Origin of the sequence: Amycolatopsis anabasis, from assembly GCF_009765355.1 — a bacterium.
Lineage (GTDB): Bacteria > Actinomycetota > Actinomycetes > Mycobacteriales > Pseudonocardiaceae > Amycolatopsis > Amycolatopsis anabasis.
Genome location: NZ_VTHK01000026.1, coordinates 1 through 56,243 on the forward strand (window position 1 = coordinate 1; position 56,243 = coordinate 56,243).

The following is a 56,243-nucleotide window of genomic DNA, read 5'->3' on the forward strand; positions in this document are numbered from 1 at the left end:
GCTACCACCAAACCCAGCACCCACCTGAACAGTTACCCGGCCGGAACACTCACGACCCCACCCCGATCGGCGGCGCCTGCCGATCCCCGTCTGGCCTGCGCGCGGGCGGCGCTCCGGTGGCAAAGCCCCGCTGGGAACCTGAAAGCGCGCGCTTTCGGCCGCCGGTGCGGCGCCGCGGACCGAGTGGGGTCGTCGCAGGTGCGGGGAGGGCGATTCGCGCCGAGTCACGCGGTACGAACATGTCCGCCCCATTGAGGTTTTCTCGGTAGGACTTCTCGGGTGGTGCTCGCCTCCTCCCGGAACGGGGAACTCGCGGCAGCGGACCCTTCCCGCCTGCCGCGAGTCCCCCGTTTCGGACGTGCGAGTCCCCCGTTTCGGCACACCGAGTTCCCCATCTCGGTAGGCGAGCCCCGGCATCCGGTTATCGGGGTCGTGAGTGGTCAGGCCGGTTATAATAGAACCGGTCCGAACGCTCACGACCCCCGGCGATAGGCGGGCGTTATGGCGCGGTCACCTACTTTGCTTTGACGCGCCCGGTTTCGGGGCGGGAGAGTTTTCGCATCGGCCGAGAAATCCCTTCCGCACCCGAAATCGTGGAGTTTCCCATGGCGAAGATTGTCTGCGTGCTTTACGACGACCCGGTGGACGGCCGGCCGAAGACCTACGCCCGGGACGGGCTGCCCGTGCTCGAGCGTTATCCCGACGGCCAGACCATGCCGAGCCCGCAAGGGATCGACTTCACCCCCGGTGAACTGCTCGGCAGCGTGTCCGGCGCCCTCGGCCTGCGCCATTACCTCGAGGACCAGGGCCACACGCTGGTCGTCACCTCGGACAAGGAGGGCCCGGACTCGGTTCTCGACCAGGAACTCGCCGACGCGGAAATCGTGATCTCCCAGCCGTTCTGGCCCGCCTACCTGACCGCGGAACGCATCGCGAAAGCGCCGAACCTGAAACTGGCGATCACCGCCGGAATCGGTTCCGATCACGTCGATCTCCAGGCCGCGATCGAACACGGCATCACGGTCGCCGAGGTGACCTACTGCAACAGCATCAGCGTTGCCGAACACGTCGTGATGATGATTCTTTCCCTGGTCCGCAACTACCTCCCGGCGCACCAGTGGGTGCTCGACAACGGCTGGAACATCGCCGACTGCGTGTCGCGGGCCTACGACCTGGAGGGCATGCACGTCGGCACGGTCGCCGCCGGGCGGATCGGCCTCGCCGTGCTGCGCCGCCTCAAGCCGTTCGACGTGCACCTGCACTACACCGACAAGCAACGGCTGCCCGCGGAGGTGGAAAGCGAACTGGGCCTGACCTTCCACCCGAGCGCGCGGGACATGGTTCCGCGGTGCGACGTGGTGACCATCAACGCGCCGCTGCACCCGGAGACCGAGAACCTGTTCGACGACGACCTGCTGGCCACCATGAAACGCGGCGCCTACCTGGTCAACACCGCGCGCGGGAAGATCGCCGACCGGGACGCCGTGGTCCGGGCGTTGCGCAGCGGGCAGCTCGCCGGGTATGCCGGGGACGTCTGGTTCCCGCAGCCCGCGCCGCCGAGCCACCCGTGGCGGACCATGCCCCACCACGGGATGACCCCGCACGTCTCCGGTTCCACCCTCTCCGCGCAGGCGCGGTACGCGGCCGGGACCCGGGAGATCCTGGAGTGCTGGTTCGACGGCCGCCCGATCCGCGACGAGTACCTGATCGTGCAGGGCGGCCAGCTCGCGGGCGCCGGTGCGCACTCCTACACCGCCGGGCGCTGATCCCCGGGAGGAACGCCACCCTCGCCGAGGATCTCGCGGAGGGTGGCGTCCAGGGCCCGGGTCATGTTCACCCGGTGCACGACCTTGATCAACGCGCGGGCCAGCAGGGAATCCGGTTCGTGCCGCGGCAGCAGGAGCCCGACGCCGTGCGTGACCACCGGTTCCACCAGCGGGACCACCCGCATGTCCGGCGGCACCGCGAAGGTCTGCAACCAGGTGTGCGGCATGACCGTCGCCGTCGAACCGTCCCGCACGTGCGCGAACAACGCGGAGATCGAGTTCGTCTCCAGCACCACCCGCGGCACGCATCCCGCCGCCGCGAACACCTGGTCGAGGAACTTCCGATTGCGCATGTCCGTGGTCAGCAGGCACAGCCGCATCGCCGCGGCCGCCGACCACGGCACCGACCGCTGCGCGTCCGGTATCCGGCCCGCCGACACGAGCAGGACGTACCGCTCCCGGTACAGCGGCATGGTGCGGATCCCCGCCGGATATGCGCCGTCCACATAGGACACCGCGGCCGCGATCCCGAAATCGAGCAGGCAGCGGTGGATGTCGGCCGACGACAGGGACAGCACCGAGAGCCGCACCAGCGGGTGGGCGCGGCGGAACGGACCGGTCAGCAGGGACAGCGCGGGCAGCGCGGTCGGGATGGAGCCCAGCCCGAGCGTGCCGCGCAGCCCGGACCGCATGCTCTGGATCTCCTCGGTGAGCGCCTGGCGGTCGGCCAGGATCTTGCGCGCCCACACCAGCAGCCGCTCCCCCTCGGCGGTCAGCCCCTCGAACCGGTTGGCCCGCCGCACGATCTGGACGTCGAACTCGCTTTCCAGTTTGCGGATCCCGGCCGACAGCGCGGGCTGCGAGACGTGGCAGGCCGCGGCGGCCCGGCCGAAATGTCCCTCCCGGGCCAGCGCGACCAGGTATTCGAGCTGGCTGAACAGCACGGTCAGGCGCCCGCGACCTGCTCGCCGAGCAGGCCCGCGAGCGCGTTCAGCACGCGCATCGCGGGCACCTCGACCCCGGTGAGCTCGGCCAGTTCGACCACCGCGGCGAGAATCGCGCCGAGTTCGAGCGGTTTGCCCTTCTCCAGGTCCTGCAGGGTCGACGTCTTGTGCTCGCCGGTCCGTTCCGCGCCCGCGAGGCGCCGCTCGATCGAGACGTCCGGGCGCACGCCGAGCGCGGCCGCGACCCGCAGGGTCTCCTCCATCAACCGGACCACCAGCCCGCGGGTGCCGGCGTGGCGGCAGATCCCGGCCATCGTCGCCCGGGTCAGCGCGCTGATCGGGTTGAACGCGAGGTTGCCCATCAGCTTGATCCAGATGTCGCGCCGCAACTCCGGTTCGACCGGGCATTTCAGGCCGCCCGCGACCATCGCGCCGGCGAATTCGGTGCAGCGGCGGGAAATCGTGCCGTCCGGTTCGCCGATGGACAGCCGGGTGCCCTCCAGGTGCCGGATCTCGCCCGGCGCGGAGACCTCGGTCGCCGCGTAGACCACGCACCCGATGGCCCGGTCCGGCGGGAGGACCGCGCTCACCGCGCCACCGGGGTCGACGCTTTCGATCCGGCGGCCGGAGAACTCGCCGGGCACACCGTGGAAGTACCACCACGGAATGCCGTTCTGCGCGGCGACGATCGACGTCTTCTCGTGCAGCAGCGGCCGCACCAGGTTCCCCGCGGACGCGTACTGGTTCGCCTTGAGGCCCAGGAAGACGTGGTCGACCGGGCCGACCTCGCGGGGATCGCCGGTGGCGTGCGGCCACGCCGCGAAATCCCCGCGGGGACTGCGCACCCGGACGCCCGATTCGCGGATCGCCCGCAGCTGGGGTCCGCGCGCGATGAGGTGGACGTCGACTCCGGCGCGGCAGAGGCTGGCGCCGACATACGCGCCGATGGCACCGGCGCCGAGAACGGCAACTCGCACGGTGGCTCCATTCTTGCGCGGAGATTGTATGCAGTATACCGTCTTCGGCGAGTCGGTCAACGAGCCGGAGGCGCGGCCATGGACGACCTGGAAGGCTGGATCGCGGCGGTACGGGAACGCTTGGACCTCGACGGCGAACCGCCCGACCCCGCGCTGATCCTGGCCGTGGCCCGCGAGGTCCGCCGATTCGTGACCAGACCGGCCACACCGGTGACGATCTACCTGTTCGGCTTGGCCGTCGGCCACGGACTCCCGCCCGCCGAGGCCGCCGCGCGGCTCGGCTTACTCGCCCGGAACTGGCCGACGATCGACTGGCGAGACTGAAGAGACTTTCATCTCTGGACAAGCCCAGCCCTCGAGGTACACCATCTGATCAGATTCTGTATGCAGTATGCGGTAGCCACAAATAAGAGGAGACGACCAGATGGCAGGCGACGGCGAACCCGGCACGACCTCCGGCGGGCACCTGGTTGCGAAGGCGCTCAAAGCGGAGGGGGTGGAGGTGATCTTCACCCTCTGCGGGGGCCACATCATCGACATCTACGACGGCTGCGTCGACGAGGGCATCGACGTGATCGACGTCCGGCACGAGCAGGTGGCCGCGCACGCCGCCGACGGCTACGCCCGGGTCACCGGCAAACCCGGCTGCGCGGTGGTGACCGCGGGCCCGGGCACCACGGACGCGGTCACCGGGGTGGCCAACGCCCTGCGCGCGGAGAGCCCGATGCTGCTGATCGGCGGGCAGGGGGCGCTGAGCCAGCACAAGATGGGGTCCCTGCAGGACCTGCCGCACGTGGACATGATGGCGCCGATCACCAAGTTCGCCGCGACCGTGCCGCGCACCGAACGGGTCGCCGATCTGGTGTCCATGGCCTTCCGCGAGTGCTACCACGGCGCGCCCGGTCCGTCGTTCCTGGAAATCCCCCGGGACGTGCTGGACGCCAAGGTGCCCGCGGACTCCGCGCGCGTGCCGAAGGCGGGCCACTACCGCGCGTCGACCCGCTCGCCCGGGGACCCCGAGGCGATCGAGCGCCTGGCGGATCTCGTGGTGGCGGCGGAGAAGCCGTGCGTCCTGCTGGGCAGCCAGGTGTGGACCTGCCGCGCCACCGGCGCCGCGACCGAGTTCGTGCGCACGCTCAACGTGCCCGCGTACATGAACGGTTCCGGCCGCGGCACGTTGCCGCCGGGCGACCCGCACCACCTGCAGCTGTCCCGGCGCTACGCGTTCACCGAGGCCGATCTGATCATCATCGTCGGCACCCCGTTCGACTTCCGGATGGGCTACGGCAAACGGCTTTCCCCGGACGCCGCGGTCGTCCAGATCGACCTCGACTACCGGACCGTCGGCAAGAACCGGGACGTCGACCTGGGCATCGTCGGCGACGCCGGGCAGGTGCTCGCCGCGGTCACCCAGGCGGCCTCCGCCCGCGTCGACAACGGCGCGGCGGCGCGGAAACCGTGGCTGGAGGAACTGCGCGCGGTCGAGGTCGCGGCCTACCAGAAACGCCTGCCGCGCCAGCATTCCGACGCCTGCCCGATCGACCCGTACCGGCTGGTGCACGAGATCAACGAGTTCCTCACCCCGGATTCGCTCTACATCGGCGACGGCGGCGACATCGTGACGTTCTCCGGTCAGGTCGTGCAGCCGAAAGCACCCGGGAACTGGCTGGACCCCGGTCCACTCGGGACACTCGGCGTCGGCATTCCCTTCGTCCTGGCGGCGAAGTACGCGCGGCCGGAGTCCGAGGTGGTGTGCCTGTTCGGCGACGGCGCGTTCAGCCTCACCGGCTGGGACTTCGAAACCCTGGTGCGCTTCGACCTGCCGTTCGTCGGGATCGTCGGCAACAACTCGTCGATGAACCAGATCCGCTACGGCCAGATCCAGAAGTACGGCGCCGATCGCGGCCGGGTGGGCAACACGCTCGGCGACGTGCCCTACGACCAGTTCGCCCGGATGCTCGGCGGCTACGGCGAACAGGTGCGCGATCCGGCGGACATCCGGCCCGCGCTGGAACGCGCCCGCGAGTCCGGCAAGCCGTCGCTGATCAACGTCTGGGTCGATCCCGAGGTCTACGCCCCGGGAACCATGAACCAAACCATGTACAAGTGAAGGGGTGTGGCGATGGGAAAGGCACTCGAGGGCGTCCGCGTCCTGGACATGACCCACGTCCAGTCCGGCCCGTCCTGCACGCAAATCCTCGCCTGGCTGGGCGCGGACGTCGTCAAACTGGAGTCGCCCACCGGGGACATCACCCGCAGGCAGCTGCGTGATCTGCCCGATGTGGACAGTCTGTACTTCACGATGCTCAACTGCAACAAGCGGAGCATCACGCTCAACCTGAAAAGCGATGAGGGCAAGCGGATCTTCACCGAACTGCTCCCCCGCTTCGACATCCTCGCGGAGAACTTCGGGCCGGGCGCGGTCGACCGGATGGGTTTCACCTGGGACCGGCTGCGCGAACTCAATCCCCGGCTGATCTACGCCTCGATCAAGGGTTTCGGCGAGGGTCCGTACACCCATTTCAAGGCCTACGAGGTGGTCGCGCAGGCGATGGGCGGCTCGATGAGCACCACCGGTTTCGAGGACGGGCCGCCGCTGGCCACCGGCGCGCAGATCGGCGACTCGGGCACCGGAATCCACACGGTGGCCGGGATCCTCGCCGCGCTCTACCAGCGGGAGCGGACCGGCCACGGGCAGCGGGTCACGGTCGCCATGCAGCACGCCGTGCTCAACCTGTGCCGGGTCAAGCTGCGCGACCAGCAGCGCCTGGCGCACGGGCCGCTCGCCGAGTACCCGAACGACGAGTTCGGCGACGCGGTGCCCCGCTCCGGCAACGCCTCCGGCGGCGGCCAGCCGGGCTGGGCGGTCCGATGCGCGCCCGGCGGGCCGAACGACTACATCTACGTCATCGTGCAGCCGGTCGGCTGGGAGCCGATCACCCGGCTGATCGGCCGCCCGGAACTGGCGACCGATCCGGACTGGGCGACCCCCGAGGCTCGTCTGTCCAAACTGGACAAGATGTTCCAGCTCATCGAGGAGTGGAGCAGCACGCACCGCAAATGGGACGTGCTGGCCATGCTCAACGAGCACAACATCCCGTGCGGCCCGGTGCTTTCCACGAAGGAGATCATCGAGGACCCCTCGCTGGCCGACAACGGCGTGGTGGTGCGGGTGGACCATCCCGAACGCGGCGAGTTCACCACGGTCGGCTGCCCGATCAAACTGTCCGACTCGCCGGTCGACGTCGAACGCTCCCCGTTGCTGGGCGAGCACAACGCCGACGTCTACTCCCGCGAACTGGGCCTGGCCGAGGCCGAACTCGCCGACCTCAAGGCGAACGGGGTGATCTGAAGAAATGGCAACGGAAATCGACACCGCGGCCGTCCGGGAGGTCCTGGACAAGGTCCGCGCGGAAGGCCGGAACGCGCTCACCGCCCCGGAGGGCAAGCGGCTGTGCGACGCCTGCGGCATCCCGACCCCGGCCGAGGGCCTGGCCACCACCGCGGACGAGGCCGCCGAACTGGCCGCGGCGATCGGCGGCCCGGTGGTGTGCAAGATCGTCTCCCCGGACATCCTGCACAAGACCGAGGCGGGCGGGGTCGTCGTCGGCGTCGAGGGCCCCGCCGCGACCAGAGCGGCCTACGAGCGGATCCTGGCGAGCGCCAAGGCCCACGATCCGTCGGCGACCATCACCGGCGTGCAGGTGCAGCGGTTGCTCGAGGGCGGGCAGGAGGTCATCGTCGGCGCGACGACCGATCCGACCTTCGGCAAGGTGGTCGCGTTCGGGCTGGGCGGCGTGCTGGTCGAGGTGCTCAAGGACGTCACGTTCCGGCTCGCCCCGCTCGACTTCGCCGAGGCGCGGACCATGGTCGAGGACATCAAGGCCGCCGAGGTCCTGCGCGGAGCGCGCGGCGCGGAACCGGTCGACCTGGACGCGCTGGCCGACGTGCTGCGGCGGGTTTCCGCGCTGGTCACCGATTTCCCGGAGATCCGCGAGATCGACCTGAACCCGGTGTTCGCCACCGCCACCGGCGCCTGCGCGGCCGACGTCCGGGTCCTGCTGGAAACCGGGGCGAGCACCGAACCGGTCCGGCATTCGCGGGAGGAGATCCTGCGCGTGCTGGACCGGTTGATGAACCCGCGCTCGGTCGCGGTCATCGGCGCCTCGGCGGAAACCGGGAAGATCGGCAACTCGGTGCTGAAGAACCTGCTGGGCGGCGGGTTCGCCGGGGAAATCCACCCGATCAACCCGAAGGCCGACGAGATCCTCGGCCACACGGCGTACCCGTCGATCGGGGACGTGCCGGGCGAGGTCGACGTCGCGGTGTTCGCGATTCCCGCGAAGTTCGTGCCCGCGGCGCTGGCGGACTGCGGGGCCAAGGGCGTTCCGGCCGCGGTGCTGATCCCGTCCGGGTTCGCCGAAACCGGCAACGCGGAACTGCAGGACGAGGTCGTCGCGATCGCGCGGCGGCACGGGATCCGGCTGCTCGGGCCGAACATCTACGGCTACTACTACACGCCCAGCAATCTGTGCGCCACCTTCTGCACCCCGTACGACGTGCGCGGCGGCGTGGCGCTGACCTCGCAGAGCGGCGGCATCGGCATGGCCATCCTCGGCTACAGCCGGACCACGCGGATGGGCGTCTCGGCGATCGTCGGCCTGGGCAACAAGTCCGATGTGGACGAAGACGACCTGCTGACCTTCTTCGAGCAGGACGAGAACACCCAGTGCGTCGCCATGCACCTGGAGGATCTCAAGGACGGCCGGGCGTTCGTGGACGCCGCCCGCCGGATGACGAAGAAGAAGCCGGTGGTCGTGCTCAAGGCGGGCCGGACCGCGCTCGGCGCGCGGGCCGCCAGTTCGCACACCGGCGCGCTGGCCGGGGACGACAAGGTCTACGACGACATCCTGCGCCAGGCGGGCGTGGTGCGGGCGCCCGGCCTGAACGAGATGCTCGACTACGCGCGGGCGCTGCCGCTGCTGCCCGCGCCGAAGGGCGAGAACGTCGTCATCATCACCGGCGCGGGCGGCTCCGGGGTGCTGCTGTCGGACGCCTGCGTCGAGGCGGGCCTGTCGCTGATGGACATCCCACCGGATCTGGACGAGGCGTTCCGGAAGTTCATCCCGCCGTTCGGCGCGGCCGGGAACCCGATCGACATCACCGGCGGCGAACCGCCGTCGACCTACGAAGCGACCATCCGCCTGGGTCTGTCCGATCCCCGCATCCACGCGCTGATCCTCGGGTACTGGCACACGATCGTCACCCCGCCCATGGTGTTCGCGGAGCTGACCGCGCGGGTCGTCGAGGAGGCCCGGGCCAGGGGGATCGACAAACCGGTCGTCGCCTCGCTCGCGGGCGACACCGAGGTCGAGGAGGCCGCCGAATACCTCTTCGAACACCGGATCGTCGCCTATCCGTACACCACCGAACGCCCGGTCGCGGCGCTCGGGGCGAAGTTCCGCTGGGCGAGGGCGGCCGGCCTGCTCACCCCTTGATCGACACGGACACAGGTGCTCCGATCGGCCGGCACGGGCGGATCGGGTGATCGAAGCCGGGGGGCAAACGCGCACAGGCGAATCGAACACTGGAGGTCCAACGGTGGATTCTCAGAACGCCCCGGCCGCGGGTTCGCCCAGCGGCGAAGCCATCGCACCCGGCCCGGAACGGGTGTGGCGAGCCGGCCGGCTCGATCCGATGCCCATTCGCACGTTGCCCGAAGCGCCACCGTCCATCCACCTGCTGGGCCCGACCGTTTTCCTGGTGGCCCTCGGCGTCGGCATGGGCGAGTCCTACCTGTGGCCCAGGCTGGTCCTGGTGTTCGGGCCGGAGATCAGATGGCTCTTCCTGATCGGCGTCACGCTCCAGGCCGTGGTGATGCTGGAGATGGCCCGGTACGCCATGGCCACCGGGGAAAGCATCTTCACCGGCGCCGCCCGGGTGTTCAAACCGATCATGTGGTTCTTCTTCGCGGTGGCGATCCTGGTCTACATCTGGCCGGGCCACCTGTCCGCCGGTGCCGCCGCGTTCGAGGAGCTCACCGGCATCCCGTGGGTGGTGACGGCCTGCGTCGCGCTGGTCCTGGTGGGGATCCTGTTCAGCCTCGCCAGGGTCATCTACAGCCTGCTGGAGAACCTGCTGGCGATCCTGATCGGCGTCCTGGTCGTCGGCACCGCGATCGTCGCCTCGCTGGTGGGCGACTGGAGCGACCTGGCGAGCACGCTCGGCGGGTTGTTCCACTTCGGGTACTTCCCCGCCGAGGCGCTGTCCGGTTCGTGGTTCCCGATCGTGGTCGGCTCGATCGCGTTCGCGGGCCCGTCCGGTATGCAGCAGATGTGGTACACGCTGCACCTGCGGGACAGCGGCGCGGGCATGGGCGCGCACATCCCCCGGATCCGGGGGCTGCGCCACGCCGCCGAGGAGGAGGCCATGCCCGCACGCGGGTTCATGTTCGACACCGCCGATCCGGACGAGATGGCCAAGTGGCGCGGCTGGCGCCGCTGGGTGACCTTCGACGCCCTGCTGCTGTTCTGGGGCATCACCATGCTGGTGACCGTCTCGTTCACCGTGCTCGCGCAGTCGGCGGCGCGGCAGAACCCGAACGTCAAGGAACTGATCGAGTCCGGTGACCGGGACGCCGCGCTGAGCGCGATGTCGGACTCGTTCTCCGCGGTCGGTGGCCCGGTGCTGGGCGGGCTGTTCTTCGGTTTCATCGCGCTGATCGGCCTGAACGCCACGCTCGGCCTGTTCGACTCGTTCTCCCGGGGACAGGCCGATATGACCCACTTCTTCGTGCCCGGCGCCCGCCGGTTCAAGATCTCCCACCTCTACGCGGGTTTCCTGTGGGGCGTCATCGTCTTCGGCATCCTGATCCTGCTGTTCGGGCCCGCAGACGGCCCGAGCGGGGTGCTGGACATCCTCGCGTTCCTGTCCACGTTCGCCATGGGCGCCTACTGCGTGGTCCTGCTCCTGGTGAACAACCGGATCCTGCCGAAGCCGATCCGGCCCCGGTGGTGGACCAACCTGGTCATCGGGTTCGGGGCGGTGTTCTACCTGGGCATGCTGTTCTACAGCCTGTTCAGGTTCGGCGTGGTCGTGGGCTGACATGACGGCCACGCGCGTCGTTCGCGCCGCGGAGCTCGCGCTCCCCGGATTCGCGGTGGGGCTCGTCGCCGGGGTCACGGCCGGTGCGCTGGCCCTGATCGTGGGCCAGCCCGTCGCCTGGGCGGTGACCACGGCCCTGACGCTGGGCCTGCCACTCGGCCTGTTCGGCGGCGGTTACGGGCTGCTGATCGTGCACGGCCGGGTGCGGATCGGGGGGTTCGCACCGGTCGCGCTGTACTGGCTCGCCGCCTTCCCGGCGGCGCGCCTCGTCCACGAGATTCTCACTCGACTGGTGCTTACCGGACACGCCGGTTTACCGGATGATCCACTGGGGTTCGTCGCATACCAGGGGATAATCAGCGCCGGTTTCGCGATTGGCTTCCTGTGGCTGCACGAGCGGATCGCGCCGCGCTGGTGGCATCGGGTGGCGGCGCGCAATCCGCGAGCGGAACACGTGTGCGCACGGTACGCCGCGCACGCCCAGCAACTGCGAACCGCACGGAGAACTTCGGGAAGGCGTAGATGAACATTTCCGGGTGGGTGTGGCTGGCCACGATCGGTGGCCTGTGCACGATCATCTGTATCGACTTCTACCTGGTCGCCCGCAAGCCGCGTGATCCCTCGCTGCGGGAGTGCACGATCTGGGTCGTCGGTTACGTGCTCGCCGCGGTGCTGTTCGGCCTGGCCGTGGTGTGGCTCGCCGGGCCGCGGTACGGCGGGGAGTTCTTCGCGGGCTGGATCACCGAGTACTCGCTGTCCGTGGACAACCTGTTCGTCTTCGTGGTGATCATGTCGAGTTTCGCGGTGCCGAAGCAGTACCGCCAGAAGGTGCTGTCCATCGGCATCGTGCTGGCGCTGGCGATGCGCGGCCTGTTCATCGCGATCGGGGCGGAGGCGGTGCAGCGGTTCGAGTGGCTTTTCTACTTCTTCGGCGCGTTTCTGTTGTACACCGCGTGGAAACTGCTCCGGCACCAGGATTCCGAGGAGGAGGAATTCAGCGAGAACGCCGTGCTGCGGCTGGTGAAACGGGTCGTTCCGGCGACGAGTTCGTACGCCGGCGCGTCGATCCTCACCAGGGTGAACGGACGCCGCGTGGTCACCCCCATGTTGATCGTGATGGTGGCCATCGGCACCACGGATCTGCTGTTCGCGCTCGACTCGATCCCGGCGATCTTCGGGCTGACCAAGGAGCCCTTCCTGGTGTTCACCGCGAACGCCTTCGCGCTGATGGGCTTGCGCCAGCTCTTCTTCCTGATCGGCGGGCTGCTGGACCGATTGGTCTACCTCAGCATCGGCCTCGCGGTGGTACTCGGGTTCATCGGCGTGAAACTCGTGCTGGACGCGCTGCACCACGACGGGGTTTCCTGGGCGCCGCGGATCCCGATCCTCGGCTCGCTGGCGGTGATCGTCTGCACCCTGGCCGTCACCACCGTGGCCAGCCTGGTGAAGGTGCGTTCCGACCAGCGGAAGGAAGCCCGCGTGGCGGCTGTCGTACCGGAGGCCTCGGGAGACTGATCCGGGGTCGGCGGGGCTGAGCTGGCGGCCGCGGCAGCCCAGCCCTGGTTCGGTGCTCAGGACAACGTGGTCGTGCGCCGGTCGTCGGCGGCGCGGCGGCGAAGGAACGTTTCGACGTCGGCGGCCGGGTCACGCCGCTGCTTTTCGAGCGCGGCGGCCAGCCCGACGCCGAGGGCACGGCCGTCGGCGTTGAAGCCCCGCGGGACGCGGGTGAGCGGCTCCAACATCTGTTTCCAGGTACGCATTGTCATCACCTCCTTTGCGGACAACACTCGTCCCCCGGTGCCGCGATCCACGGCACCGGTGATCCGAATCGGTCGCTACCCCCGGGCCGCGGTCCGTCGCCGCCGGGTACGCACCGGCGCGGCCTGCGGTTCCTCGGTCTTGCGCTGCTCCAGGTAGGACTGGCGCGTGCGTTCGGTGTGCTCGCGCATGATCCGGGAGGCCGCCTCGGCGTCCCCCGCCTCGATGGCGTCGATCAGCTTCGCGTGCTCCTGCCAGGACTTCTTGCCGCGCTGGCGGGCGATCGGCGTGTAGTACCAGCGCACCCGGCGGTCGACCTGGCTCACGAAGTCGAGCAGCACCTGGTTGCCGGACAGTTCGGTGACCAACCGGTGCAGTTCGGCGTTCGCCGCCACCATGGCGTCCACCTCGTCCGCCGCGAGCGCGGCTTCCCCGTCCGCGCACAGCTTCCGCAGCCGCTCCACCCCCGCGGAGTCGGCGCGCTGGGCGGCGAGCCGTGCGGATTCCCCTTCCAGGACCGCGCGTACCGCCAGCAACTGGTCGACTTCGGACTCGGTCGGCGCGTGCACGAACGCGCCGTAGCCGGGGCTCAGATCGACCCAGCCCTCGGAATTCAGCAGTTGGAGCGCCTCCCGGACCGGCTGGCGCGACACCCCGAGCAGCTCCGCCAGTTCGCTCTCCACCAGGTGCTGCCCGGGCGCGAGCTGCCGGGAGATGATCAGCTCCTGGATGGCCTGGTACACGCGCTCACGCAACGGAACCGGCCGGTCGATCCGGTGCGCGCTCAAGGAGGGCTCACGTGGCGGCATGGTGTTACTCCATAATCCCGGAAACGCCCGGAGGACCGGGCGTTCGTCGACCAATTGGTCGACTGCCTACAGCATACAATGAACGAAATGTCCGCTCTGGGTGATCTTTGCCACTACTCTTCGTGACGTTACACGGCCGATTGTGGGTTTCTCCATACTGCATACAGTCTACGCTAACTGCTATGGACCTCTACGAGTATCAGGCGAGGGATCTCTTCGCCTCCCACGGAGTGCCCGAAGGCCGCGGCCGCCGCTATTGGTGGTCAGGTTGTGGTGAAGGCCCAGGTGGAGACCGGGGGCCGGGGTAAGGCCGGTGTGTGAAGCTGGCGCAGGGTCCGGAGAAGGCGCAGGCGATTCTGGGGGACGCCGAGGAACGCGCCGCCGACTACATAAGGCCAACGTCACCAAACCCGTGGTCGGCTACGTCGCCGGGTTCACCGCCCCCGAAGGCAAAACCATGGGCCACGCCGGAACCATCGTCTCCGGCTCCAGCGGCACCGCCGCCGCCAAGAAGGAAGCCCCTCCGAAACCGCCCAACTCGCCCGGAACCTGCTTACCGGGTCTTGAGTGTTCGGGGCGGTGCTAACCGCCCTGTCCACTCACGACCCCGGGGAGGGGGAGGTGCGGGCGGCCGGGTTGGCGGAGGTGGGTGACCAGGATCGCGGCGACCAGGCTGAGCGCCGCCGCGACCGCGAAGGCTGCCGACTTTCCTTGCCAGGCAACGGAAAAACCGGCCATCCCGACACCGGCGAGGCCGCCGATCGCCTTGGCCGCGTAGCAGGCGCCGAAGTTCGGCAGGCCGGGTCGGTCGCCGAAGTGTCCCTCGACGAGCCCGGGCAGCAGCGCGTAGCAGGCTCCGGCGGCCGCCCCGGCCAGGCAGGCGCCGACGAGCAGGAGACCAGGCAGCCGGTGGTCACCGGCGAACAGCAGCACCACCTGCGCCGCTCCCCCGGCTACCAGCACCCCGCGCAGCACGCGGCCGCGGCCGAGCCGGTCGGCGGCCCAGCCCGCCGCCGTCCGCGCACCACCGCTCGCCGCGGCCAGCACACCCACCGCGGCCACCGCGAACCCGCCGCTTTCCGCGGCGAACACGGCGAGATACGCGAGATCGAACAGGGCGACCGCGGCGGCCGCGGCGACGGTCGGGAACAGCAACCGGAACTCCGGGCAGCGCACCAGTTCGGCGGGCGAATAGCGGCGGATCGCCGGGCGGTTGTTGCGCAGTCCCGGGTTGACCCGCTTGTCCAGCGCCCACACGCGGGGATCCACATGGGACGGCCACCAGTCCACCGGCGGCTCGCGGAGCACCAGCGCCGCCCCGCCGACCACGGCCAGCACACCCAGCCCGGCGAACCCGAACAACGCCCCCAGCTCACCCCGCCCGCCGGACAATCCGGCCACCACGAGGAACGGCAGCACGCCGTAGCCGAACGCGCCGCTCGCGAACGCGGTCCGCCCGGACCGTTCCGGATACCACTTCGCCACCACGCTCAGCGAAGTCCCGTAGATCAGTCCGGCCCCGATGCCCCCGAGCACCGCGTGGCTCACCAGCACGACCGGGAAACTCCCGCTCCCGCCGAGCGCCACCAGCCCGCTCGCGCACAGCACCGCACCGGCCGACAACGCCGCGACCGGCCGGAGCCGCAACGTGGCCGCCGGGTACACGGTCGCGCCCTGGAACACCGTCCACACCGCGAGCACCCAGAACCCCTGCGCCGCACTCCACCCGTGGGCGTCCCGCACCACCGGCAACAGCGCGGCGTACCCGTACTGGCCGACGCTCGCGGCGAACATGGCGGCCCAGGCGGCCCACAACATCCAGCGGCGGGAGCGGCCCACCAGGTCCCGATCGCTCTCCCCCACGCGGTAACGCCTGCCGTAGAAGTCGCGCAGTTCCCTGGCCACCGGACGAAGCGCTGACCCCGCCATCGCTCCCACCACCTCATTGTGTATACAGTATCCAGAAACTCTGTATACACCCCGGGCAGCGGAATGTCGACAAGTTCCCGCCCCTCACCGGGACCTCATGACAACGGGTAACGCGAGGTCAGCTGCGGGACCAGGCGGCGCGCATCCAGTTGACGCCCAGCACGACCATGGTGATCACGGCGAGGATCATCCCGATCCCGGGCCCCTCGCCGACGGTGTTGTTCGAATGCGAGGACTGCTGCGACCAGATGGCCAGCATCCCGTCGACGAACGCGAACCAGCTGCCGACCGCGCACACCCAGGTCAGCCACCAGCGCCGGGTCGCCAGCGCGAGGACCGAAGCGAGCACGCCGAACGCCGTGGAGGTCGCCGCGAACAGCCGCGGAATCGCGCCGCCGCCCTGCCCGGCGAGCACCTGCCAGCCGACGTGGTCCCCCGCCCAGGGCAGCAGCTGGCCGACGATGAGCACGAACACCGCGCAGGCGATGACGAACCCCCGGCGCCCCAGTTCGACCGTGCGCGCGGCGCGGTTCACCACCTGGTCGACATCGGCGGCGAGTTCCTTGAACTCCGCGGAGTTGCCGTTCGGCACGTCGGTCATCACGCACACCCACCCGTCGTCGCGGGCTGGGCCGCCGGAGCACCGAACGCGGGCAGCCCCAGGCTCACCCCGTTCGTCTTCGGCCGCAGCCCGGCCTCGGCGTTGTCCCCGGCCACGGTACGACGGTGGGACAGCAGATCGCCATCGGCAACCAGGTGATGCGGCGCGCCATAGGTGACCACGGCCTCCACCACGTCGCCCGGGCGCACCGCGCGGTCGATCGCGGGCCCGGTCGGCGTGAAGTGCACCAACCGGCCGTCCCGGGCGCGCCCGCTCATCCGGCGCGTCTCGGTGTCCTTGCGCCCCTCGCCGGTGGCGACCAGCAGCTCGACCTTCCGGCCGACCAGCTTCTTGTTCTCCTGCCAGGCGATGTCGTTCTGCAACTCGATGAGCCGGTCGTAGCGCTCCTGCACGACCTGCTTCGGCAGCTGGCCGTCCATCTCGGCGGCGGGGGTGCCGGGCCGCTTCGAGTACTGGAAGGTGAACGCGCTGGAGAACCGGGCCTGCGCGACGACGTCCAGGGTCGCCTGGAAGTCCGCCTCGGTCTCCCCGGGGAAGCCGACGATGATGTCGGTGGTGATCGCCGCGTCCGGCATGGCCGCGCGCACTTTGTCCAAAATGGACAAGAAGCGGGCGGATCGGTAGGAGCGCCGCATTTCCTTGAGCACCCGGTCCGAACCGGACTGCAGCGGCATGTGCAGCGACGGGCACACGTTCGGCGTCTCGGCCATCGCGTCGATCACGTCGTCGGTGAACGCGGCCGGATGCGGCGAGGTGAAACGCACCCGCTCCAGGCCGTCGATCGAACCGCAGGCGCGCAGCAGTTTGCCGAAGGCCAGCCGGTCGCCGAACTCGACGCCGTAGGAGTTCACGTTCTGCCCGAGCAGCGTCACTTCGAGCACGCCCTCGGCGACCAGCGCCTCCACCTCGGCGAGGATCTCGCCGGGCCGCCGGTCGCGTTCCTTGCCGCGCAGCGACGGCACGATGCAGAACGTGCACGTGTTGTTGCAGCCGACCGAGATCGACACCCAGCCCGAGTAGGCGGAGTCGCGCCGGGCGGGCAGCGTCGACGGGAAGGTCTCCAGCGATTCGAGGATCTCCACCTCGGCCTCGGCGTTGTGCCGGGCCCGCTCCAGCAGCGTCGGCAACGAGCCGATGTTGTGCGTGCCGAACACCACGTCCACCCAGGGCGCGCGCCGCACGATGTCGCCGCGGTCCTTCTGCGCCAGGCAGCCGCCGACCGCGATCTGCATCCCCGGGTTGGCGGTCTTCGCCGGGCGGAGCTGCCCGAGGTTGCCGTACAGCTTGTTGTCGGCGTTCTCCCGCACCGCGCAGGTGTTGAACACGACGACGTCCGGCGCGTCGTCGGGGCCGGCGGCCACGTAGCCCGCCTCTTCCAGCTGCCCGGCGAGCCGTTCGGAGTCGTGCACGTTCATCTGGCAGCCGAACGTGCGGATCTGGTAGCTCCGGGTCACCCGTTCTCCTGGGTCGCGTAGTACGTATGCGACTCCAGGGTAAGCCCCGTCGATCACAGCCCGAGATGCAGGCGCAGGGCGTCCTCCAGCCGGGCCAGCACCGCGGCCGGGACCCGGCCCGCACGCCGCCCGATTCGCCCGACCGAGACCGAGCGGACCTGCTCGGCCTGGGCCTTCGAGTCCCGGGACAGGCCGCATTCCCCGGCGGGCAGAAGCACCTGAAAGGGGAAGATCCGGGACACGTTCGAGGTCACCGGGACCACCGTGACCACGCCGCGGCCGAGCCGGGTGGCCACCGCGTTGGCGCCGTCGTTGCTCATGATCACCGCGGGGCGGACCTTGTTCGACTCCGTCCCGCGCACCGGTTCGAAATCGACCAGGCGGATCTCACCTCGCCGCATCAGCGGGTCGCGACGCCGTCACCGACCGCCGATTCCCAGGCCCGCGCGTCCTCGTCGGCGGACCACTCCTCCCAGGCTTCGCGGTAGGCATCCTCGAGCTGGGAGGCGCGCAGCAGTTCGACCGCGCGCTGGATGACCGCCGAACGCGAGGGCACATTCGACTTCGCGGCGTAGTCGTCGATGAACGCCACGTCCTCCTCGGCCAGGCTCACGCTCAGTTTCATACCGAGAATGCTACCAGCGGTACTACCCGAGTGCCACTACGCGAAGGCCCAGGTCGACAGCCGTGCCGGAGTGACTAGAGTTACGCGCGCCGAAGTGCTCCACCGCCCGCCCGGGGACGCGGGTCGCGTGACACGTAGGTTGCGTTTTGATCCAAATAGGGGGTTCGAGGGGCGAGTTCGGTGTTAGATCCCCCGTACCGACTCCCACGACCACAGCGCCTTTGGAGGCCAGATGACCGCAGCGACGTCAGCGCCGCCGATGATCAAGGCGACCGCCGTGAACAAGTTCTTCGGCGAGCTGCACGTGCTGAAGGAGATCAACCTCGAGGTTCCGCGCGGCCAGGTGGTCGTCGTGCTCGGCCCGTCCGGGTCCGGCAAGTCCACGCTCTGCCGGGCGATCAACCGGCTCGAGCCGATCAACTCGGGCGAGATCTCGGTGGACGGCAAGCCGCTGCCCGCGGAGGGCAAGGCGCTCGCCGCGCTGCGCGCCGACGTCGGCATGGTCTTCCAGTCGTTCAACCTCTTCGCGCACAAGACCATCGTCGAGAACGTGATGCTCGCGCCGCTCAAGGTTCGCAAGATCAAGGAACCCGAGGCGCGCAAGACCGCGATGGAATTGCTCGAGCGGGTCGGCATCACGAACCAGGCGGACAAATATCCCGCGCAGCTCTCCGGCGGTCAGCAGCAGCGGGCCGCGATCGCCCGCGCGCTGGCCATGCGGCCGAAGGTGATGCTGTTCGACGAACCGACCTCCGCCCTGGACCCGGAAATGGTCCAGGAGGTGCTGGACACGATGACCGCCCTGGCGAAGGACGGCATGACGATGCTGGTCGTCACCCATGAGATGGGTTTCGCCCGCCGAGCCGCGCACCGCGTGGTGTTCATGTCCGATGGTGAGATCGTCGAGGACTCCACCCCGGATGATTTCTTCACCAAGCCGAAGTCCGAACGAGCGAAGGATTTCCTCGGCAAGATCCTGACCCACTAGCGAACCGCGCCACCCGCGCGGGCTTCGCTCGAAGAAGAAACAGGAGAGGTTCACATGAGGATCCGCACCCTTGTGGTGGGACTTGCCGTCGGCAGTCTCGCGCTGACCGCATGCGGCAAGGAAGGCGAGCCCGGGACCGGCGGCACGCAGGGCACCGGCGCCAACAACGAGGCTCAGCTGCCCACCTACCAGGTGGCTCAGAACGTCGACGTGGCCGGATCGCCGACCTTCGCGAAGGTCAAGGGGCGTGGCGGGCTCATCATCGGCGTCAAGGACGACCAGCCCGGCCTCGGCCAGAAGGACGCCACCACCGGCAAGTACTCCGGCTTCGACATCGAGATCGCCAAGCTGGTCGCGGCGAGCCTCGGCTACGACGAAAGCAAGATCACCTACAAGCCGGTCCAGTCGGCCAGCCGCGAGCAGGCGATCGCCAACGGCGACATCGACTACTACGTCGGCACCTACACCATCAGCGACAAGCGCAAGCAGCAGATCTCCTTCGCCGGACCCTACTTCGAGGCCGGTCAGGACCTGCTGGTGCGCAAGGACGACAACTCGATCACCGGCCCGGAGACGTTGAAGGGCAAGAAGGTCTGCTCGGCGATCGGTTCGACCCCGATCCAGCGGGTGCGCGAGCAGAACCTCACCGAGCCGGGCAACATCGTCGAGTTCCAGAAGTACTCCGAGTGCGTCGACAAGCTGGTCAGCAAGCAGGTCGACACGTTGACCACCGACGACGCGATCCTCAAGGGCTACGCCGCGCAGGACCCGGACCAGCTCAAGGTCGTGGGCAAGCCGTTCTCCAAGGAGCCCTACGGCATCGGCCTGAACAAGGACGACAAGGCGCTGCGGGACAAGATCAACGACACCCTGCAGAAGGCCCTGGACGACAACACGTGGCAGAAGATCTACGACGCCACGCTGGGCAAGTCCGGCGCCGCCGCCCAGAAGCCGGTCATCAACCGGTACTGACGTAACCAGGGTGACCGGCGGGCGCGCCCGCCGGTCACCCCTTTGTCCCGGATCACCAGCACCGCGGCGGGGAAGGCTCGATGGACGTCCTGCTCGATAACCTGGACCTCTTTGGTCCCTTCTTCCTGAACACGATCAAGCTCTTTCTGCTCGCCGGTGCGGCGAGCCTGATCTTCGGCACGTTCCTCGCGATGTTGCGGGTGAGCCCGGTGCCGGTGTTCCGCGCCGCCGGCGCGGTCTACGTCACCGTGGTGCGCAACACCCCGCTGACGCTGGTCTTCGTGTTCTTCGTCTTCGCCTACCCGCTGCTGGACATCATCGGCCTGTCGTATTTCGTGGCCGCGGTGGTGGCGCTGACCGTGTACACCTCGGCGTTCATCTGCGAGGTCGTGCGGTCCGGGATCAACACGGTCCCGGTCGGCCAGGCCGAGGCCGGTCGCGCGCTGGGCCTGACCTTCACCCAGATCCTCGGCCAGATCGTGCTCCCCCAGGCCATCCGCTCGGTGATGCCGCCGCTGGTGAGCATGCTGATCGCGTTGCTGAAGAACACCACGATCGCCGCCGGGTTCTCGGTGACCGAGGCGGGCGCGATCCGCCAGTACCTGTCCGAACGCGGGGAGAACCAGTTGATCGGCCTGCTGTGGGTCGCCCTCGGGTTCATCATCCTGGTGTCGGTCCTGTCCTTCGTCCAGCGAGTCTTCGAGAAGCGGTGGAGCGTGGCCCGATGAGCAGTGTTCTCTTCGATGTTCCGGGGCCGAAGGCACGCATGCGGCACCAGTTGATGGCGGTGCTCGGCATCGTCCTCCTGGTCGCGCTCATCGCGTATGTGGCATACCGCTTCTACGACAGCAACCAGTTCACCCCCAAGAAGTGGGAATGGCTGGAGTACAAGCAGGTCCAGGAAGACCTGCTCACCGCGGTCTTCGCGACGCTGAAGGCTTTCGCCCTCGGCGCGGTTCTCGCGCTCGTGTTCGGTGCGGTGTTCGCGGCGGGCCGGTTGTCCGACCACAAGTGGGTCCGCGGGATCTCGGTCGCCGTGGTCGAGTTCTTCCGCGCGATCCCGCTGCTGGTCCTGATGTTCCTGTTCTACTACGGCCTGCCGATGACCGGCCTGCAGATGACGCCGTTCCTGGCCGTGGTGCTCGGGCTGACGCTGTACAACGGTTCGGTGCTCGCCGAGGTGTTCCGCGCCGGGATCCTGGCGCTGCCGAAGGGGCAGGGTGAGGCGGCCTACGCGCTGGGCATGCGCAAGACCCAGGTGATGTTCCTGGTCCTGCTGCCGCAGGCGATCCGGGCCATGCTGCCGACCATCATCAGCCAGCTCGTCGTGCTGCTGAAGGACACCGCGCTCGGTTTCCTGATCACCTATCCCGAGCTGCTGTACTACGCGCGGTACATCGGTTCCCAGGGGCAGTTCGGCCGCCCGATCGTGCCGACCACGATCGTCGCCGGGGCCATCTACATCACGCTGTGCCTGCTGCTGACCGCGCTCGCGACGTACCTGGAGCGGCGCAACCGCCGCAGCAAGAAGCACATCGAGCTGACCGACCACAAGGCCGAAGAGATCGCGATGGGCGGGGTCGCGGGCGGGGGCGGCGGCACCGGGCTGGCCTGACTGACCTGTTTGACCTGATTGGCCGTTCGGCGGCTACCCCGGGCGGACCGCCCGGGGTAGCGTCCGGTTCATGCCGGAATCCCAGCAGTACGACGCCATCAGCGAGCTGTACGAGCGGGTCAAGCACATTCCGGTGGGGCTCGCCGAACAGGAGACGGTGTTCTCCGCGCTGCCCGGTCTGCGCGGCCGGTCCGTCCTCGACGTCGGCTGCGGCACCGGGTTCTACCCCCGGAAGTTCCGGGAAGCGGGCGCTCGGCGCGTGATCGGCGTGGACTCCTCGCGGGAGATGATCTCCCACGCGCAGGGCATCGAGGAACACGATCCGCTCGGCGTCTCGTACGAGGTGCACGATGCCGCGTCGCTCCCGAAGATCGGCGACTTCGACGTGGTGACCGCGATCTGGCTGCTCGGCTACGCGGAAGGCGAGGACGGGCTGGACCGGATGGTCACCGGGCTGGCCGCGAACCTGGCCGCCGGGGGCACCCTGGTCGCACTGGTGCCGAATCCGGACCTCGACTGGGACCACTTCGCCGCCTACCAGCCCTATGGCCTGTGGGGCACGAAAACGGTGACCTCCTCGGGGCGGCAGGGCTGCGTGGTGCACGTCGCCGGGGACCCGCCGTTCGATTTCGAGTCGTACTTCTGGCCTCCGGGCGTGATCGAAGCTTCCCTGGACCGAGCCGGATTCACCGGCGTGCGCCGCCACCCGCCGGAGGTCCCGCCGAAGGCGATGGCCGACCGCGGCGAAGCCTTCTGGGCACCACTCCTGGCCAACCCAACTTTCGCCGTGCTCACCGCCACGCGTTGACATCCTGGTGCGTCCGGGCGAGTCTGCTGCGGCACTCGGCGAGAACCGCTTCACACGCGTGGCAGACGTAGATCGCGCAGGTCTTCTTTCGCGAGCTCACCCGGTACGATCCCCCGCACAGCAGATCCACGTAGGTTCCGTCCGGGGGTTGGACTCCCCAGAACGTCCGATGCCAGACGCCGCCGATTACCGGGCGATAACCATAACCTTCAAGGGCTTTGTGCAGCCGCACCGCACTCTCCATTCCCGATGGCGAGCGCACCGCCCGCCGCTTGTGGTGTATCGAAAGATGATCGCGAATTTGGTACGGGCGAACCATTCCATTCACGCTGATGGATGGATGCGAATTTCCGGCCGCGCCGCACCGCCCGCCGTTGAGGGCCCATCGGATTGCGAACTCCGAGTGAAATTGATCTCCACGGGGTCGGTGCCTTGCGAAGCATCGCGGCGCGATGCAGTGAATGATTCCTGCTTGAGACCGATTTCCGGCGCTGATGGTCGCGCTGTGTTCCCGCCGGTACCCGATGGAGGCGTCGCACCTTCCGCGTAGTTTGATCAATCCGTGGACACGACCGGGTGACCCGTCCCGGCCCGCCTCAGGAGGTGCAGAGCCAATCCAGGACGACGGCGGCGGTCCAGCTCTGGTTGTGGCTGCCGAGGGGTTCGCCGGTGAAGGGCTGGTAGTACTCGCCGAACGAGCCGTCCTCGGTCAGCCGCAGGCCGCCCTCGCGCAGCTTGCGTGCCCGATCGAACCAGCCGCGGTATTCGAATGCCCAGCCGAACAGCCAGGCGATGACCGGCCACTGCGGGCCCCGCCAGTACTGCCGGGGATTGAACCCCGGGCGCAGCGGGGAAACCGAGGGCGGGACCGCGGCCAGCAGGTCCGGATGTCCCGCCCAGCGCGGTCCCTCCATTGTAGACAGCAGCTTTTCCCTGGAACGGACGGAGATGCCGCCGCACAGCAGCGGGGAGAATCCGGCGATGCTCTCCGTGTCCAGCCAGCGCCCGGTGCGCAGGTCGCGGTCCCGCGCCATCCCGGACACCGGGTGGCGGCTGGCCGCCACCGCCGCTCGCGCATTGGCCGCCCAGTCGTACAGCTTTCCCGCCGGCCACCCCAGTTCGTGCCCCAGCTGGGCGAGGACTTCACAGGACAGCGAGAACAACGCGGTGATGAACACGTCGCCGACGAGAAAACTCGACCGGCGCACCACCTCGGCCGAATCGTAGGCAGCGCGCCGCATCTCCTCGATCAACCAGATGTAGCGGTCGTACTCGGCGCTGGACGGGCGCTCCGCGGGATCGGACACCTGCAACAGGTCCTGGCGGACGTACGGCAGCAAACCCGCACCCGGCCGGACCCCCGAGTACGGCACGTCCCAGCGCGGCGAGTTGTCCATTCCGGACTCCCAGCCGTGCACGATGGCGATCAGGCCGCTGGTGTCCGGAATCCGGTAGTCCACCAGCCACCGGTGCCATTCGTACAGCGCGGGCCAGATCCGCCGGGCGAACCGCTCGGCCTCTTCCTGGTCGGCCCTGGTCGAGCGCCGCGCGACATCGAGCATCCTGCGGACCGCGATGGCGTGCACCGGCGGCTGGCAGATGCCCGAGGTCCGGACGTGTTCGGGGCCGTCCGCGGCGACCTCGGTCCCCCACCGGTCCGGCCCCGGGAAGTAGGCCGCGTCCTCGGTGAACACGATGTGCGGGAGCATGCCGTTGCGCCACTGCGCGCCGAAGAGCGTCTCCAGCTCCGTGATCGCCCGGCTCACGTCGACGTGCGCGAGCCCGATCGAGATGAACGCCGCGTCCCAGCTCCACATGTGCGGGTACAGCTTCGGAGCCGCGGTGATCACCGTGCCGTTGTCGTTGTCCCGCAGCACCCGCGCCGCGCGGGCGGCCAGCGACGGCGAGGAGTAGCTCGTGTCACGGGTCGCGATGTCCAAAGTCATCTCTCCTCCAGGAGCAACTGGGTTTCCGGGTCGTACCAGCGGCACTGCCCGGGCAGCGGCCGAAGCCGCAGCCGCGCGCCCGGGTCCGCGCGGAAACTCGGCGGCGCCGAAACCTTCAGCACCTGACCGCACAGTTCGGTGGTGAGCAGGGTCGACGAGCCCAGCGGCTCGAACACCCGCAGCTCGCACCGCAGGCCATCGCCGTCGCCGGATTCCACGGCGATCGCCTCCGGCCGGATCCCTAGTTTCAACGTCTTTCCGCGGTACGAGCGCAGATATCCGGGCAGCGGCAGCGACTGCCCGCCGAAGTCGATCCGCGGCTCGTCCCCGTCACCGCCGACGGTCCCGGTGAGGAAGTTCATCGGCGGGCTGCCCAGGAACCCGCCGACGAACTCGTCCGCGGGTTCGTCGTACACCGCGGTCGGCGCGCCCACTTGGGCGATCCGGCCCTCGCGCATCACCGCCACCCGATCGCCGAGCGACAGGGCCTCCACCTGGTCGTGCGTCACGTACAGCGTCGTGGTGCCCAGTTCACCGACGAGTTTCTTCAGTTCCGCCCGGAATGAAAGCCGCAGCAGGGCGTCCAGATTGGACAGTGGTTCGTCCATGAGCAGGACGTCGGCGTCCATCACGATCGCGCGCGCCACGGCGACCCGCTGGCGCTGCCCGCCGGAGAGCTTCGCCGGGTACCGGTCGAGATACGGGCGCAGTTGCAGCAGATCCGCCGCCCATTCCACCTTCCGCCGCACCTGGTCGGCGGGCACCCCGTGCACGCGCAGGCCGAACCCGATGTTGTCGGCGACGTTCTTGTTCGGGAACACCGCGTACGACTGGAACACCATGGACAGGTTGCGGCGCCGCGGTTCCAGGTAGGTGACGTCCCGGCCGCCGATCACGATCTGGCCGGAGTCCGGCAGTTCCAGCCCGGCGACCATGCGCAGCAGCGTGGTCTTGCCGCAGCCGGACGGCCCGAGCAGCACCATGAACTCACCGTCCGGCACGTGCAACGACACCGCGTCGGTCGCCCGGCTCGTCCCGCCGGGATAGGTCTTCACCAGCTCGTGCAGCACGATCTCAGCCAAGGCAGGCTCCTCGAGTTTTCATCGCAACGTCGTGCCCCACATGTTCACCAGGTATCTCCGCATCACGAGGATGAACACCAGCGCGGGCAGGATCAGCGCGAACCCGCCCGCGAACCGGTACGCCTGCGGCGCCTCCGCGAGCGCGGCGAGCACCTGCGCGGGAAGCGTGCGGTGCCCGAGGGTGATCACCGCGGCGCCGAGCACCTCGTTCCAGGACAACACGAACGTGAAGATCGACGACGCCGCCAGCCCGGGCAGCGCGAGCGGGAGCACCACCCGGCGCACCGCCTCGAACCGGCCGCAGCCGAACACCCGCGCCGCCTCCTCGACGTCGGTCGGCACCGAGACGAAGATGCTCGCGGTGATCAGGACCGTGGTCGGCAGGGCGAGCGCGGTGTGCAGCAGGGTCACCGAGAACACGGTGTCGTACACGCCGAACCGCAGGAACATGGTGGCCAGCGGTACCGACAGCACGACGATCGGCAGCGCGCGCACCAGCAGGATGAACACCTGGTAGACGTCCTTGCCACGGAACGTGTGCCGGGCCAGGGCGTATCCCGCGGGCGCGCCGACGAGCAGCGAGAACACCACGGTGTAGCTCCCGGCGAGCAGCGAGTTGCCCAGCGCCGGGATGGTGCCGGTCCCGGCGAAGAACTCGCCCAACGTGTCCAGGGTGAACTCCGCGGGCACCAGGGGTTTCGGGAACACCGTCAGCGCGGGCGCCGACGAGAACGCGGCGAGCGCGATGAGTACCATCGGCACGGCCATGAACAGGGTCACCGCGACACAGGCGAGCTGCACCCCGGCCGCGCGCCACCGGCGGCGGCGCAGCGGGGCCGGATCGACCGGGGGCAGCGGGGTCATCGGCCGCCTCCCCGCATCGCGCGCAGGTACAGCACGGCCGTGCCGAGCGACAGGGCGAGCACGACCAGGGCGACCGCGCTGGCCACCGCGGGATTCTGCAGGTTCACGTACCACTGATAGGTTTCGCCGACCAGCAACGGGAAATCCCGCCCGGTCAGCGCCTGCGCGACCGCGAACGCCTGCAGCGCCAGGATGGTCCGCAGGATCAGCGCGACCTGCAGGCTCGGTTTGAGCAGCGGCAGCGTGACATGCCGCAACCGCTGCCAGATGCTCGCGCCGAAGACCTGCGCGGCCTCGTCGTAGTCGCGCGGGATGAGCTGCACCCCGGCGACCACGATCACGAACACCAGCGAGGTCGCGCGCCAGATCTCGGCGACCACCACGGTGAACAGCATCGAGCCGGTGTTCTGGTAACCCAGCCACTGCACGCCGTTCTCGCTCAGCCCCAGGGAAACCAGCAGCGAGTTGAGGTAGCCGCGTTCGGCGAAGATGGACAACCAGACCAGGCCCGCCGCGAGTTCGGACACCGCGAGCGGGACCGTCCACAGGTAGAAGTGTCCGCTGAGGAACCGGGGGCGCGCCTGCATCAGCAGCGCCATACCGACCGCGAGGACGAGCTGCACCGGTACGACGATGACGATCAGCAGCAGGGTGTTGCGCAGCGCGCGGAAGAAGTACGGATCGTCGAACAGCCGCTGCCAGTGGGCCAGGGTGAACCCGGCCTCGTCGCGGAACGCGGCCAGCACGCCCTGGACCAGGGGCCAGCCGAAGAGCAGCAGCATGAGCACGAGCGAGGGCGCCAGCAGCAGCCAGGGCGAACCAGCCAGGCGGCTCGCGCGCGTCGGTCCGGCAGGGGGCATCAGCCCACCTCGCACAACGCGTTGCGCGGATCCGGGGCCCAACAGGGTACTTTCAGCTCGCTGAGCACGCCCTGCAGCACCCGGGCCTGTGTGTCCAAAGTGGATCGGATGTCGGCGCCGTTGAGCACGATCTCGCGGAAGCTGTCCTTGAACACCTTGCTGACCTCGCCCTCCCGGGTCCCCAGCCCGACCGGCGGCAGCGACAGGATCCCGTCCGGGGCCTCGCGCTGGCGGCGGACCGCGTCCGCCTCGAGCCGGATCGCGGGCGGCAGATCGGCCGGGGCGTCGTTGGTGACCGTGGGGAAGAAACCGTTGGACCGCAACACTTCCACCTGTGCCTCCGGTTTCGACAGCGCGCTGATCACCTTGCGGGCGAGTTCGACGTTCGTGCTGCCCCGGGGGATCGCGAGCCCGCTCACCACGGCCATGTACCCCAGTCCGCGCGGGCCGCGGGGCGCCGGGACCATCCGCCACCGGTCCGGTTCGGCCTCCGGCGCGGAGACCAGGCGCACGACGTGGTCCCAGGCGATCGTCACCTCCCGTGCGGCAAGGGGTTCCTGCATGAAGTCGTAGGTCGTGCTGGCCGGATTGCAGTTGGCCCACAGTTCGCGCAGGTACTGCCAGGCGGTGACCGCCTCGGGAGAACGGAACGTGGTGATCTGGCCGCCGGTGAACGAGGGCAGCAGGTAGCCCTGGACGAACCGGTGCAGCAATCCCTTGGGCCCGGCGGGCAGCCCGAGCACCGGCCGGTTCCCGTTGGCGCGCCGGGCGGCGATCGCCCAGTCCAGGAACTGGTCGTAGGTCAGGTTCCGCACGTCCGCGCCCGGCGGCAGGTGCGGCAGGGCGTCCGCGTGCGCCGCGAGGACGAAACTCGCCTGCGCCCACGGGACGTACCAAATGCGGTCGGTGCCGAGCCGGGCGAGTTCGAGGTGCTGGGCCGACCAGCCGCGCGGGCCGAGCCCGGCGAGCAGGTCGGTGAGATCGGTCAGGTACCCGTTCGCGAGCGGGGCCAGGTCACCGTGGACCCCGCCGAGCAGGCCCACCTGGGTGGAACCGGCGTCGATCTGGCTGCGCACCTGGCTGACGAACGGCCCCTCCTCGACCGTGACGTAACTGACCTCGTCGGGGACCGTCTCGCGCAGCGTCGCGCGGAACCGTTCCGCCTCGGCGACCGGGCGGAACTGCGTGGACAGGAAGACCATCCCGCTGGTGCCGGTGGTCGCGAATCCGGTGCACCCGGCGCCGAGCGCGGCGACGCCCGCGAAGCCGAGCGCGCCGCGCAACACGGAACGGCGAGACGGGCCGCTGCCGGGCAGTCGGACCGCGCGCATCTCGCACTCCTGGTGACCTAGACTTCTGTCAGGGCGTTGAACATAAGTCGGATCGGGAGATGCTGTCAACATGCCCCTGGAACATTCCCGCAACATTGCCGCAACGGCGGCGACCTCGCCGGGTCACATCCTCGCGGTGCTCCGGGCCGAGGGGCCGATGACGCGGCAGGAGCTCCAGGACCGGGTCGGCCTGTCCAGGGTGACCATGGTCGAGCGGCTCGACCTGCTGCAACGCCTCGATCTGCTCCGGCCGAGCGGGCACCGCGCGTCCAGCGGCGGGCGGCCCGCGGAGGTGCTCGCGGCGAATGACCTCGGCCGGACCGCGCTGGTCGCCGACATCGGGCAGACGCATGCCACGCTCGCCGTGGTCGACCTGCGCGGCACCATCCTCGGCCAGGCCGAACAGCCCCTTCCGGCGCGGCACCACCCCGCGGAAACCCTGCCGCCGCTGCTCGAACTGGGACGGCGGCTGCTCGCGGAATCGGGCCGCGCCGATTCCCTGTGCGCCGTCGGCCTGAGCATCCCGGGTCAGCTCGACCACGAGCGCGGCACCACGATCGCCCCGCCGACCATGCCCGGCTGGACCGGCGTGCCGCTGCGGGAACCGTTCGGCGACGCGCTGAACGTGCCGGTCGTCCTGGAGAACGACGCGAACGCGCTGGCCTTCGGCTCGTACTGCGCGATGGGCCGCCCCGCCGCGGCGCTGGTGGGGGTCAAGGTGGGCACCGGAATCGGCGCCGGGGTGGTCATCTCCGGGCGGACGCACCGCGGGGAGACCGGATGCGCCGGCGAGATCGGGCACATCCGGATCGAGGGCAACGAGGAACGCTGCGACTGCGGGCGGCGCGGCTGCGTCTCCGCGCTCGCCAGCGGGCGCGCGGTGATCCGGCGGCTCCGGTCGTCCGGGGTGCGTTCCGCCGCCGACGTGCTGCGCCGGGTGCGGGACGGGGACGCCGAAGCGGTGGCGACCACCGCCGACGCCGGTCGCCTGGTCGGCACGGTCCTGGCGACCGTGGTGACGATCGTGAACCCGCGCTACGTCCGGGTGGGCGGGGCGATCGGCGTGCTGCCGCCGTTCCTCGAGGGCCTGGCCGAGGTGGTACGGGCCCACGCGCACACCAGCGCGCTGGACGGGCTGAGCATCGAAGCCTGCGCGCTCGGCGAGAACACCACCCTCGCCGGTCTCGCGGGCCTGGTCGCCGACGAGATGCTCTCCCCCGCCACCGTCGACGCCCAAGCCCGCGCCCTAGCCACCTAGCGTTTCCCTCTGCGGCTCTCTGGTCACTGAGAAAGTGCGATGTGGCGCCCCCCATGCGGTTTTCTCACTGTGTGGCGTGGTGCCGTGCTCGTGGGGTGTGCCCGGATGTCGGGCTCGCCTACCGAAATGGGGAACTCGGTGTACCGAAACGGGGAACTCGCACGTCCGAAACGGGGGACTCGCGGCAGCGGGCCTCAGCCTGCCGCGAGTTCCCCGTTCCGGTCGCGTGTGTTCCCCGTTTCGGTGGCCCGAGTTCCCCGTTCCGGGAGAAGGCGAGCATCAATGCGCCCTCAGGGACGTGCAAAGTACCCAATGTGGCTTTCGGGGCGTTGAGTGCCCCGAAAGCCACATTGGGGGATTTCGGCTACGGGAGCTCAGCCTCGGCGGAAGAGTTTGTTGCCCAGCCAGACGATCGGGTCGTAGCTCTTGTCCACCACGCGTTCCTTCATCGGGATGAGCGCGTTGTCGGTGATGTGGATGTTCTCCGGGCACACCTCGCTGCAGCACTTGGTGATGTTGCAGTAGCCGAGCCCGTGCTCCTCCTGCGCCTGCTTGCGGCGGTCCGCCACGTCGAGCGGGTGCATCTCGAGTTCGGCGATCCGCATCAGGTACCGCGGCCCGGCGAAGGATTCCTTGTTCTCCTCGTGGTCCCGGACGACGTGGCAGGTGTTCTGGCACAGGAAGCATTCGATGCACTTGCGGAACTCCTGCGAGCGCTGCACATCGACCTGCTGCATCCGGTACTCGCCCGGTTTCAGGTCCTCCGGGGGCGTGAACGACGGGATCTCGCGCGCCTTGGTGTAGTTGAACGACACGTCGGTGACGAGATCGCGGACCACCGGGAACGTGCGCATGGGCGTCACGGTGATCGTCTCGGTTTCCTCGAACAGCGACATGCGGGTCATGCAGAGCAGGCGCGGGCGCCCGTTCACCTCCGCGGAGCAGGAACCGCATTTGCCCGCCTTGCAGTTCCACCGCACGGCGAGATCCGGCGCCTGGGTGGCCTGGAGGCGGTGGATGATGTCGAGGACGACCTCACCCTCGTTCACCTCGACGTCGAAGTCGGCGAGTGCACCGCCCTCGTTGTCGCCACGCCAGACGCGGAAGTGCCCTTTGTAGCTCATGGTCAGGCCTTCCTCTCCGGGTGCGCGGTCAGTTCGCCTTCGGTGTAGTACTTCTCCAGCTCGGTCACCTCGAACAGTTCGAGCAGGTCCTGCCGGAGCGGGGTCTGTTCCTTGGGCGTCACCGAAACCCCGTCGCCGTCCGCCGCGCAGACGAGGAGGGTGTTGCGCCATTTGGCGTCCATCTTCGGGAAGTCGTCCCGGGTGTGGCCGCCCCGGCTTTCCGTGCGCTGCAACGCCGCCCGCGCGACGCATTCGCTGACCAGCAACATGTTCCGCAGGTCCAGCGCCAGATGCCAGCCGGGGTTGAACTGCCGGTGGCCTTCCACGCCGACGACCGCGGCGCGTTCCTTCAGGTCGCCGAGGCGTTCCAGCGCCTGTTCCATCTCCTCGGACTTGCGGATGATGCCGACCAGGTCGTTCATCGTCTGCTGCAGTTCGTGGTGCACCGAGTACGGGTTCTCCGCGGCGTCCCGTTCGAAGGGCGCCAGCGCGGCCTTCGCGGCACTGTCCACAGCGGACTGCGCTACGGCGGGCCGCTTTTCCAGCGCTTCCACGTAGTCGGCGGCGCCGAGTCCCGCGCGGCGACCGAAGACCAGCAGGTCCGACAGTGAGTTCCCGCCGAGGCGGTTCGAACCGTGCATGCCACCGGAACACTCACCGGCGGCGAACAGGCCCGGCACGCTCGAGGACGCGCTGTCCGGATCGACCTCGATCCCGCCCATCACGTAGTGGCAGGTCGGGCCGACCTCCATCGGCTCGGCGGTGATGTCGACGTCGGCGAGTTCCTTGAACTGGTGGTACATCGACGGCAGGCGCCGCTTGATCTCCTCGGCGGACAGGCGGCTCGCGATGTCCAGGAACACGCCACCGTGCGGGGATCCGCGCCCGGCCTTGACCTCCGAGTTGATCGCCCGGGCGACCTCGTCGCGGGGCAGCAGGTCGGGGGTGCGCCGGTTGTTGTCGGCGTCGGCGTACCAGCGGTCCGCCTCCTCCGGGCTGTCCGCGTACTGCCCCTTGAACACGTCCGGCACGTATTCGAACATGAACCGCTCGCCGTCGGAGTTCTTCAGCACGCCGCCGTCGCCGCGCACGCCCTCGGTGACCAGGATGCCCTTCACGCTCGGCGGCCAGACCATCCCGGTCGGGTGGAACTGCACGAACTCCATGTTGATCAGGTTCGCGCCCGCCCGCAGCGCCAGCGCGTGCCCGTCACCGGTGTACTCCCACGAGTTCGAGGTGACCTTGAACGACTTCCCGATCCCGCCGGTGGCCAGCACCACGGCCGGGGTCTCGAACAGGATGAACCGCCCGCTCTCCCGCCAGTAGCCGAAGGCCCCGGCGATGCGGCCGTCTTCCTTGATCAGCTCGGTGATCGTGCACTCGGCGAAGACCTTGAGCTTCGCCTCGTAGTCACCGTGCTCCTTGAAGTCCTCCTGCTGCAGCGAAACGATCTTCTGCTGCATCGTGCGGATCAGCTCGAGGCCGGTGCGGTCCCCGACGTGCGCGAGCCGCGGGTAGGTGTGCCCGCCGAAGTTGCGCTGGCTGATCCGGCCGTCGGCGGTCCGGTCGAACAGGGCGCCGTAGGTCTCCAGCTCCCAGACCCGGTCCGGCGCCTCCTTGGCGTGCAGCTCGGCCATCCGCCAGTTGTTCAGGAACTTCCCGCCCCGCATGGTGTCGCGGAAGTGCACCTGCCAGTTGTCGTTGGCGTTCGCGTTGCCCATGGACGCCGCGCAGCCGCCCTCGGCCATGACGGTGTGCGCCTTGCCGAACAGCGATTTGCACACCACCGCGACCGACAGGCCGCGTTCCCGGGCCTCGATGACCGCGCGGAGACCGGCGCCACCCGCGCCGATCACCACCACGTCATAGTTGAGCCGCTCGACCTCGGTCATGAAAATGTCACCTCGGAGCCTTTTGTTGACGACGCTGTCAATTGATGAACCGCAGATCCGCGATGGCGCCACTGGCTACGAGCATCACGTACAGGTCGGTGAGGACCAGGGTGCCGAGCGTCGTCCAGGCCAGCGACATGTGCCGGTTGTTCAGTTTGGTGATCTGGGTCCACATCCAGTACCGCACCGGATGTTTCGAGAAGTGCTTGAGCCTGCCCCCGGTGATGTGGCGGCAGGAATGGCAGGAAAGCGTGTACGCCCACAGCAGGATCACGTTGCCGAGCAGAATGATGTTGCCGAGGCCGAAACCGAATCCGCCGCCCTTTCCGTGGAACGCGATGATCGCGTCGTAGGTGTTGATGATCGAGACGACCAGGGCGACGTAGAAGAAATACCGGTGCACGTTCTGGATGATGAGCGGCAGCCGGGTCTCGCCGGTGTACTTCGCGTGCGGTTCGGCGACCGCGCAGGCCGGCGGGGAGAACCACACCGAGCGGTAGTACGCCTTGCGGTAGTAGTAGCAGGTCAACCGGAAGCCGAGCAGGAACGGCAGCACCACGAAACCGAGCGGGATGAAGCCCGGCAGTTCGCCGAACGGGGTGCCGAAATGGCTCGAACCGGGAACGCAGGATTCGCTGAGGCACGGTGAATAGAACGGGGTCAGGTAGTGGTAGTCCTCGACCCAGTACGCGGTCCGCACGAACGACCGGATCGTCGCGTAGATGACGAACGTCGCGAGGCCCAGCGTCGTGAGCAGTGGCGGCAGCCACCATCGATCGGTGCGCAGGGTGCGCTCGGGTATCCGGGCCCGCGCCGGCGCGCGAACCCCGGTACCCACCCGGCTGGCCTCGTTGCTAGCCGGCGCGCTCACCGCTGGTCACGCTGGTAGCCGCCGACACCCTCGTCGTCAGCGCCTTGCCAGAGTGAAGGGTCGTACGGGGTATCGGGCACCACCACGACGTTGGACCGGTCGACCGGCTTCGCCTGCGCGGGCACCTTGGTTTCGTCGAGGTCCCCGGCGTCGATGTCCAGCCGCTCCACGTCGTTCGCGAGCCTGCGCACCGCCGACGCGTCGCCGTAACGCGAGCGCAGCGCGCCGACGCACTGCCTGAGTTGTCCGATGGTACGGCGAAGTTCAGCGATTTCTGTGGTGGACATCCAAACCTCCGCGGGTCAGTCCGGCGGCGCGTCGAGTGGAGCGGTGGCGGTCTCAACGCCTCTGTGCCCGACTCTGCCTTGCCATGTGCAGTGTGACAAGTAGCACACACCTCGTAGATGCCGTGATCGGGGTCACCTTAAACGATCTTCTTAATCGATTTTGATTCGGCGTCCCCGGAGCGGTACTGTGGCCACTGTCACCAGCGAGCGACGCCAGCGCTGCCGTCCGCCGACCAGCTGAATTCCCGAGGCGGAGGCGCCGATGAGCAACGCCCGTCCTGACCATGTCCACCCGGTGGTCGCCGAGGTCACCGCGCGCATCGCGGCGCGCAGTGCCGACAGCCGGTACGCCTACCTCGAGCGCATGGCCGCCGCACGTGCCGAAGGCCCGGTCCGCGCCGGGATGGCGTGCAGCAACCTGGCCCACGGTTTCGCGGCGTGCGGCGGGGCCGACCGGCTCGCGATCCGCGGCCTGACCAAGCCCGGTATCGCGATCGTCTCGGCGTACAATGATCTGCTCTCCGCCCACCAGCCGCTGCACGAGTACCCGGCGTGGCTCAAGGACGCGGCCCGGGAGGCGGGCGGGGTCGCGCAGTTCGCGGGCGGCGTCCCGGCCATGTGCGACGGCATCACCCAGGGGCGCGCCGGGATGGAGCTCTCGCTGTTCAGCCGCGAGGTGATCGCGATGGCCACCGGGGTCGCGCTGTCGCACGAGATGTTCGACGGCGCGCTGCTGCTCGGGGTGTGCGACAAGATCGTTCCGGGGCTGCTGATCGGCGCGCTGGCGTTCGGGCACCTCCCCGCGATCCTGGTGCCCGCCGGGCCGATGAGCTCCGGCTTGCCGAACAAGGAGAAGGCGCGGGTGCGGCAGTTGTTCGCCGAGGGGCGCGCGACCCGCGAGGACCTGCTGGAGGCCGAATCGGCTTCCTACCATTCGGCGGGCACGTGCACGTTCTACGGCACCGCGAACTCCAATCAGCTCGTGGTCGAGGTGATGGGCCTGCACCTGCCCGGCGCCAGTTTCGTGCCGCCCGGGACGCCGCTGCGGCGGGCGCTGACCGAGGAGGCCGCGCGCCGGGTCGTCGCGCTCTCCCGGGGGCCGGAGTACACGCCGATCGCCGAGGTGGTCGACGAATGCTCGATCGTCAACGGGGTGGTGGCGCTGCTGGCCACCGGCGGCTCGACGAACCACACGCTGCACCTGGTGGCGGTCGCCGCGGCCGCCGGGATCCGGCTCACCTGGGACGATTTCGCGGACCTGTCGGCGATCGTGCCCTTGCTGGCGAACGTCTACCCCAACGGCAGCGCGGACATCAACCACTTCCACGCGGCGGGCGGGGTGCAGTTCCTGATCGGCACGCTGCTGGACGCGGGGCTGCTGCACGCGGATGTCCGCACGGTCGCCGGATACGGGCTGGATCGCTACCGCCGCGAGCCGATCCTCGACGGTGATCGCCTGGTGTGGCGCGAGGTGCCCACCCGCTCCCTGGACGAAGCCGTGCTGCGGCCCGCGGACAACCCGTTCGCACCGGACGGCGGCCTGCGGATGCTCAGCGGGAACCTCGGCCGCGCGGTGATCAAGGTGTCGGCGGTCGCCCGGGAGCACCGCGTGGTGCGGGCCCCGGCCCGGGTCTTCACCACGCAGGAGGCGTTCGACGCCGCGTTCCGCGCCGGTGAACTGGATCGCGATGTCGTGGTGGTGCTCCGCAACCAGGGCCCGCGGGCGAACGGGATGCCCGAGCTGCACGGGTTGACGCCCGCACTGGGTGTGCTGATGGATCGCGGGCACCGGGTCGCGCTGATCACCGACGGCCGGATGTCGGGCGCCTCGGGCAAGATCCCGGCGGCGATCCAGCTGACCCCGGAAGCGGCCGCCGGTGGCCCGATCGCCCGGATCGCGGACGGCGACCTCGTCCAGCTCGACGCCGACAACCGCGAACTCGACGTGCTGGTGAGCGAGCGCGAGCTGACCGGACGGGACGTGCCGGACGCGCCGCCGGACGAGGCGTCCTGGGTCGGGACCGGCCGGGAACTCTTCGCGTCGCTGCGCCGCGCGGTGGGCCCGGCCGATCAGGGGGCCAGCGTGTTCGGCGGGATGACGCCGGGCCACTTCGGCGCCTCGCCCGAGGCTTGGGTGTGAGGAACGTAGGCTTGCCCGCGGAGGCGATTGTGGAGGTGCCTGACGTGACAACGGGATCCGACCTGCTCGACCTGTCGCCGGTGATGCCGGTCGTGGTGCTGGACGACGCCGAGGACGCCGTGCCGGTGGCCGAGGCGCTGCTGGCCGGCGGGATCCGGGTCATCGAGCTGACCCTGCGGACGCCCGTCGCCGTGGAGGCGATCCGGCGGGTCGCCGCGAAGGTGCCGGACATCGTGGTGGGCGCCGGGACGGTCACCTCGCCCGAACAGGCCGCCGAAGCCGCCGAAGCGGGGGCGGCGTTCCTGGTGACTCCGGGGTGCACGGACCGGGTGCTCGACGGCGCGTTCGCGACCGGCCTGCCGTTCCTGCCCGGGGCGAGCACGGTTTCCGAAGCGATGCGCCTGGGCGAACGCGGGCTGACCGCGCTCAAGTTCTTCCCGGCCGAACCCAGCGGCGGAGTCGGCTACCTGCGCTCGATCGCCGGACCGCTACCGGGGTTGCGGTTCTGCCCGACCGGCGGCATCACCGTGGAAAGCGCACCGCGCTACCTGGCACTGTCCACTGTGGGCTGTGTCGGCGGCTCCTGGCTCACGCCGAAGGACGCCTTGGCGCGCAAAGACTTCGCCCACATCGAAACCCTCGCCCGCGAAGCCGCCGCCCTGCGCCCGGGAGCCTGAGGCGCCGCGAGCCGCAGCCCCGTCGGTCCCGAGGTCCCGTTCCGGTCGCGCGAGTTCCCCACTCCGGTCCAGCGAGTTCCGCGTTCCGGACGGATTCGCCTGCCGGAGCGCGAGGCTCGCGTGCGCGAGTGTGCAACTCGCGTGCGCGAACGTTGAACTCGCTTACCCGAGTGTTGATTCGTCTGCCGGAACGGGGAACTCGGGCTACCGGAGCGCGGGGCTCGCGCGGCGGGTCAGTCGGTGGTGACGTCGTCGAGGAGGGTGGACTCGGCGCCGGCGTCGCGGAGTTCGTCGCGGATCACCGAGTAAGCCAGCCCCTGCGGGTAACCCTTGCGCGCGAGCATGCCGAGCAGGCGCCTGGTCACGGTCTGCTCGTCGAGCGTGGTCATGCTCCGGAGCCGCTTGCGCACCAGCTCGCGCGCCCGCTCCTCCTCGGCCTCCCGGTCGACCTCGCCCGCCGCCTGCGCCGCGACCGAACCGTCCACCCCCTTGCGCTTCAGCTCGGCCACGAGCGCGTTTCTCGCCAGCCCCTGGTGGGCATGGCGAGAACGCACCCACAGCTCCGCGAACGCGGCGTCGTCGATCAGCCCGGCGTTGTCGAGTTTCCCCAGGATGGTTTCCCGGGTGTCCTCGTCAAACCCCTTGCGGCGCAACGCCTGCCGCAGTTCCTCCTTGGTCCGCGGCCGCGCCGCGAGCAAGTCGAAGCACACGTCCTTCGCCGACTTGCCCGCCTGCGAACCCCGGCCGGGAGACGGGTCACCTTCCGGCCCGTCAACGTGCAACGGTCAACCTCCTAGAAATCGACCGGGGCGGGCACGGTTTCTTCGGCGTCGAGCTGGGGACCGAGGCCGAGCTTCTCCTTGATCCGCTTCTCGATCTCGTTGGCGATGTCGGGGTTGTCGCGCAGGAACTTCCGCGCGTTCTCCTTGCCCTGCCCGAGCTGGTCGCCCTCGTAGGTGTACCAGGCGCCGGATTTGCGCAGGATGCCCTGATCCACGCCCATGTCGATGAGCGAACCTTCGCGGGACACGCCCTGGCCGTAGAGGATGTCGAACTCGGCCTGCTTGAACGGCGGCGCGACCTTGTTCTTCACGACCTTGACCCGGGTGCGGTTGCCGACCGGCTCGCCACCGTCCTTGAGCGTCTCGATGCGGCGCACGTCCAGCCGGACCGAGGCGTAGAACTTCAGCGCCTTACCACCGGTGGTGGTCTCCGGGGAGCCGAACATGACGCCGACCTTCTCGCGGAGCTGGTTGATGAAGATCGCCGTGGTGCCGGAGTTGCTCAGCGCACCGGTGATCTTGCGCAGCGCCTGGCTCATCAGCCGGGCCTGCAGACCCACGTGCGAGTCACCCATCTCGCCCTCGATCTCGGCGCGCGGCACGAGCGCGGCCACCGAGTCGATCACCAGGATGTCCAGCGCGCCGGAGCGGATCAGCATGTCCGCGATCTCCAGCGCCTGCTCACCGGTGTCCGGCTGGGAGACCAGCAGCGCGTCGGTGTCCACGCCGAGCTTCTTGGCGTACTCCGGGTCCAGCGCGTGCTCCGCGTCGATGAACGCGGCGATCCCGCCCGACCGCTGTGCGTTGGCCACCGCGTGCAGGGCGACCGTGGTCTTACCGGAGGACTCCGGGCCGTAGATCTCCACCACGCGGCCGCGGGGCAGCCCGCCGATCCCGAGCGCGATGTCGAGCGCGATGGCGCCGGTGGGGATCACGGCGATCGGGGCCCGGCCCTCGTCGCCGAGACGCATGACCGAGCCCTTGCCGTACTGCTTGTCGATCTGGGCAAGGGCGAGCTCGAGCGCCTTGTCCCTGTCCGGTGCTGCTGGCATTCAATCCACCTCGTTCGTTGGAGCGGAGCTTTCGGGTCCGACGCTACGGGCGGGGACCGACAATTCCAGGCCTCGGCGGCAATCTGTGGACAGCCGACCCCGGTGTGGACAACACCCTAGACGAACACTTGTTCGAGGCCGGAACCGACACACCCCTAGCGTAAGATTTCGCGGCTCCGGATCCTCAGCGACGCTCCGCGGGGATGTCGAAAGCGGCGCAGACCTCGCGCCAGACCTCCTTGGCCGTCACCCCGGCCGCCAGCGCCTCCTCGACGGTGCGCCCGCCGAGGCCGCTGAACACGTGATCTTTGGACAGGGTTTCGGCCCGGCCGGGGCCGAACTCCTCCGCCATCAGCCGCCGGAACACCGTGATACGCATCGATCCCAGCGTAGTGGGCGTCGCGCACGTACTGTGAGGGCATGCCGCTCGCCCAGGACATCCCCGCATGGGGCTCGACCGGACTCGCGATCGCCTCGATCCTGACCCTGGTCGCCGCCCTCGTGGTCCTGCTGCGCAACTGGCGCAACACCCGGGGGAAGTGACCTACTCGCCCGGCTGGATGTTCTGCTCGAAGTAGTCGGCCAGCTGCGACGGCGTCGACGCGGCCGGCTGGTCGGTGTTGTTGACCTGGTAGATGATCCCCGCCAGCGGCCGGTCCGAAGCGGTGAAGACCAGCACCGAGGAGCCCTTGCCCGCGGCCGAGGAATACCGCCCCTGCAGCCCGTTGCCCTTCCAGTCCGCCTCCACCAGGTCACCGCCCGCGGAGTTGAGCAGCCGGTCGGTGTACTCCTTCAACGCGCCCGCCGAGAAGCCGTGGATGTAGCTGATCTGCGCACCGGCCAGGGCGGGCGCCGAACAGGTCGAGGAGACGCCGAAGTTCTCCCCGGACGGCGGCGCGATCTGCCCGTTGCCGAAGCCCGCGCTGCACTGGCTGGTGTCCGCGATCTTGCCGGCGAGCTGGCGCAGGCAGCCGGTGAAGCCCTTGTCGTCGGCCTGCCCCGGCTGCTTGCACTCGTCCGCGGAGTACGTCGTGGTCGACGCGGACGGCGACAGGAAGAGGAAGGCCGCCCCGGCGCCGAGCAGCACGACCACCGCGGCCGCGATCCCGATGAGCAGTTTCTTCCGGTTGCCCTTGGACTCGGACTCCTTGGCCACCGGATAGGTCGGGAAGTTCGAGGGCGCGGCCTGCTGCGGGCCGCTGGGCGGGAAGTTCGGGTAGTTCTGCCCCGGATATCCGCCGGGCAGCGACGCCACCTGCGGCGGCGGCGCGTGCGGTCCGGTCTGCCCGGGTCCCATCGGAACGGCCTGGGTGCCGGTGGCCGCGACCTGGCCTTCGACGTTCTGGGTCCGCATGCTGATGCCGTCGGCGGATACGTGGTGCGCGCCGAGCGCGACCGCGGTCTCCGGCTGGTCGAGGCTGGCCGGCACCACGCCCAGCTTCTCCGCGATCATGGAACCCACCAGCGGCAACCGGCTCGAGCCGCCGACCAGGTAGATCCCGGCCAGCTGACCCGGCGCCATCCCCGCCGAGCGCACGGTCCGGGAGAGCAGTTCGACGCTGCGCAGCATCGCGGGCCGGACCAGCGCCTCCAGTTCGGCGCGGGTGACCAGGACGTCGGTGAACGGCTCGGGCATCGGCACCTCGGTCTGCGGATGCCGGGACAGCGCCTCCTTGGCGGCCTTGACGTCCTCCTGCAGCGCGCGCCGGGTGCGCCGGTCGCCGGTCGATTCCGGGCGCAGCAACCGCTGCCAGCGCTGCGGGTCGCGGTGGGACACCTCGCGGCCGACGTGCACCAGCAGCGCCTGGTCGACGTCCAGGCCGCCGAGGTCGGGCAGGCCGTCCTCGGCGAGCACGGCGAACCCGTTCTGGGTGGCGCCGACGACCGCGACGTCGAAGGTGCCCGCGCCGAGGTCGTAGACGGCGAGCGCCTGGCCCGGGGCGAGGGTTTTCCCGGGGAACGAGGCGAAGTGCGCGGCGGCGGCGACGGGTTCGGGCACCAGGGAGATCGCCCCGGCCATCCCGGCCAGCCGGGCCGCGGACAACAGCACGTTGCGGCGCACCGGGCCCCATTGCGCGGGGTGGGTCAGCCGGATCTCGTCGGGCTGATCACCGCCGAGCTGCCGGGAGGTCTCCTCGAGCACGCGGCGCAGCACCGCGGCGAGGGCCTCGTTGACCGGCACCACGTTGTCCCCGAGCAGGAGGGTCTGCTCGTCCACGCGGCGTTTCGGGTTGGGCTCGAACCGGGTCGGGTCCAGGCGGGCGCGCCGTTCCGCGTCCCGGCCGACCATCAGGGTGCCGTCCTCCTCGGCGAACACGGCCGAGGGCATGGTGGCCGAACCGTCCACCTCGACGACCCTGGGCGGGCGGCCGTGCGCGGACAGCACGGCGACGGTGTTGGACGTACCGAGATCCACCGACAGGATCCGCACAGCTCTCCCCTCGTCAACGCCCCACAGGCGCTGGTGATGCTGCCATGTCGGGTCGTTCGCCGGGGACGGACCCGGCAAGTTCTTGACGAGCCGGGCTCGGTCGGCACACGATAGTTGCGCAGTCTGGTTAATTGAGTTGCTCAAAGTACGCAACAAAGGGGTTCGCGTCATGCCGAAAGTGCTCGTCCTCGGCGACGACCTCACCGGCAGCAACGCCAGCGGCGCGCTGTACGCGAAGTTCGGCCTGCGCGCGGTGTCGGTGCGCGCGCCGCTGGCGCCGGACTCGCTCGCCCTGCGCCCCGGCAGCGGGATCGACGCGCTGGTGGTGAACCTGGCCACCCGCCACGCGAGCCCGGAGCGCGCCGCGGCGGCGGTCCGCGCGGCGCTGGCGGCGGCCGGTCCGGTGCCGCTGACGGTCAAACGGGTGGACACCACCCTGCGCGGCAACCTCGGCGCCGAGACCGAGGCCGTGCTGGCGGCGGTCCCCGCGGCGCGGGCGCTCGTGGTCCCCGCCTTCCCGGACGCCGGGCGCGTCACCATCGGCGGCATCCACCTGGTCGACGGGCTGCCGCTCGCCGAATCCCCGGCCGCGCGCGATCCGCTCACCCCGGTGCGCTCCTCCCGGGTGGCCAGCGTCCTCGGGTGCCGCCGCACGAGCACCGAACTGCCGCTGGACGTGGTCGAGGCCGGATCGAAGGCGGTCGCCGACGCGCTGCGCGCACCCGCCGATCTGGTGATCTGCGACGCCACCACGAACCGCCACCTGGCCACGATCGCGCGCGCCGCCGCGGAGCTCGCCGAAACCGAGGGCACGCGCTGGATCTCGGTGGATTCCGGACCGTTCGGGGTGCGCCTGGCGGCCGCGCTGGGCATCGCGCCGGGCGACGGAACCGTGCCGCCGGTGCTCGCGGTCGTCGGCAGCATCACCGCCCAGACCCGGGACCAGCTCCTGGAGACCGAACAGGTGCTGGGCGCGCGGTACGTCGAGGTCGGCGCGGACGAACTGGACCCGGTGGCGATCGCCGGACGCGCGGGCGCGCTGCTCGAAGCCGGAGAGCACGTGGCCGGGGTCCGGATGCGCCCGCCCGATCCTGGGGCGCCGGTCGACGCCGGGATCGCCGCGACCGTCCCGGTCGTGCTCGCCGAAGCCACCCGGCGGGTGCTCGATCGGCATCGCGTCGGCGGGTTGTACGCGACCGGGGGCGACATCGCGGTCGAGGTCACCGCGCATCTCGGCGCCGAGGGCTTCCGCATCGACACCGAGGTGCTGCCGCTCGCGGTCGCCGGGCGGCTGGCCGGTGGTCCGTTCGACGGACTTCCGTTCGCCACCAAGGGCGGACTGATCGGTGACCGCACCGCCGCGGTCGCCTGCCTGGAACACCTGAACTACGTCATCGCGACGGAAAGGACTTCCCCGTGAGCAACGAGAAACCGATCCTGGGCCTCACCCTCGGCGATCCGGCCGGGATCGGCCCGGAGATCACCGCGCGGACCCTGGCCGAACCGGAATCGGCCGAACTCGCCCGCGGGCTGGCCATCGGGGACGCGCCGGTGCTCCGGCGGGCGCTCGGCGTGCTCGGCTTGGACGTCGAGGTGAACGCGATCCGCGAACTCGGCCAGGCGCGTTTCGAACCCGGCGTGATCGACGTGCTGGACCTGGGCATCGTCACCGCGGACCTGCCGTGGGGCGAGGTCAGCGCGACCGCGGGCAAGGCGGCGGTCGCCGCGATCGAGACCGCGACGAAACTCGCGCTGGACGGCGAGATCGCGGCCGTGGTCACCTCGCCGATCAACAAGGAGGCGATCTGGGCCGCCGGGTCGCAACACCTGGGGCACACCGAAATGCTCGGCGAGCTGACCGGTTCGGCCCGGTTCAACACGATGTTCTGGGTGGCCGGGCTGAAGATCTTCTTCGCCACCCGCCACCTGTCCCTGCGGCAGGCCATCGACAAGATCACCAAACCGAACATCGAGCACGCGATCCGCGAGGCGTACACCGCGCTCGAGGTGTTCGGGACGAAGGCGCCCACGCTGGCCGTCGCCGCGCTGAACCCGCACGGCGGGGAGAACGGGAAGTTCGGCGACGAGGAGATCGTGGCGATCGCGCCCGCCGTCGAGGCGGCGCGGGCGGACGGGCTGAACGTGGTCGGCCCGATTCCCGCCGATTCGGTGTTCCACCAAGGACTTCAGGGCCGGTTCGACGGGGTGCTCTCGCTCTACCACGACCAGGGGCACATCGCGTCGAAGACCTACGACTTCGACGGCACGGTCTCGGTGACCGTCGGCCTGCCGATCCTGCGCACCTCGGTGGACCACGGCACCGCGTTCGACATCGCGGGGACCGGGAAGGCGTCGCACGGCACCATGCGCGCCGCGTTCCGCGCCGCCGTCGACCTCGCCCCGTACGCGCCGAAACTGCCCGAGATCTACCCGCCCGCCCGGTGAGCGGAGGCAACGATGACGTTCTCCCCCGCGGTTCCCCGCCGGCGCTGGGCCTTCGTGATCCCGGTCGCCGTCGTGATGTACATGCTGGCGTACCTGGATCGCACGAATGTCGCGGTGATCCTGCCCTATGTCGGCCACGAACTGCCGCTTTCCGCCAGCGCCAGGGGTTTGGCCAGCGGGATCTTCTTCATCGGCTACCTGGTGCTGCAGATTCCGGCGGCGATCCTGGCCGCCCGCTGGAGCGCCCGGAAAACGGTGCTGATCCTGATGCTCGCCTGGTCCTGCGCCGCGGTGCTGTGCGGTGTCGTCCAGAACGAGGCCCAGTTGCACGGGGCCCGGCTGCTGCTCGGCTTGTTCGAGGGCGGCGTGTGGCCCGCGGTGCTGATCCTGCTCGCGTCCTGGTTCCCGCAGGCCGAACGGGCCCGCGCGAACGCGTTGTGGATGAGCTGCCTGCCGATCTCGGCGATCCTGATGTCGCCGCTGTCCGGCTGGATGCTCGACCACATGTCCTGGCGGTGGGTGTTCATCCTGCAGGGCCTGCCGCCGCTGATCTGGGCGGTGGTGTGGTGGTTCGCGGTGGCCGACCGCCCGGCGAAGGCGCGCTGGATCTCGGCGGCGGAACGGGAGTACGTCGAGAGCACGCTGGCCGCGGAGGAGGCCGCGAAGCCGAAGGTGGTGGCCCAGGGGTACCGGCAGGCGCTGCGCGACCGGTCGGTGCTGCTGCTGATCGCCGTGTACTTCTGCTGGATGACGGGGTTCTACGGGTTCAGCCTGTGGCTGCCGTCGGTGGTCAAATCGATGACCGGCGACAGCTCCGCCACGACCGTGGGGCTGCTCTCCGCGATTCCCTATCTCATCGCGCTCGGTTGCATGCTCGGCGGCGCGCTGTGGTCGGACCGGACCGGCAACCGGCGGCTCGCGGTGACCGTGCCGCTCGTGGTCGCGATCGGCGGGCTGCTGGCGGGGAACCTGATGCACTGGCCGGGGGTGGCGCGGTTCGGGCTGCTGTGCGTGGTCGCCGCCGGGGTGTACATGCCCTACGGCCCGTTCTGGGCGATCCCCAGCCAGGTGCTGCGGTTCGAGGTGGTCGCGGTGGCCATGGGCGTGATCAACGCGCTCGGCAACCTCGGCGGGTTCGCCGGGCCGTACCTGGTGGGCTGGCTGACCGACGCGACCGGCTCTTCGACGGCCGGGTTCGTGGTGCTGGCCGGATTCCTGGTGGTGGCGGCCGCCCTCGCGTTCTTCGGGTTGCGGCCCCGGGGCCGCACGCGCATGCCAGAGTTGTCCCGTGCCCACGTCACGACCGAACACGCGTGAGCGTCGCGCGCTGCTGCTGGAGGCGGTGCGCGGCGGCTCCGGCAACATCACCGAGCTCGCGGACTCCTTCGGCGTCTCGCCGTCGACGATCCGCCGCGACCTGGCCTCGCTGGCCGGGGACGGGCACGTGGTGCGGACCTACGGCGGCGCGCTGGAGGCCGGGCACGGGCTGGAACGCGGCCTGCGCGAGAAGGACGCCAGCAACGCCGAGGCCAAGGACGCGATCGCGCGCACGGCCGCCGGACTGATCGGCGACGGGGAACTGGTGCTGCTCGACGCCGGGACCACGACCGGCCGGGTGGCCAAGCACCTCGCCCACCGCGACCGGCTGACCGTGGTGACCAACGGCGTCACGGTGATTCTCGCGCTGGCGGAGTTCGCGAACGTGGACCTGATCGTGCTCGGCGGCCGCCTGCGCCATCCGAACGAGGCCCTGCTCGGGGAGAGCGTGCTGCAGCAGTTGCGGCACCTCTCCCCGGATCGGGTGTTCCTCGGCGCGGACGGGCTCGGCGAGCGCGGCCTGTGCTGCCCGACCCTGGAACAGGCGCAGCTCAAGCACGCGATGCTGCATTCGGCGCGCGAGGCGTACGTGCTCGCCGACCATTCCAAGCTCGGCCGGGATCCGTTCCCGTACTGGACCCCGCTGGATCGCGAGTACACGCTGATCGTCGACGCGGACGCGGCGCCCGACGACCTCGATTCGTTCACCGCGCGGGTCCTGTTGGCCCGCTGACCAGGGCGGATGCGAAACTGTCGGACCCCGGGTTCATGATGGTGGACGTGGGCGAGACCGACGTGCTTCAGCTGTTCTCCCCCGCGACCAGGGACTGGTTCGCGGGGGCGTTCGCCGCGCCCACGCAGGCCCAGAAAGGCGCGTGGCGGGCGGCGCACGCGGGCGAGCACGCGCTGGTCGTCGCGCCGACCGGCTCGGGCAAGACCCTCGCCGCGTTCCTCTGGGCGCTGGACCGCCTGGCCACCGAGCCGATCCCGGCCGAACGCACCCACCGGTGCCGGGTGCTCTACGTGTCCCCGCTCAAGGCCCTGGCGGTGGACGTGCAGCGCAACCTGCGGGCGCCGCTGGCCGGGATCTCGCAGGCGTCCCGCCGCCTGGACCTGAGCCCGCCGGACATCGGCGTGGGCATGCGCACCGGCGACACCACCGCCGCCGAGCGGCGCACGTTCCTGCGCACCCCGCCGGACATCCTGGTCACCACGCCGGAGTCGCTGTTCCTCATCCTCACCTCCTCCGCCCGCGAATCGCTGCGCGGTGTGGAGACGGTGATCGTGGACGAGGTGCACGCGGTGGCCGGGACCAAACGCGGCGCGCATCTCGCGCTGTCCCTCGAGCGGCTCGACTCGTTGTTGCCCCGGCCCGCCCAGCGCATCGGCTTGTCCGCGACCGTCCGGCCGATCGACGAGGTCGGCTCGTTCCTCGGCGGCGGGCGGCCGGTGCGGGTGGTGCAGCCGAAGCTGGCGAAGACCATCGAGGTGCGGGTCGAGGTCCCGGTCGAGGACATGGGGCAGCTCGACGCGCCCGCCGCCCCGGCCGAGGCGCCGCCGTTGCCATCGGAGGGCGGGATCGGCACGCAGGAGGAGATCTCCGGGATGCCGCAGCGGCGGCCGTCGATCTGGCCCGCGGTCGAGGAACGCGTGCTGGAACTGATCCGGGCGCACCGGTCGACGATCGTGTTCGCCAACTCGCGGCGGCTGAGCGAACGGCTCACCGCCCGGCTCAACGAGCTGGCCGCCGAGAAGACGCCCGATCTGCAACCGGGGCAGCGGTATCCGGCCGAGGCGATCGGCGAATCCGGGCTCACCGTGGGCGCGGAGGCCACGGTCGCCAAGGCGCACCACGGTTCGATGTCGCGGGAACAGCGCACCCGGGTCGAGGAGGAGCTGAAGTCCGGGCGGCTGCCGTGCGTGGTCGCGACCTCCTCCCTGGAACTGGGCATCGATATGGGTGCGGTGGATCTGGTCGTGCAGATCGAGGCCCCGCCCACGGTGGCTTCCGGGCTGCAGCGGGTCGGCCGGGCCGGGCACCACGTCGGCGCGGTGTCGTCCGGGGTGATGTTCCCGAAGTTCCGCGGCGACCTGATCTCCTGCGCGGTGGTGTCCGAGCGGATGACCAGCGGCTCGATCGAGGCCGTGCGGTACCCGCGCAACCCGCTCGACGTACTGGCCCAGCACGTGGTGGCGATGGTCGCGCTGGAACCGTGGCGGGTGGACGAGCTGGGCACGCTGGTCCGCCGGGCGGCGCCGTTCGCCGCGCTGCCGGACGACGCCCTGCACGCCGTGCTCGACATGCTGTCCGGGCGGTACCCGAGCGAGGAGTTCGGGGAACTGCGGCCGCGGATCACCTGGGACCGGGTCACCGGGGAGCTGCGCGGGCGTCCCGGTTCCCAGCGGCTCGCGGTCACCTCCGGCGGCACCATCCCGGATCGCGGCCTGTTCACCGTGATGACGCCCGGTGCCGACGACAAACCCGGCTCGCGGGTGGGCGAGCTGGACGAGGAGATGGTGTACGAGTCCCGGGTCGGCGACACGATCCTGCTCGGCACGTCGTCCTGGCGGATCACCGACATCACGCACGACCGGGTCATCGTGGTGCCCGCGCCCGGCGAGCCCGCGCGGATGCCGTTCTGGAAGGGCGACGCGCCGGGGCGGCCGCTCGAACTCGGGCGGGCGCTGGGCAAGTTCGTCCGGGAAGTGTCCGCTGTGGACTCCGCGGCGGCCCGGGAGCGCGGGCGGTCGGCGGGGCTGGACGAGCGGGCGTGCGACAACCTGCTCGGCTATCTCGGCGAGCAGCGGGAGGCGACGCGCCACATCCCGGACGACCGCACGGTCCTGCTCGAGCGGTTCCGCGACGAGCTGGGCGACTGGCGCATCGTGCTGCACTCGCCGTTCGGCGCGCAGGTGAACGCGCCGTGGGCGCTGGCCATCGCGGCGCGGCTGCGGGAAAACCGCGGCGTCGACGCGCAGGTCATGCACTCCGACGACGGGATCGTGCTGCGGCTGCCGGACGCGCTGGACGCCGAGGGCGCCGAGGTGACGGTCGGGGCCGACGACGTGCTGATCGACCCGGAGGAGGTCGATCAGCTGATCGTGGCCGAGGTCGGCGGCTCGGCGCTGTTCGCCGCCCGGTTCCGGGAGTGCGCGGCCCGATCGCTGCTGCTGCCCCGGCGGGATCCCCGGCGCCGCAGCCCGCTGTGGCAGCAACGCCAGCGGGCGTCGCAACTGCTGACGGTGGCCGCGAAGTACGAACGGTTCCCGGTGATCCTGGAGGCCATGCGGGAATGCCTGCAGGACGTGTACGACGTCGGCGGGCTGCGGGAACTGATGACCGACGTCCGGGCCCGGCGGGTGCGGGTGGTCGAGGTGGAGACGCCGTCCGCGTCGCCGTTCGCCCGCAGCCTGCTGTTCGGTTACGTCGGGATGTTCCTGTACGAGACCGACGCACCGCTGGCCGAACGGCGTGCGGCGGCGCTGTCCCTGGATTCCGCGCTGCTGGCCGAACTGCTCGGCACCGAGGCGATCCGGGAACTGCTCGACGCCGGAGTGGTCGCCGAGGTCGAACGGTCCCTGCAACGGCTCGACGAAGATCGGCACGCGCGCCATGCCGAGGATGCGGCCGATCTGCTCCGGTTCCTCGGCGACCTGTCCGAGGCGGAGGCGGCCGAACGGGGAATCCGGCCGGAATGGCTGCGCGAGCTGGAATCCGCGCGGCGCGCGATCCGGGTCCGCATCGCGGGGGCGGAACGGTTCCTGGCCATCGAGGACGCGGGCCGGGTGCGGGACGCGCTCGGGGTGGCGCTGCCGGTCGGCGTGCCCGAGGCGTTCACCGAACCGGTGGCCGATCCGCTCGGCGACCTGCTGGCGCGGTACGCGCGCGGCCGGGGGCCGTTCCCGGCGCGGCAGGCCGCGGAACGCTTCGGGCTCGGCACGTCCGTGGTCACCGGGGTGCTCGACAGGCTGACCTCGGAAGGTCGGCTGGTCCGCGGCGAGCTGAGTCCGGTCGGGCATCCGGAGAAGCATGGCGCGGGGGTCGAATACTGCGACGCCGCCGTGTTGCGCCGGCTCCGCCGGGCTTCCCTGGCCCGGCTGCGGGCAGAGGTGGAGCCCGTCGAACCGGCCGCACTGGGCCGGTTCCTGCCGTCCTGGCACGGCATCGGCACCCGGCTGCGCTCGGCGCCCACCGCGGACGACGTGCTCTCGGTGGTCGAGCAACTGGCGGGTGCGCCGCTTCCGGCGAGCGCGGTGGAGTCGCTGATCCTGCCCAGCCGGTTGCCCGGATACTCGCCCGCGCTGCTGGACGAGCTGACCGCGGCGGGCGAGGTGGTCTGGTGCGGCTGCGGTTCGCTCGCGGGCGGCGACGGCTGGATCGCGCTCGCCCCGGCGGACGTGGCCGACCTGCTGCTGCCCGACGTGGAGGAAACCGCGCCGGACTCGCCCTTGCACGAGGCCATACTGTCCACATTGGATGGTGGCGCGCTGTTCTTCCGCCAGCTGGTCGACCGGGTCACTCCGCTCGTGGAAGCCGCGCCGAACGACGGTGACGTGGTGGCCGCGTTGTGGGATCTGGTGTGGGCCGGGCTGGTCACCGGCGACACCCTCGGCCCGTTGCGGGCGCAGGTGTCGGGCCGGGGTGCGGCGCACAAGCCGCGCCGATCCGCCCCGCGCGGCCGGTACGCGCGCATGCGGGCGGCCCGGCCCGCGATGCCGTCGCGCACCGGGCCACCCACGGTCGCCGGGCGGTGGGCACTCACCCCGATGCGGGAGAGCGATCCGACCCGGCGCACGCATGCGCGCACCGAGGCGTTCCTGGAACGGCACGGCGTGCTGACCAGGGGCGCGCTGGACACCGAGCGCGTCACCGGCGGATTCTCCGGGATCTACAAGGTGTTGCGCGGAATGGAGGATTCGGGCCAGGTGATCCGCGGTTACGTCGTGGAGGGGTTGGGCGCGGCCCAGTTCGCCGCGCGGGGCGCGGTCGACCGCCTGCGTGCCGTCTCCGACACCGGCAACCGGCTGCGCGCGCCGGATCCCGCCCGCGACGCGGTCGTGCTGGCCGCGAGCGATCCGGCGCAGCCGTACGGCGCGGCACTGCCGTGGCCCGCGCCGGTCGGCGGCACCAAGCACCGCCCGGCGCGCAAGGCGGGGGCGCTCGCCGTGCTCGTCGACGGCGTACCGGGCCTCTACGTGGAACGCGGCGGCCGCTCCCTGCTCTCCTTCACCGAAGACGAGGCCATCCTGCGAGTCGCCGCCCAGGCGCTGTCCCGCGCCGTCCGCGAAGGCTGGCTCGGCCAGCTCGCCGTTCAACGAGCCGACGGCGAACAGGCCCTCACCTCCGAACTCTCCGACATCCTGCAAGAAGCCGGTTTCCGCGCCACCCCGAAAGGCCTCCGCCTCCGCGCCTGACGTTCCAGCCCCGCGAGTCCCACGGCCAACGCGCCGAAGGACGCATTGACGCCCGCCTACTCCCGAAACGGGGAACTCGGGCTACCGAAACGGGGAACACACCCGACCAGAACGGGGAACTCGCGGCAGGCGGGGCCCGTTGGCGCGAGTCCCTAGTTCCGGACGCGCGAGTCCCCCATCTCGGCACACCGAGTTCCCCATTTCGGTAGGCCAGCTCCAGATCCGGGCCCCCACGAACACGGCGCGAAGCCACCCACCGAGAAACCTCACTCGGGCACGCGAATTCAACGTTCGGGCACGTGAGTTCCACATTCGCGCACGCGAGATGCACACTCCGGTACCCGAGATCGGACTCCGGGCCAGGGGTTCGCGCGCCCGCGATCGAGGCCGGCGGGGCCCGTCGTAAGCTTCGCGGCAGGTAGGAAGGATATTGATCATGGCTGTGCGCGAGTTGCGATACTTCGGCGACCCGGTGCTCAAAACCGTCTGCGACCCGGTGACCCGGTTCGACAAGCCGACCGAATCGCTGGTGACCGATCTGCTGGAGACCGTCGAGAAACCAGGGCGGGCTGGCCTGGCCGCCCCGCAGATCGGGATCAGCCTCCGCGCGTTCAGCTACAACGTCGACGGCGAGATCGGGTACGTGCTGAATCCGGAGATCGTCGAACTTTCGGAAGAGACGCACGCGATCGGCGAGGGGTGCCTGTCGGTTCCGGAGCTGTGGTTTCCCACCGTGCGCGCCAAGCGCGCGGTCGTGCGCGGGGTGGACCTGCGCAACGAACCCGTTGTGGTGGAAGGCAAAGGCGTGCTGGCCCAATGCCTGCAGCACGAAACCGATCACCTCGACGGCATGCTCTACCTGGACCGGCTGGCCAAGGACGAGAAACGCGAAGCGCTGCGCGAGGCCCGCGGCAAGGACTGGTTCTGGAATCGCTGATCGCGCCCGATTTGCCGGAACCCGGCGAGAGACCGCGGATTTGACTCCGGACCTCGCCGAACGATCTTGGTCAGCTCTGGTCGACCTGCTCGGCCCGCCGGACGACTCGCCGATCGGGCCGCCGAGGCGATCGGCCGACAGTTCGGCGTCGCCCGACCTTCGGCCCCCTCCCGCGTTCGCCTCATGAGCAGGGGACCTTCGCTGCCCCGAAACGGGAACGAGGGACCTTTACTCCAGTTGAACGATAGCGAAGGTCCCTCGCTGCCGACCGGGTTCCCGTCGGGCAGGTGACCCTCTATCTTCGTCCGGCCAGGGCATGGGTGGGCCGGTGAACTACTCGGCACCGACCGAGATCGCGCGAGACCGGCCCACGCTGGGACGGACCCTCGACCTGCTCCGCCGGGCTGGTTTCCAGGAGTTCCGGGCATCAGGTGATCGTGCGCTGCAGCTGGCAGGTCACCGTTCGCCGAAGCCCCCGCGTGCGACGCTCGCCGGGATCGCGAGCCGGACCAGGCCCGCGCCCTCCTCGGGTTGCTCGGGGCTGAGACCCGCGCGCCGGGCGGTGCGGATCATCGCGTCCTGTCCGGGCAGGCACACCGCGACCAGTTCCCGGTGGCCGCGGGACGCCGCGAGTATCGCGAGCCGGGACAGCAGCGCCGTGCCGAGGCCCTTGTCCTGCCAGGTGTCCTCGACCAGGAGCGACACCTCGGCGGTTTCCGGGGTCTTGCCGGGGATCAACTGCCCCAGCCCGACCACCTCGCGGCCGCAGACGGCGAGCAGGCTGAGGCCGCGCGGTGGCATCAGGAGGCGGTGCAGCCAGCGGCGGGGCACCGTGCGCATACCGGTGTGGTAGCGGTGGAACAGCGTTTTCATCGAGCAGCGATCGTGCAGCGCGAACACCGCGTCCGCGTCGCCGGGCTGCCCCTGCCGGAGCACTACGGCCGATCCGTCCGCGCAGGTCACCGCGGCGGGGCCGGAGAGGTTGGCCCAGGAAGCCGTGAGCAGCGCGAGCAGGGCGTGCGCGCGGGCCAGTTCCAGGTGCACGAACGGCGCCCAGCGGCGGCGGGCGACCAGGGCGCGTTCGGTGTCCACGGGGAACACCATGCGGTGCCCGCCCTCGGTGCGGCCCGGATTGGCCTCGGCCGCCGGGACGACGGTCACCAGATCGGCGGCCAGCACCTCGCGCAGTACGTCCGCGGCCCGCGCCGGATCGGTGACCGCGCGGGTTGCCGAAGCGAGCGTCGCCGCGGAGGCGTCCACCAGCTCGCGCACGTCCGCGTCGGTGATTCCGGAACACTCCCAGCCTTCGGCGCGGATCACGGCGAGCAACTGCTCCCGGGTGAGCCCGGTCGCAGGGCGGATCACGAGTTCGTCCAGCACGCCGCCGGGGACCGGCAGCACGGTGAGCCCGAGGATGTTGCATTCCATATCGGCCAGCCTGATCGCGATCCTGGCCAGCGTTCCCGGCTCGTCGTCCATGCGGATCCGCAGCCGCCAGGTGGCCGAGGAGCCGCCCTGGTCACCGCTGGACGGCCACCACTCGTCCAGCGTCTCGGCGACCGGTCTCTTGCGAACGCGCGGAATATCCATTCCTCCACCGTCCCCCGCGAGTGTTGCTGCCGGAGGGCGCCGGTGTTTCGCTCGTGTCAGGGCTCGCCAGCCGACCGCAACGCCCGCGAAACACCGGCCCCGCCCGCTCAGCGCGGCGAGAGGACGCGGAACTCGTTGCCTTCCGGGTCCTCGAGGAGGCGCCACGGCACGTCGCGCGGTTCCGGATCGGCGACCCGGGCGCCGAGGCGGACGAGCCGTTCGACCTCGACGGCCTGCTGGTCCCCGGTCGCGGCGGTCCGGGCCACCGGGGCCACGTCGAGGCGCACCCGGTTCTTCCCCCGTTTGGGCTCGCCGTTGCGGACGAACTCCAGCCACGGACCGCGACCGGTGGGCGGCCGGAGCCCGGCCACGTCGGTTTCCCGCCGGGCGACCACCCAGCCGATGACCTCCGACCAGAACTCCGCGAGCCGCGGCGGATCGTGCGCGTCCACGACGACCGCCGCCAGGACCCCGGTGCTGGTGTACTCCGGCCGCGGCTCGAGCACGCAGAACTCGTTCCCCGCCGGATCGGCCAGCACGATCCACGGCAACTCGGCACCGCCCTGGCCGATGTCCGCGTGCTGGGCGCCGAGCCCGATCGCACGGTCCACAATGGACGACTGTGCCGCGGGCGTGCCGCTGGCCAGGTCGAGGTGGAGCCGGTTCTTGCCCGACTTCGGCTCCGGCACCGGGACGAAGGTGAGATCGAAATCGGTCCCCTCCCACGCGGGAGCCCGCACGCCGACCTCGCCGGACAGATCGACGACGACCTGCCAGCCCAGGAAAGCCGCCCAGAACTCGGCCACCGCACGTGGCCTGGCCGTGTCGAACACCACGTTCACGAGCTGGGTGGGCATGGTCCGACCATAGCGGCCTATACCGGCGAAGTCCTGCCAGTCGAGATTGACCTCAACAATGGTTGAGCTTCTAGCGTATCCGGCATGATCTTCACGGATCGCGAACGCGACTACCTCGCCGGTCAGGGACTCGGGCGCCTGGCGACCATCGGCCCGGACGGAACCCCGCACGTCCGGCCCGTCGGCTTCCGGCTCAACGAGGACGACACCATCGACATCGGGGGCCCGAATCTGAGGTCCAGCCAGAAGTACCGCAACGTGCGGACCGATCCGAAGGTCTCCTTCATCGCGGACGATCTGACCCCGGACGAGCCGGGGGCGATCAGGCCCGGCTGGGGTCGCGGAGTCGAGATCCGCGGCCTGGCCGAACTGCTCGAAACCGACAGGCCGCTCGCCCCGGGCTTCAGCGACGAGGTGATCCGGGTGCACGCCCGGCGCGTCCTCAGCCTCAACCTCGACGCACCGGGAAGCCAGGCACGCGACATCGAACGAGGAGCTGACTCATGACCGCACGGCTGGACTCCCTTCCCGATCTCACCCGCGCCGACGTCGGCGCTGCCCTGTTCAGCAACTGGCGCCTGGGCACTCCGGAACGGCAGCAGGCGGCCGTGGACGCCATCGGCGCCGCGTGGGAAAGCAGGCCCTGGCCCACCCCGGATCTGCGCTCCTACACCGTATTCGCGAGCACCGACGGCGAAACCCTGCTGCACTACTCGCAATGGGCCGACGACGACGCCTACCACGCGTTCGTCCGCACCCACCGCCGGCAACGCGTCAACGAGATCGACACCGCCGTGCCGGGCATCGAACGCTACGGGCTGACCAGCTATCGCCGGTACCGGAGCACCGAACCCACCGCCGAAACGCGGGCTCCCCGGTGTTTCGTGACCGTCAAGGTCGAGTTCGACGGCCCGGACGTCCCACGAGCCCGCGCCTGGGTGGACGGCGTGTTCAACGCGGCCGCCGCCGACGCGGCGATCCCGGCGGGCCTGATCGCCGCCCACTTCCACGTCAGCACCGACGGCTCGAAGGTGCTGAACTTCGCCGAATGGACCAGCGAACAGGCACACCAGGACGTGCTCGACACAACCGGCACCCGGTCGGCCACCGCACGAGCCGCCCGCGACTTCCCCGGTGTCCGGAACCTCACGATCACCCGCCACCGTTTCGCCCTGCACCTGGCCGCCCCGGCGAATCAATAGACGTAAGGCTCGCGAGTCCCTCATTCCGGTCGTGCGAGTTCCCCATTTCAGCAGCCCGAGTTCCCCGTTCCGGTAGCCGGACTCCACACTGAGCCTTTCTCGGTAGGGCCTCTCGGACTTTGCGGGAAGTGCCCAGGACGTGGGACGCGCCGAACGCCGCATCGACGCTCGCTCAGCCCGAACCCGAGACCAGCCTGTCCAGCATCGGCCGGTCCCCGGCAACCAAGGACCCGGCCCTGCGGAGAAGACCCAGCGAGGTTTCTTCCCCGGATGTCGAACTCACCTACCGAAACGGGGAACTCGGTGTACCGAAACGGGGAACTCGCACGTCCGGAACGGGGGACTCGCGACAGCGGGTCCCCCGTTCCGGGAGTCGGCGGGGGGTCAAATGCGACCCTTCGGCGCGCACGGGAAGGCGAGGTTCCCCACGCCGCATCGAGCACTCCGAGCACCCCTGGATAAGCCCTACTGAGAAAACCGCATTGAGGCTTCTCGGTAGGGCTTCCCGCCGTGTTCGTGGGGAGCATCGTACTGCTGCGCCGGTAGCGCGAAGAGCATTACCCGAGAAGGCCCACCGAGAAAACTTCATTCGGGTACGCGAACCGCACGCTCGGCCGAAAGGCAGCACTTTCGGGGTAGTGGGGCGGCACAGAGGTTTCTCGATGGGAATCGGATCGCCTGCCGGGTGCCGGAACTGCGCACTCGGCTGCCCGAGCGCGCAGTTCACGAATCCGAGTGTGCAACTCGCTCGCCCGAATGTGCAGTTCGCGGACCTGGGTGTGCAACTCGCTTACCCGAATGTGTAGTTCGCTTGCCTGAGTGTGTGGTTCGTTAGCCTGAGTGAGGGTTCCCCGGTAGGGCTTTTCGGGTGAGTGGTGCTTGGAAGTATCCAATGCGGGGTTGGGTACCTTTGCCGTTCCCGATGCCGCATTGGTGTCCTTGTGTTACCGGCGCATTCTCTGCTGGGAAAACCCCAAGGTGGACTCGCTTGTTTGAATGTGGGGTTCGGTGTTCGGAACGGAGAACTTGGCGGCTGGAGTGGGAGAGGCTCCGGCGACGGGGACAAGGACGGGGACGGGGGACGGGGAACTCGGGCGGCCGGGGCGCTGGGGCTTGCGGCGGCTGGGTTGGTGATGATCGGCGTTGCTTCCCCACAAGCCGTTCATCGGGTTGCCAGGCGCAGCAGGGCCCAGAGCTGGCCGACCGCGTCGAGGTCGCCGTCGACGTGGACCGAGGTGGGGGACGCTCGCCCCCACAGCCACAGGTAGACCTGGGTCGGGAACCCGGACAGTGTCGCGTCGGCCCGTTCCGCCTCCTGGGACGAACAGTGCCAGGCGACGTTCTCGGTGGGACCGGCGTGCACGATCCAGGTGTGACCACCGGTCTGCACCGCGACCGAACCCACCCGGGTGCCGGCCAGGCCGAGCAGGGGCAGCCGATGCCCGAACCAGAGCGACAGGATCTCGTCCACACCGTCGATCGCGATGTCGTCCGGGATTTCCGAGATGGTCA

General features: G+C 69.9%; 50 protein-coding genes and 2 pseudogenes (1 of these 52 running past the window's edge). 27 read left to right on the forward strand and 25 right to left on the reverse strand.

The genetic code is table 11. From position 1 onward, the window contains the following. Nucleotides 1-605 precede the first annotated feature (605 nt). Nucleotides 606-1,766, forward strand: coding sequence for an NAD-dependent formate dehydrogenase (locus FXO23_RS29410; RefSeq protein ID WP_158888731.1), 1,161 nt, complete (start codon nucleotides 606-608; stop codon nucleotides 1,764-1,766). Here FXO23_RS29410 and FXO23_RS29415 read toward each other — a convergent pair. Then, nucleotides 1,748-2,710, reverse strand: a complete 963-nt coding sequence (locus FXO23_RS29415; RefSeq protein ID WP_158888732.1) for a LysR family transcriptional regulator — start codon at nucleotides 2,708-2,710, stop codon at nucleotides 1,748-1,750. The genes FXO23_RS29410 and FXO23_RS29415 overlap by 19 nt on opposite strands. Nucleotides 2,711-2,712: 2 nt before the next feature. After that, nucleotides 2,713-3,687, reverse strand: coding sequence for a 2-dehydropantoate 2-reductase (locus tag FXO23_RS29420; protein WP_158888733.1), 975 nt, complete (start codon nucleotides 3,685-3,687; stop codon nucleotides 2,713-2,715). A gap of 78 nt (nucleotides 3,688-3,765) precedes the next feature. Between FXO23_RS29420 and FXO23_RS29425 the strand changes: the two genes are divergently transcribed. From FXO23_RS29425 to FXO23_RS29455, 7 genes are all read left to right on the forward strand, one after another. Beyond that, complete coding sequence (locus tag FXO23_RS29425; RefSeq protein ID WP_158888734.1) at nucleotides 3,766-4,011, forward strand: DUF6457 domain-containing protein; 246 nt, start codon at nucleotides 3,766-3,768, stop codon at nucleotides 4,009-4,011. Between the two features lie 100 nt (nucleotides 4,012-4,111). Beyond that, nucleotides 4,112-5,797, forward strand: coding sequence for a thiamine pyrophosphate-binding protein (locus tag FXO23_RS29430; RefSeq protein WP_158888735.1), 1,686 nt, complete (start codon nucleotides 4,112-4,114; stop codon nucleotides 5,795-5,797). Nucleotides 5,798-5,809: 12 nt separating this feature from the next. Further along, nucleotides 5,810-7,039, forward strand: coding sequence for a formyl-CoA transferase (gene frc / locus FXO23_RS29435; RefSeq protein WP_158888736.1), 1,230 nt, complete (start codon nucleotides 5,810-5,812; stop codon nucleotides 7,037-7,039). Between the two features lie 4 nt (nucleotides 7,040-7,043). Further along, entirely contained in the window at nucleotides 7,044-9,185 is a 2,142-nt protein-coding gene (locus FXO23_RS29440) for an acetate--CoA ligase family protein (protein WP_158888737.1), read from the forward strand. Nucleotides 9,186-9,288: 103 nt separating this feature from the next. After that, nucleotides 9,289-10,791 carry an Nramp family divalent metal transporter gene (locus FXO23_RS29445; RefSeq protein WP_246257992.1) on the forward strand — a complete coding sequence of 501 codons (1,503 nt, stop codon included), beginning with the start codon at nucleotides 9,289-9,291 and terminating at the stop codon, nucleotides 10,789-10,791. A 1-nt stretch (nucleotide 10,792) separates the two neighbouring features. Next, nucleotides 10,793-11,317, forward strand: coding sequence for a hypothetical protein (locus FXO23_RS29450; RefSeq protein WP_158888738.1), 525 nt, complete (start codon nucleotides 10,793-10,795; stop codon nucleotides 11,315-11,317). Beyond that, complete coding sequence (locus tag FXO23_RS29455; protein WP_158888739.1) at nucleotides 11,314-12,306, forward strand: TerC family protein; 993 nt, start codon at nucleotides 11,314-11,316, stop codon at nucleotides 12,304-12,306. The genes FXO23_RS29450 and FXO23_RS29455 overlap by 4 nt, the downstream gene beginning before the upstream one ends. A 56-nt stretch (nucleotides 12,307-12,362) precedes the next feature. Here FXO23_RS29455 and FXO23_RS29460 read toward each other — a convergent pair whose 3' ends face one another. Together FXO23_RS29460 and FXO23_RS29465 are read right to left on the reverse strand one after the other, a co-directional pair. Continuing rightward, nucleotides 12,363-12,551 (reverse strand): hypothetical protein, encoded by a 189-nt coding sequence (locus FXO23_RS29460; protein ID WP_158888740.1) that lies wholly within the window; start codon nucleotides 12,549-12,551, stop codon nucleotides 12,363-12,365. Nucleotides 12,552-12,626: 75 nt separating this feature from the next. After that, complete coding sequence (locus FXO23_RS29465; protein WP_158888741.1) at nucleotides 12,627-13,358, reverse strand: GntR family transcriptional regulator; 732 nt, start codon at nucleotides 13,356-13,358, stop codon at nucleotides 12,627-12,629. 182 nt (nucleotides 13,359-13,540) lie between these two features. Between FXO23_RS29465 and FXO23_RS50830 the strand changes: the two are divergent. Next, nucleotides 13,541-13,720: pseudogene (locus FXO23_RS50830) on the forward strand (ATP-grasp domain-containing protein); the annotation flags it as partial. Beyond that, a pseudogene (locus FXO23_RS51125) lies at nucleotides 13,718-13,878 on the forward strand (succinate--CoA ligase subunit alpha); the annotation flags it as partial. The pseudogenes FXO23_RS50830 and FXO23_RS51125, both read left to right, overlap by 3 nt. 62 nt (nucleotides 13,879-13,940) lie before the next feature. Here FXO23_RS51125 and FXO23_RS29475 read toward each other — a convergent pair. The 5 genes from FXO23_RS29475 to FXO23_RS29495 all read right to left on the reverse strand — a co-directional run bounded on the left by FXO23_RS29475 (nucleotide 13,941) and on the right by FXO23_RS29495 (nucleotide 17,988). Beyond that, nucleotides 13,941-15,287 carry an MFS transporter gene (locus FXO23_RS29475; RefSeq protein ID WP_158888742.1) on the reverse strand — a complete coding sequence of 449 codons (1,347 nt, stop codon included), beginning with the start codon at nucleotides 15,285-15,287 and terminating at the stop codon, nucleotides 13,941-13,943. A gap of 118 nt (nucleotides 15,288-15,405) precedes the next feature. Continuing rightward, nucleotides 15,406-15,888, reverse strand: a complete 483-nt coding sequence (locus tag FXO23_RS29480; protein ID WP_158888743.1) for an Rv2732c family membrane protein — start codon at nucleotides 15,886-15,888, stop codon at nucleotides 15,406-15,408. Further along, nucleotides 15,888-17,363 carry a tRNA (N6-isopentenyl adenosine(37)-C2)-methylthiotransferase MiaB gene (miaB, locus tag FXO23_RS29485; protein WP_158888744.1) on the reverse strand — a complete coding sequence of 492 codons (1,476 nt, stop codon included), beginning with the start codon at nucleotides 17,361-17,363 and terminating at the stop codon, nucleotides 15,888-15,890. Before miaB ends, FXO23_RS29480 begins: the two co-directional genes overlap by 1 nt. A 53-nt stretch (nucleotides 17,364-17,416) precedes the next feature. Continuing rightward, complete coding sequence (locus FXO23_RS29490; RefSeq protein ID WP_158888745.1) at nucleotides 17,417-17,764, reverse strand: type II toxin-antitoxin system PemK/MazF family toxin; 348 nt, start codon at nucleotides 17,762-17,764, stop codon at nucleotides 17,417-17,419. Further along, nucleotides 17,764-17,988 (reverse strand): ribbon-helix-helix domain-containing protein, encoded by a 225-nt coding sequence (locus FXO23_RS29495; RefSeq protein ID WP_158888746.1) that lies wholly within the window; start codon nucleotides 17,986-17,988, stop codon nucleotides 17,764-17,766. The genes FXO23_RS29490 and FXO23_RS29495 overlap by 1 nt, the downstream gene beginning before the upstream one ends. A gap of 259 nt (nucleotides 17,989-18,247) precedes the next feature. Here FXO23_RS29495 and FXO23_RS29500 point away from each other — a divergent pair, with 259 nt between their 5' ends. From FXO23_RS29500 to FXO23_RS29520, 5 genes are all read left to right on the forward strand, one after another. Next, the gene (locus FXO23_RS29500) at nucleotides 18,248-18,976 is read left to right on the forward strand and encodes an amino acid ABC transporter ATP-binding protein (protein ID WP_218952183.1); all 729 of its coding nucleotides are present in this window, start codon (nucleotides 18,248-18,250) and stop codon (nucleotides 18,974-18,976) included. Nucleotides 18,977-19,030: 54 nt separating this feature from the next. After that, nucleotides 19,031-19,948 carry a glutamate ABC transporter substrate-binding protein gene (locus FXO23_RS29505; RefSeq protein WP_158888748.1) on the forward strand — a complete coding sequence of 306 codons (918 nt, stop codon included), beginning with the start codon at nucleotides 19,031-19,033 and terminating at the stop codon, nucleotides 19,946-19,948. 80 nt (nucleotides 19,949-20,028) lie between these two features. Further along, the gene (locus tag FXO23_RS29510) at nucleotides 20,029-20,676 is read left to right on the forward strand and encodes an amino acid ABC transporter permease (RefSeq protein WP_158888749.1); all 648 of its coding nucleotides are present in this window, start codon (nucleotides 20,029-20,031) and stop codon (nucleotides 20,674-20,676) included. Beyond that, a complete protein-coding gene (locus FXO23_RS29515; RefSeq protein WP_158888750.1) occupies nucleotides 20,673-21,563 on the forward strand; it encodes an amino acid ABC transporter permease in 891 nt (296 codons plus the stop codon). Before FXO23_RS29510 ends, FXO23_RS29515 begins: the two co-directional genes overlap by 4 nt. A gap of 70 nt (nucleotides 21,564-21,633) precedes the next feature. Further along, nucleotides 21,634-22,371 (forward strand): class I SAM-dependent methyltransferase, encoded by a 738-nt coding sequence (locus FXO23_RS29520; RefSeq protein ID WP_158888751.1) that lies wholly within the window; start codon nucleotides 21,634-21,636, stop codon nucleotides 22,369-22,371. A gap of 596 nt (nucleotides 22,372-22,967) precedes the next feature. On the opposite strand, the gene ggh is transcribed toward FXO23_RS29520, so the two are convergent. The 5 genes from ggh to FXO23_RS29545 are packed head-to-tail and all read right to left on the reverse strand — an operon-like array spanning nucleotide 22,968 to nucleotide 28,454. Next, nucleotides 22,968-24,317, reverse strand: a complete 1,350-nt coding sequence (ggh, locus tag FXO23_RS29525) for a glucosylglycerate hydrolase (RefSeq protein ID WP_158888752.1) — start codon at nucleotides 24,315-24,317, stop codon at nucleotides 22,968-22,970. After that, the gene (locus FXO23_RS29530; protein ID WP_158888753.1) at nucleotides 24,314-25,399 is read right to left on the reverse strand and encodes an ABC transporter ATP-binding protein; all 1,086 of its coding nucleotides are present in this window, start codon (nucleotides 25,397-25,399) and stop codon (nucleotides 24,314-24,316) included. Before FXO23_RS29530 ends, ggh begins: the two co-directional genes overlap by 4 nt. Nucleotides 25,400-25,417: 18 nt before the next feature. Then, entirely contained in the window at nucleotides 25,418-26,263 is an 846-nt protein-coding gene (locus tag FXO23_RS29535; protein WP_158888754.1) for a carbohydrate ABC transporter permease, read from the reverse strand. Further along, nucleotides 26,260-27,123 carry a carbohydrate ABC transporter permease gene (locus FXO23_RS29540; RefSeq protein WP_158888755.1) on the reverse strand — a complete coding sequence of 288 codons (864 nt, stop codon included), beginning with the start codon at nucleotides 27,121-27,123 and terminating at the stop codon, nucleotides 26,260-26,262. Before FXO23_RS29540 ends, FXO23_RS29535 begins: the two co-directional genes overlap by 4 nt. Continuing rightward, entirely contained in the window at nucleotides 27,123-28,454 is a 1,332-nt protein-coding gene (locus tag FXO23_RS29545) for an ABC transporter substrate-binding protein (RefSeq protein WP_158888756.1), read from the reverse strand. Before FXO23_RS29545 ends, FXO23_RS29540 begins: the two co-directional genes overlap by 1 nt. A 70-nt stretch (nucleotides 28,455-28,524) precedes the next feature. Here FXO23_RS29545 and FXO23_RS29550 point away from each other — a divergent pair, with 70 nt between their 5' ends. Continuing rightward, nucleotides 28,525-29,712 carry an ROK family protein gene (locus FXO23_RS29550; RefSeq protein ID WP_158888757.1) on the forward strand — a complete coding sequence of 396 codons (1,188 nt, stop codon included), beginning with the start codon at nucleotides 28,525-28,527 and terminating at the stop codon, nucleotides 29,710-29,712. 374 nt (nucleotides 29,713-30,086) lie between these two features. On the opposite strand, the gene FXO23_RS29555 is transcribed toward FXO23_RS29550, so the two are convergent. Genes FXO23_RS29555 through FXO23_RS29570 form a run of 4 tightly spaced genes read right to left on the reverse strand, consistent with a single transcriptional unit; the run spans nucleotide 30,087 to nucleotide 33,886 of the window. Further along, nucleotides 30,087-30,836 (reverse strand): succinate dehydrogenase/fumarate reductase iron-sulfur subunit, encoded by a 750-nt coding sequence (locus FXO23_RS29555; protein ID WP_158888758.1) that lies wholly within the window; start codon nucleotides 30,834-30,836, stop codon nucleotides 30,087-30,089. Nucleotides 30,837-30,838: 2 nt separating this feature from the next. Beyond that, nucleotides 30,839-32,728 carry a fumarate reductase/succinate dehydrogenase flavoprotein subunit gene (locus FXO23_RS29560; protein WP_158888759.1) on the reverse strand — a complete coding sequence of 630 codons (1,890 nt, stop codon included), beginning with the start codon at nucleotides 32,726-32,728 and terminating at the stop codon, nucleotides 30,839-30,841. Nucleotides 32,729-32,765: 37 nt separating this feature from the next. Further along, on the reverse strand, nucleotides 32,766-33,599 hold the full coding sequence (locus FXO23_RS29565) for a hypothetical protein (protein WP_158888760.1): 834 nt from the start codon (nucleotides 33,597-33,599) through the stop codon (nucleotides 32,766-32,768). Further along, on the reverse strand, nucleotides 33,596-33,886 hold the full coding sequence (locus FXO23_RS29570; protein WP_158888761.1) for a hypothetical protein: 291 nt from the start codon (nucleotides 33,884-33,886) through the stop codon (nucleotides 33,596-33,598). Before FXO23_RS29570 ends, FXO23_RS29565 begins: the two co-directional genes overlap by 4 nt. Before the next feature lie 262 nt (nucleotides 33,887-34,148). Between FXO23_RS29570 and edd the strand changes: the two genes are divergently transcribed. Together edd and eda are read left to right on the forward strand one after the other, a co-directional pair. Then, entirely contained in the window at nucleotides 34,149-36,026 is a 1,878-nt protein-coding gene (gene edd, locus FXO23_RS29575; protein WP_158888762.1) for a phosphogluconate dehydratase, read from the forward strand. 44 nt (nucleotides 36,027-36,070) lie between these two features. Further along, complete coding sequence (gene eda, locus FXO23_RS29580; protein WP_158888763.1) at nucleotides 36,071-36,703, forward strand: bifunctional 4-hydroxy-2-oxoglutarate aldolase/2-dehydro-3-deoxy-phosphogluconate aldolase; 633 nt, start codon at nucleotides 36,071-36,073, stop codon at nucleotides 36,701-36,703. Between the two features lie 233 nt (nucleotides 36,704-36,936). Here the strand turns inward: eda and FXO23_RS29585 are convergent, their stop codons facing one another. The 3 genes from FXO23_RS29585 to FXO23_RS29595 all read right to left on the reverse strand — a co-directional run bounded on the left by FXO23_RS29585 (nucleotide 36,937) and on the right by FXO23_RS29595 (nucleotide 38,916). Beyond that, the gene (locus FXO23_RS29585; RefSeq protein ID WP_158888764.1) at nucleotides 36,937-37,485 is read right to left on the reverse strand and encodes a regulatory protein RecX; all 549 of its coding nucleotides are present in this window, start codon (nucleotides 37,483-37,485) and stop codon (nucleotides 36,937-36,939) included. Between the two features lie 11 nt (nucleotides 37,486-37,496). Next, complete coding sequence (gene recA / locus FXO23_RS29590) at nucleotides 37,497-38,537, reverse strand: recombinase RecA (protein WP_158888765.1); 1,041 nt, start codon at nucleotides 38,535-38,537, stop codon at nucleotides 37,497-37,499. A gap of 184 nt (nucleotides 38,538-38,721) precedes the next feature. Next, nucleotides 38,722-38,916, reverse strand: a complete 195-nt coding sequence (locus tag FXO23_RS29595; RefSeq protein ID WP_158888766.1) for a DUF3046 domain-containing protein — start codon at nucleotides 38,914-38,916, stop codon at nucleotides 38,722-38,724. A gap of 41 nt (nucleotides 38,917-38,957) precedes the next feature. On the opposite strand from FXO23_RS29595, the gene FXO23_RS52320 reads away from it, so the two are divergent. Further along, nucleotides 38,958-39,080, forward strand: a complete 123-nt coding sequence (locus FXO23_RS52320; RefSeq protein ID WP_281356628.1) for a hypothetical protein — start codon at nucleotides 38,958-38,960, stop codon at nucleotides 39,078-39,080. 1 nt (nucleotide 39,081) lies between these two features. On the opposite strand, the gene FXO23_RS29600 is transcribed toward FXO23_RS52320, so the two are convergent. Then, nucleotides 39,082-40,968, reverse strand: a complete 1,887-nt coding sequence (locus FXO23_RS29600; protein ID WP_158888767.1) for an Hsp70 family protein — start codon at nucleotides 40,966-40,968, stop codon at nucleotides 39,082-39,084. Nucleotides 40,969-41,137: 169 nt separating this feature from the next. Between FXO23_RS29600 and FXO23_RS29605 the strand changes: the two genes are divergently transcribed. The 6 genes from FXO23_RS29605 to def all read left to right on the forward strand — a co-directional run bounded on the left by FXO23_RS29605 (nucleotide 41,138) and on the right by def (nucleotide 51,082). Next, entirely contained in the window at nucleotides 41,138-42,388 is a 1,251-nt protein-coding gene (locus FXO23_RS29605) for a four-carbon acid sugar kinase family protein (protein WP_158888768.1), read from the forward strand. After that, nucleotides 42,385-43,413, forward strand: coding sequence for a 4-hydroxythreonine-4-phosphate dehydrogenase PdxA (pdxA, locus tag FXO23_RS29610; protein ID WP_158888769.1), 1,029 nt, complete (start codon nucleotides 42,385-42,387; stop codon nucleotides 43,411-43,413). The genes FXO23_RS29605 and pdxA overlap by 4 nt, the downstream gene beginning before the upstream one ends. A 12-nt stretch (nucleotides 43,414-43,425) precedes the next feature. Continuing rightward, nucleotides 43,426-44,730, forward strand: a complete 1,305-nt coding sequence (locus FXO23_RS29615) for an MFS transporter (RefSeq protein ID WP_158888770.1) — start codon at nucleotides 43,426-43,428, stop codon at nucleotides 44,728-44,730. Then, nucleotides 44,702-45,463 carry a DeoR/GlpR family DNA-binding transcription regulator gene (locus FXO23_RS29620; RefSeq protein ID WP_158888771.1) on the forward strand — a complete coding sequence of 254 codons (762 nt, stop codon included), beginning with the start codon at nucleotides 44,702-44,704 and terminating at the stop codon, nucleotides 45,461-45,463. The genes FXO23_RS29615 and FXO23_RS29620 overlap by 29 nt, the downstream gene beginning before the upstream one ends. Nucleotides 45,464-45,501: 38 nt before the next feature. Further along, complete coding sequence (locus FXO23_RS29625) at nucleotides 45,502-50,145, forward strand: ATP-dependent helicase (protein WP_158888856.1); 4,644 nt, start codon at nucleotides 45,502-45,504, stop codon at nucleotides 50,143-50,145. A 436-nt stretch (nucleotides 50,146-50,581) separates the two neighbouring features. Beyond that, complete coding sequence (gene def / locus FXO23_RS29630; protein ID WP_158888772.1) at nucleotides 50,582-51,082, forward strand: peptide deformylase; 501 nt, start codon at nucleotides 50,582-50,584, stop codon at nucleotides 51,080-51,082. A 456-nt stretch (nucleotides 51,083-51,538) separates the two neighbouring features. On the opposite strand, the gene FXO23_RS29635 is transcribed toward def, so the two are convergent. After that, nucleotides 51,539-52,561, reverse strand: coding sequence for a GNAT family N-acetyltransferase (locus FXO23_RS29635; protein WP_246258013.1), 1,023 nt, complete (start codon nucleotides 52,559-52,561; stop codon nucleotides 51,539-51,541). Nucleotides 52,562-52,779: 218 nt separating this feature from the next. Continuing rightward, entirely contained in the window at nucleotides 52,780-53,529 is a 750-nt protein-coding gene (locus FXO23_RS29640; RefSeq protein ID WP_158888774.1) for a VOC family protein, read from the reverse strand. Nucleotides 53,530-53,613: 84 nt separating this feature from the next. On the opposite strand from FXO23_RS29640, the gene FXO23_RS29645 reads away from it, so the two are divergent. Continuing rightward, on the forward strand, nucleotides 53,614-54,036 hold the full coding sequence (locus tag FXO23_RS29645; RefSeq protein ID WP_158888775.1) for a PPOX class F420-dependent oxidoreductase: 423 nt from the start codon (nucleotides 53,614-53,616) through the stop codon (nucleotides 54,034-54,036). Then, nucleotides 54,033-54,731: an antibiotic biosynthesis monooxygenase gene (locus tag FXO23_RS29650; protein ID WP_158888776.1), complete on the forward strand. Its 699-nt coding sequence runs from the start codon at nucleotides 54,033-54,035 to the stop codon at nucleotides 54,729-54,731. The genes FXO23_RS29645 and FXO23_RS29650 overlap by 4 nt, the downstream gene beginning before the upstream one ends. Before the next feature lie 1,162 nt (nucleotides 54,732-55,893). Here FXO23_RS29650 and FXO23_RS29655 read toward each other — a convergent pair. Then, nucleotides 55,894-56,243 carry the final stretch of a maleylpyruvate isomerase family mycothiol-dependent enzyme gene (locus tag FXO23_RS29655; protein WP_158888777.1) on the reverse strand. 415 nt of this gene lie beyond the right edge of the window, so only the last 350 of its 765 coding nucleotides appear in the window; its start codon lies off the right edge, out of view — the gene reads right to left on this strand; the stop codon is at nucleotides 55,894-55,896.

Coding starts and splice junctions, on each gene's coding strand:
- FXO23_RS29410 (WP_158888731.1), top strand. CDS start 606: ATGGCGAAGATTGTCTGCGTGCTTTACGACGACCCGGTGGACGGCCGG.
- FXO23_RS29425 (WP_158888734.1), top strand. CDS start 3,766: ATGGACGACCTGGAAGGCTGGATCGCGGCGGTACGGGAACGCTTGGAC.
- FXO23_RS29430 (WP_158888735.1), top strand. CDS start 4,112: ATGGCAGGCGACGGCGAACCCGGCACGACCTCCGGCGGGCACCTGGTT.
- frc (WP_158888736.1), top strand. CDS start 5,810: ATGGGAAAGGCACTCGAGGGCGTCCGCGTCCTGGACATGACCCACGTC.
- FXO23_RS29440 (WP_158888737.1), top strand. CDS start 7,044: ATGGCAACGGAAATCGACACCGCGGCCGTCCGGGAGGTCCTGGACAAG.
- FXO23_RS29450 (WP_158888738.1), top strand. CDS start 10,793: ATGACGGCCACGCGCGTCGTTCGCGCCGCGGAGCTCGCGCTCCCCGGA.
- FXO23_RS29455 (WP_158888739.1), top strand. CDS start 11,314: ATGAACATTTCCGGGTGGGTGTGGCTGGCCACGATCGGTGGCCTGTGC.
- FXO23_RS29460 (WP_158888740.1), bottom strand. CDS start 12,551: ATGCGTACCTGGAAACAGATGTTGGAGCCGCTCACCCGCGTCCCGCGG.
- FXO23_RS29465 (WP_158888741.1), bottom strand. CDS start 13,358: ATGCCGCCACGTGAGCCCTCCTTGAGCGCGCACCGGATCGACCGGCCG.
- FXO23_RS29475 (WP_158888742.1), bottom strand. CDS start 15,287: ATGGCGGGGTCAGCGCTTCGTCCGGTGGCCAGGGAACTGCGCGACTTC.
- FXO23_RS29480 (WP_158888743.1), bottom strand. CDS start 15,888: ATGACCGACGTGCCGAACGGCAACTCCGCGGAGTTCAAGGAACTCGCC.
- FXO23_RS29490 (WP_158888745.1), bottom strand. CDS start 17,764: ATGCGGCGAGGTGAGATCCGCCTGGTCGATTTCGAACCGGTGCGCGGG.
- FXO23_RS29495 (WP_158888746.1), bottom strand. CDS start 17,988: ATGAAACTGAGCGTGAGCCTGGCCGAGGAGGACGTGGCGTTCATCGAC.
- FXO23_RS29500 (WP_218952183.1), top strand. CDS start 18,248: ATGATCAAGGCGACCGCCGTGAACAAGTTCTTCGGCGAGCTGCACGTG.
- FXO23_RS29505 (WP_158888748.1), top strand. CDS start 19,031: ATGAGGATCCGCACCCTTGTGGTGGGACTTGCCGTCGGCAGTCTCGCG.
- FXO23_RS29510 (WP_158888749.1), top strand. CDS start 20,029: ATGGACGTCCTGCTCGATAACCTGGACCTCTTTGGTCCCTTCTTCCTG.
- FXO23_RS29515 (WP_158888750.1), top strand. CDS start 20,673: ATGAGCAGTGTTCTCTTCGATGTTCCGGGGCCGAAGGCACGCATGCGG.
- FXO23_RS29520 (WP_158888751.1), top strand. CDS start 21,634: ATGCCGGAATCCCAGCAGTACGACGCCATCAGCGAGCTGTACGAGCGG.
- ggh (WP_158888752.1), bottom strand. CDS start 24,317: ATGACTTTGGACATCGCGACCCGTGACACGAGCTACTCCTCGCCGTCG.
- FXO23_RS29535 (WP_158888754.1), bottom strand. CDS start 26,263: ATGACCCCGCTGCCCCCGGTCGATCCGGCCCCGCTGCGCCGCCGCCGG.
- FXO23_RS29540 (WP_158888755.1), bottom strand. CDS start 27,123: ATGCCCCCTGCCGGACCGACGCGCGCGAGCCGCCTGGCTGGTTCGCCC.
- FXO23_RS29545 (WP_158888756.1), bottom strand. CDS start 28,454: ATGCGCGCGGTCCGACTGCCCGGCAGCGGCCCGTCTCGCCGTTCCGTG.
- FXO23_RS29550 (WP_158888757.1), top strand. CDS start 28,525: ATGCCCCTGGAACATTCCCGCAACATTGCCGCAACGGCGGCGACCTCG.
- FXO23_RS29555 (WP_158888758.1), bottom strand. CDS start 30,836: ATGAGCTACAAAGGGCACTTCCGCGTCTGGCGTGGCGACAACGAGGGC.
- FXO23_RS29560 (WP_158888759.1), bottom strand. CDS start 32,728: ATGACCGAGGTCGAGCGGCTCAACTATGACGTGGTGGTGATCGGCGCG.
- FXO23_RS29570 (WP_158888761.1), bottom strand. CDS start 33,886: ATGTCCACCACAGAAATCGCTGAACTTCGCCGTACCATCGGACAACTC.
- edd (WP_158888762.1), top strand. CDS start 34,149: ATGAGCAACGCCCGTCCTGACCATGTCCACCCGGTGGTCGCCGAGGTC.
- recA (WP_158888765.1), bottom strand. CDS start 38,537: ATGCCAGCAGCACCGGACAGGGACAAGGCGCTCGAGCTCGCCCTTGCC.
- FXO23_RS29595 (WP_158888766.1), bottom strand. CDS start 38,916: ATGCGTATCACGGTGTTCCGGCGGCTGATGGCGGAGGAGTTCGGCCCC.
- FXO23_RS52320 (WP_281356628.1), top strand. CDS start 38,958: ATGCCGCTCGCCCAGGACATCCCCGCATGGGGCTCGACCGGACTCGCG.
- FXO23_RS29605 (WP_158888768.1), top strand. CDS start 41,138: ATGCCGAAAGTGCTCGTCCTCGGCGACGACCTCACCGGCAGCAACGCC.
- FXO23_RS29615 (WP_158888770.1), top strand. CDS start 43,426: ATGACGTTCTCCCCCGCGGTTCCCCGCCGGCGCTGGGCCTTCGTGATC.
- FXO23_RS29625 (WP_158888856.1), top strand. CDS start 45,502: ATGGTGGACGTGGGCGAGACCGACGTGCTTCAGCTGTTCTCCCCCGCG.
- def (WP_158888772.1), top strand. CDS start 50,582: ATGGCTGTGCGCGAGTTGCGATACTTCGGCGACCCGGTGCTCAAAACC.
- FXO23_RS29635 (WP_246258013.1), bottom strand. CDS start 52,561: ATGGACGACGAGCCGGGAACGCTGGCCAGGATCGCGATCAGGCTGGCC.
- FXO23_RS29640 (WP_158888774.1), bottom strand. CDS start 53,529: ATGCCCACCCAGCTCGTGAACGTGGTGTTCGACACGGCCAGGCCACGT.
- FXO23_RS29645 (WP_158888775.1), top strand. CDS start 53,614: ATGATCTTCACGGATCGCGAACGCGACTACCTCGCCGGTCAGGGACTC.
- FXO23_RS29650 (WP_158888776.1), top strand. CDS start 54,033: ATGACCGCACGGCTGGACTCCCTTCCCGATCTCACCCGCGCCGACGTC.